Raw genomic sequence first — 57671 nt, 5'->3', positions numbered from 1 at the left:
CTAAGGAAGTTGAGCGCCTAAAAGAAGAAGGCATGGAAGGTCTTATTCTTGATTTACGTGATAATGGAGGTGGGTCTTTAAAAACGGTTGTTGAAATGGCAGGTTTGTTCATTAAGGATGGTCCTATCGTACAGGTACAATCTAAAGATAAGGGCAAGGATGTTTATGATGACAAGGATGAAAGAATTCAGTGGGATGGACCTTTGGTAATACTTGTAAACGAGTTGTCTGCTTCTGCTTCAGAAATTTTAGCGGCAGCAATGCAGGATTATAAAAGAGCTATAGTTATAGGTAGCAAGCAAACATTTGGTAAAGGAACGGTACAAAACGTTATTCCGTTGAACAATATGTTGCGTAGTAATGATCATGGAGATTTAGGAGCTATTAAGATTACTACTCAAAAGTTCTATAGAATCAATGGTGGATCAACTCAATTAGAAGGTGTAAAGAGCGATATAGTTGTGCCAGATAGATATAGCTATATTGATTTAGGAGAAAGAGACCAATCCAATCCTTTAGGTTGGGATAAGATTACTCCGGCAGATTACAAGCCTTGGGATGGTTATATCAATTATGAGAAAACTGTTGCCAATAGTAAAAAGAGAATGGCGGCCAGTCAACAAATTAAGTTGATAGAAGAAAATGCCAAATGGTTGAAGGCAGAGCAAGATGAAACTGAAATCTCTTTAAATTTTGAGACATATAAAGAAGAAAAGAATAAAGATAAAGAACAGTCTAACTACTTTAAGACTTTAACTGATTATGATTCTAAACTTACGTTTAAATCTTTAGGTTATGAAGAGCAATTGTTTACTAAAGATTCTATATTGCGAGAAAAGCGTAACAGATGGCATAAGAATTTAGCTAAAGATGTTTATGTTGAAGAAGCAGTAAATGTTTTGGAAGATTTAAAAATGAATAATATCAAACAAGCTAAATTGGCAAGTGTAAAGAATTAAAAGAAATTTGATAATGAAAAAGCCGCTACATTTTAAGATGTAGCGGCTTTTTTTTGTTCTTGTTTTAAATGAACTTGGCATGTTTCGGTTTGCCGAATTCAGCTAACTCGCTATTGGAATCGCGTATTTTTTTACTTTGAATATAAGTTACAAATAACAGTACAATGCAAACAACTGCTGATGCCCCGTTACCATCTTTAACGGCTAAATGTGCCATTGCGCCTAAAAAGTAATTCATGAAAAAACCTGCATAGACCCATTCCAAAGCCCAATGAGATTTATTGAATACGATCAAGATAAGACCAATGGATTGAAATACCCCCAGCACATGTATAAGGTAAACCGGGTAACCTAGTTTAATAAATGTTTCTACTATTAGGTCATAGTTGATAATTGAATTAACGATCGATCCAATAACTGCGGTTGCGAAAAGACCTAAAGCTATGTAATAAAATGTTTTTTGAGAATTCATAATAAGTAGGTTTTAATGTTATTATGTCCCAAAAATAAGTTCACCTATGAAAAAATATTTCATTTCATAGGTGAATAGTATATTGCTGTAGATGAACCGAATACCTCTAAAGATAAGCGGAAATTACTTTATCATGAAAGCTTTTCTGCATGTAGCTTTCTAAGTTTTGCCAACTTAGGATTTATAACTACTTGACAATATCCTTGCTCAGAATTGTTCTTATAATAATCTTGATGATACTCTTCGGCATCGTAAAAAATACCTAAAGGAGTTAATTCGGTAACAATAGGATCTTCGTAAACGGCTTTCATTTCGCTTAAGACCACCTGTGCTATCTTCTTTTGTTCATGGTTGTGGTAATAGATAACGGAACGATATTGGGTTCCGGTATCGGCACCTTGTCTATTTAAGGTAGTGGGGTCATGCGTTGTCATAAAAATAATCAAGATATCTTCATAAGAAATAATCGTTGGGTCAAAAGTTACCTGAACTACCTCTGCATGCCCTGTTAATCCGGAACAAATTTCCCTGTATGTGGGTCTGCCGGGAGCTGTCCCTCCCGTATATCCGGATACAACGCTATGTATGCCCTTTACTTCTTGAAATACCGCTTCGGTACACCAAAAACAACCGCCGCCTACAGTAGCGACTTCTAATTTGTTACTATCCATTGGCTTCCTCCTTTTCTAATTGCATTGATTCAGAATTAATGCAGTACCGCAATCCGCTGGGTTCTGGTCCGTCAGGGAAAATATGTCCCAAATGCGCATCACAGGTATTACAAAGTACTTCTACACGTACCATTCCAAAAGAAGTGTCTTTATGGTATTTAATGGCGTTCTCCTTAATAGGTTGTGTAAAACTTGGCCAGCCGGTACCGGATTCAAATTTTATGGTAGAATCGAATAATGGCGTACCACAACAAATACATTCATACTTTCCAGCATCGTGCGCAGTACATAGGGCACCGGAATGCGGCGCTTCAGTACCTTTTTTTCTAGTAACTCTAAACTGTTCTGGAGTCAAGATCTCTTTCCACTCCTGTTCTGTTTTTTCAACTCTTCTGTCAGGTTCAGGGTTACCGTTCACTGAAAAATGAATTACATCTTTCCAAGTTAGCATCATAATTTTCCTTTCGTTTAGACTTTGTTCACTAGGTTTATTGGTCGGTAATTTACCTTATATCTTACAAAATTAGGTAATTTTGGCTTATGGCATACCGCAAAAAAAATGGATCTCTTTACAGTATTTTAATTTTAATCTGTATTATTGGTTTTTGGCTGTTCGAAAATTTTTATACCCCGGCTACTTATTCTAAAAGTAACGATGGCGCTACTATTAATGACTTTCCAAAAGAATTATTGCCGTCTTCTACGACAGGTGAAATAGTAAATCATGAACATTTTTCATTGTCTTATAATGAACCATATGAGCAAGCTGAGTGGGTAGCATATATTTTGAGTAAAAATCATTTGACCTATGATGATAGAAAACGGCCGTATTTTATAGAAGATCCGTTCGTTTCTACTAAATCTGCCGATTGGCGAAATTACAAGGGATCTGGTTATGATCGAGGGCATTTGGTGCCTGCCGGTGATCGCAGATTTTCTCTACAGGCATACAACGAGACATTTTATACAAGTAACATAAGTCCGCAAGATAGGGAGTTCAATTCAGGTATCTGGAACGATTTGGAACAGCAGACAAGACGCTGGGCAAAGCAATATGGAACTTTGTATGTATTTACGGGCGGAGTGTTAGAAAGTGGCTTAGAAGAAATAGGACAGGAAGATGTTGATGTGCCAGATGCTTTTTACAAGATTATTGCACGTAAAAAGGGAGACAAGGTATATACGTTGTCTTTTTTGATACCGAATAAGCCCCAATTTACATCATTGCGCAATTTCGTAGTATCGGTCGATGAAATAGAACAAGAAACCGGAATAGACTTTTTTGCGGAACTGCCTGAAAAGCAACAAAATGGTTTTGAAAGCAGTAAAAATACGACCGGGTGGAAGTTTTAGAAACTCTCTTTCAGCCTATTGGTGTCCAGTCTCAAGAAAATAAAAAGTAGAATAGTAAAGAATAGGAGTCCGGATCCACCATAGCTAAAGAAAGGTAGTGGAATACCAATGGTAGGTAGTATTCCTATTACCATACCTATATTGATGAAGTAGTGAATAAGTAGAATAGAGATGACCCCGTAGCCATACATTCTTGCAAATGCATTCTTCTGTCGTTCGGCTAAGGATATTAGTCTTAGAAACAGAACGGTGAATAGAATAATAACGGTTGCGGTACCTATAAATCCCCATTCTTCTCCAACGGTACTAAAAATGTAGTCGGTATCTTGCTCAGGTACGAAATCTCCTTTGGTACGTGTGCCTTCAAGAAAACCTTTGCCAAAAAATCCGCCCGATTCTATCGCTTTTTCAGATTGGTAGGTATTGTAACCGATTGATTTCCTGATTTGTTCTAATTTTTTTGGATCCTTTTCCAATCGTAGCCATAAACCAAAACGATCTCTGTGGCGTTGTTCAAACACATTGTTGAAAACAAAATTTACCGAAAGTGAAAATAGAATAATTGCGGCGCTGATCAAGCTAAGGGGAATTACCGGAATTTTCAATGATTTACGTTTTAGGGTAAACAATAGTATAATCATTAGTGCTAAACCGATGATAAGCCAAACCGTACCGAACATTAGGGTGATTACAAAAATGAGAATTAGACTTAGTAAAATGACCAGGTAATATAAGGGAAGTCCTTCCCTAAAAATTACAAAGATCATGGCGAAAAATACTAGGGCGCTACCAGGGTCTGGTTGAGGTATAATTAAAATGGCCGGTACAAGTATTATTAACAGTGCATAGAATTGATCTTTTCTACGCTTAATATCTGTCTGTATATCGCTAAGGTATTTGGCGAGTGCAAGGGCAGTTGCTACTTTTGCGAGCTCAGAAGGCTGTAGGTTAAAAAATCCCAGATCGTACCATGAAGTTGCTCCGGCAATAGTTTTACCAAAAACAAATAAGCCTAACAGCGAAACCATTGAAAGTAGGTAAAAGATGCTAGAAAAACGTTCATAAAAATTGACCTCAAGAGCAAGGATGATAACAATGGAAACTAAACTTACTCCTATAAAAAACAGCTGTTTTCCATAACGTGTGCCAATATCGAAAATTGAACTTTGTTCGTCAATGAATGTGCTAGAGTAGATATTTATCCAGCCGATAAAAACAAGTGCAAAATAGATAAATACACTTAGCCAATCAATTCTTTTTAAGATGCTTCTACCAGACACGCTCGTTAATTTTAAACTCTTCCCCACTGTAGGGTTTCGCATATTCTGCTTCTAAAGTTTTTTCAAGCATTCTTTTTTCAAGAGTCTTCAAGGTAATTTCACCTTTCAGATATTTTTCGATCATAAGTGTAGCTATGTGTCCGGCGTACCTAGATCCAAAGTATCCATTTTCAATATACACCGCTATGGCAATTTTAGGGTCGTCTACTGGTGCAAATGCCACAAAAACGGAATGGTCCGTCAATTGTGTACGCACACCATCTATTTTGGTAAAATTCTCGGCCGTACCGGTTTTTCCTGCAACTTCTATTCCTGGTATTTGCAACCATCTTGCAGTACCGCTTACATAGACATCTGCCATACCTTGAACTACAGGCTCAAAATGTTTTGGGTCTATTGTGGTGTGTTTTGCTTCTGTAAATTTTGGTTCTGTAATATCCTTACCTTCAATTTTCTTTAAAATGTGCGGTGTAAAATAGTGTCCCCTGTTGGCTATGGCAGCTGTCATGTTCGCTAGCTGTACCGGAGTGGCCAATATTTCACCTTGCCCAATAGAATTTGATATGATATAAGAAGAACTCCATCTGTTGTCACCGTACCATTTGTCATAATATTCTTTGCTTGGAATACGGCCTTTTTGTCCAAAAGGTAAATCGTATCCTAAATAATCTCCAAGTCCAAAACTACGCATATGTTTTTCCCAAACATCCATACCTTCGTCAGTGGTTTCAAATTTCTCGTAAATTTTTCTGAAGGCGCCTGCAAAGTATGCGTTGCAAGATTGTGATATACCTTTGTTTAGATTTCGTAAACCGCCTCCACAGTGACAGCCTCTCTTTTTCTTGCCTACATAGAAGCCATGATAACACTGTATGGTCGTATTTTCATCAAGCACACCTTCTTGCAAAGCAATCAGGGCATTCAAGGTCTTAAACGGCGATCCAGGTGGTTGTTGCGCATGAATACTGCGATCCCAAGTTGGGTTTGCTATAGTGTCATTATAAAGTTTGGTGTAGTTTTTAGAACGTTCCCTGCCTACCAATAATGCAGGGTCATAGGTTGGTCCTGATATCATAGAAAGGATTTCTCCTGTAGCAGGCTCTATGGCTACAATACCGCCCCGCTTGCCGTTCATTAATAATTCACCATACTCTTGTAGCGTTTTGTCAATGGTGATACTAATCTGTTTTCCCTGTTCAGGTAATGTGTCTAACGCACCGTTTTTATAGGGGCCAATGTCTCTGTTGAATCTATCTTTTTGTATATACTGAACACCCTTTCTTCCTCGTAATAAATCTTCATAATATCTTTCTACGCCGGTTCTGCCTTTCAGTTCACCTTGAACGTAATACTTATTGACCGCCAAATCACCTTCGTTAACTTCACTAATGTACCCTAGAACATTTGCCGCACTAGGTGTGTCATAATAACGCAAAGATCTTTTTTGAATGTAGAAACCTTTATACTTGCGCATTTTCTCCTGTAGTTTGGCATAATCTTGTTTAGAAAGTTGGGGTACCAATACCGACGGAAGGCGAGGGGAATATACTCTAGCTTTTCTTAATTTCTCAATAAATTTTTCTTTGTCTATTCCTAGAAGTCCACAAAATTCCAAGGTATCTAGTGGTTTTACTTCCCGTGGAATTACCATGACGTCATATGCAGGATCGTTACCTACTAAAAGATGACCGTTTCTATCATAGATATAACCTCTCTCAGGATAGTCATAAATTGCTTTGATCGCTGGATCTTCTAAAACTTGCTCTGCAGAAAAACTAAAAATTTGCAAATAGGATAGCCTTCCCAAAAAGGTAATTGCGATAACGACTATAATTAATGATAAAAGAATTTTTCTCATTCTTTTTTGCTACTGAATAACGTACTGAACAACATTCCTAAAATCAAGGTGGCAATACCAACGATAATCGTTTTTTGTAAAATTAACAGGCTATTGGAAAAACTGAAAATTTCTAACGTAAAGTATACCAAATGATGTATTATAATCAATAACGCTAAAAATGTGAATTGTTGTGCCTTGGTACTGTTGTTTAACTTAAAACTTTGAAATTCATAATTGACACCAAAAACAAAGCGCATAATGGTTGGTCGTAAATAAGCTATGGTAACGGTAGCGGCCGCATTGATTGCTAAGGTATCAGAAAAAATATCTACGCAAAGACCTAAGAAAAAGCATAGAATTATAAAGGTAGTTCTATTTTGTTTGATAGGATACCAATACAGGTAAAGAATATATACAAGCGGATTTATGTAACCAAAGAAATTTAGTTTATTGAATACCAACACCTGTAGTAATACCAATAAAATAAATCTGAGCACCAGTAAAAATGAAGTATTGTTAATCATTGGCTTCTGTTTCTGCTTCTAATTCTAAAACTTCTTTTCGGTTTAAATTTTTAATAATATAAATAGTGCCAATGTTGGTCATATCGTTAAAGAGTTCTACGTCAATAAAATAGAAACTTTTAGAGTTGTCCAGATCAAACTTCTTAATGGTACCAATAGGAATATTTTCTGGAAATATACTACTCATTGCACCGGTAACAATAGTGTCACCAATAGTAAGGGGAACCAACCTTGGTATGTCAATTAATTGTACAACATTGTAATCTGTGGTATTCTCCCAAACTAAGGAACCAAAATGATTGGAGTTTTTAATTTTTGCATTGATGTTAGATTTATCGCTTAAGATACTTTGTACGGTAGAAAAGTTGTCTGAGGTATTTTCTACGATACCAAGAATACCCTTGTCGGTAATAACGCCCATGTCTTGCACAATGCTGTCACTTTCTCCTTTGTTGATAGTAATATAGTTACGTTGGTCTGCATAGCTATTGTTGATAACACGTCCCCTGATAATTTCGTAATTTACAGAGGTAGAATCTATAAGTGAAGGGGAAAGAACCAGATTGTTAAATAACTTGTCTCTAAGCCTTTTGTTTTCTTCAACAAGCTTTTCGTTTTCTTCTCTTAATCCAAAATAGGAAGTAATATTATCTGAAAAAGTGTAGATGCTCCCCGTAATATAGTTAGAGGAATTGAGGAATTTAGATTGGTGGTACGAGTGCGATTGAAACGTAAATATGCAAGAAATCAATAACAGAAAAAGGTAAAGTAAGAATATCTTATACCTAATTAGAAAATTTATGATCTGTTGCATTCACCCCTATATTTTTACTCGATAATAGAATTTTTGACTAAACGGCCTGCACGTAAATTGATTGGGACCTTGGTCTATTAATTCTACCGATAATCATTAATTAATGGCACTTGATTTTTTTTTTCAAGGTTATCAGTATTAAGTAAGAAGTTGTTTTTTTCAACAAGCTTCTTACTTAATTAAAATGCTCTTGTATCGTTCTAAATTCTTAAGTGCAATACCTGTACCACGTACTACGGCACGCAATGGATCTTCTGCTATGTAAACCGGTAAATCGGTTTTTTGAGATAACCTTCTGTCCAGGCCACGTAACATAGAACCACCACCTGCAAGGTAGATACCTGTATTGTAAATATCTGCAGCTAATTCTGGGGGAGTTTGAGATAACGTTTCCATAACCGCGTCTTCAACTCGCAGAATAGATTTATCTAAAGCCTTTGCTATTTCTCTGTAAGATATTTGAACTTGTTTTGGTTTTCCTGTTAACAGATCACGCCCTTGTACAGATTTTTCATCTGGTGGAGATTGTAAATCTTCTGTTGCGGAACCAATTTCAATTTTAATTGCCTCTGCTGTACTTTCGCCAACATATAAATTATGTTGTGTACGCATATAATAAATGATGTCATTAGTAAATACATCACCCGCAATTTTTACCGATTTATCACAAACAATACCACCCAAGGCAATAACCGCAATTTCAGTAGTACCACCTCCTATATCAACGATCATGTTTCCTTTTGGTTGCATAATATCCAAGCCAATACCAATAGCTGCGGCCATAGGCTCATGAATAAGGTATACTTCTTTACCGTTTACACGTTCTGCGGACTCTTTTACCGCACGCATTTCAACTTCCGTAATGCCAGAAGGTATACAGATGACCAAACGTAATGCAGGTGGAAACCATTTTTTCTTTAATGCAGGAATATTCTTGATGAACATCATCAACATCTTTTCAGATGCATCAAAATCTGCAATTACACCATCTTTCAATGGTCTAATCGTTTTTATGTTCTCATGGGTTTTACCTTGCATCATATTGGCTTCTTTACCAACTGCAATGATTTTTCCACTAATTCTATCTCTGGCAACGATGGAAGGGCTATCGACAACTACCTTGTCATTATGAATGATAAGAGTGTTAGCTGTACCTAAATCTATAGCTATTTCCTCGGTCAAGAAATCAAAAAATCCCATATGTGATATTTAAATTTTAGATAAAAGGGTGTATTTCATCGACAAAAGTAATGAAATTAATGCTTGAAATGACGTGTGCCCGTCATCACCATTGAAATTTTGTGTTCGTTGCAATAATCTATGCTTAATTGGTCTTTTATGGATCCGCCTGGTTGTATTACACTGGTGATTCCTGCTTTATCGGCAATTTCAACACAGTCAGGGAACGGGAAGAAAGCATCACTTGCCATAACCGCACCATTAAGGTCAAAATTAAAAGACTCTGCTTTGTGTATGGCTTGGTTCAAGGCATCCACTCTACTGGTTTGACCGGTACCACTTGCGCAAAGTTGTTTGTTTTTGGCTAAAACAATGGTATTGGATTTTGTATGCTTACAAAGTTTTGATGCAAAAATTAAATCCTCTAATTCTTGATCTGTAGGTTTAGTGGTAGTTGCATTCGTAAGGTCTGCAATAGCATCTGTTTTATGATCTTTTTCTTGAAGAAGCATGCCGTTTAAACAAGTTCTTACTTGCATTTCTGGCATGTCAACTTCATTTTGGATCAAGATGATTCTGTTTTTCTTTCCTTTTAAAATTTCCAATGCTTCGGCATTATAGCTAGGAGCTATAACTACCTCACAGAACAATTTATGAATTTCTTCTGCGGTAGCCTTGTCAATTTCTTTATTGCTAATTAGAACTCCGCCAAAAGCTGAAACAGGATCACCGGCCAAAGCGTCTACATAGGCTTGGTGTAAAGTTTCTCTTTGTGCTAGTCCGCAAGCATTATTATGTTTTAGAATAGCAAAAGTAGGAGCATCATTTTTAAATTCCAGCATCAAATTAACGGCGGCATCAACATCTAATAGATTATTGTATGATAGTTCTTTACCGTGAAGCTTAGAGAACATTGCATCAAAATCACCGAAGAAAAATCCTTTTTGGTGAGGGTTTTCTCCGTAACGTAAAACCTTACCGTTAGTTTCGCTAACTTTTAATGCAGCGATATCATGGTTTTGGTTAAAGTAGTTGAATATGGCAGTATCATAATGAGAAGAAACGTTAAAGGATTTTGCAGCAAAACGCTTTCTGTCTTCAAGGCTAATATTTCCGTTGTCAGCAGAAATCACTTCAAGAAAATCAGCATAATCTTCCATTGAGGAAACGCAAGTAACATCTTTAAAGTTCTTGGCTGCGGCACGTATAAGCGAAATACCACCTATATCTATTTTTTCAATGATATCTTGTTCAGAAGCACCGCTTGCAACGGTTTTTTCGAACGGATATAGGTCAACAATAACAATATCTATTTGTGGAATTTCAAATTCGGCCAATTGGGCAACATCGCTTTCGTTGTCCTGTCTGTTTAAAATACCGCCAAATACTTTTGGGTGTAAAGTTTTTACTCTTCCTCCTAAAATAGAAGGGTAGCTTGTTACATCTTCTACGGGAACAACCTCAATTCCTAAATCAGTTATGAATTTTTCGGTTCCTCCGGTAGAGTAAATTGTGATTCCTAATTCTTGAAATTTTCTTACTATGGGCTCTAATCCGTCTTTATGAAAAACTGAAATTAAGGCTGAAGATGCTTTTTTTACACTGCTCATTTTATGATGCTTAAATGTTTTTAATAAGCAAGCAAAAGTAATTTTTTTGCAGTTATAAAATGAGCTAGTTTATCAACAAAAAGCCTAAAGTTTTAAAGAATTTTGGCTACTTCAAAATTTACAAATTCCAAAAAGGTCTCATCTGCCTTGGTAAAAGGATCTGGAGTGTTAGAATCTATATCTATTTGACCAATATTTTCACCATTTACAAATAAGGGAATTACTATTTCTGATTTAACGGTTATACTACAAGCTATATAGTTGTCTTGTGCTTGAACGTCAGGTACCACAAAATTTTCATTGCTTTCGGCTACTTGACCGCAAATTCCTTTTCCAAAAGGAATTATGGTGTGATCTGTAGGTGTACCTGCATAAGGACCTAATTTAAGTTCTCGCTTGTCACCGTTCTTAAAATAAAATCCTACCCAGTCATAATGTGGTACGTTGGCTTTTAAAAGCTCACATATATCCTGCATTTTGGCATCCGGTGTTTTGTTAGAATCAACAATGGAACTTACTTGAGGTCTTAGCGTATCGAACATAATTTTTTTCACAAAAATACATATTGTTGCAATGTAACCGTATACGCTAAAACAAAAAAAAGAGGATGTTTTTCAACATCCTCTTTTTTATATACGAAATATGAATTTAGATTATGGTTGAATCTTAACATCGAATTCAATAAAATCGTTATTGTTGAAACCAGCTTCTATAGCGGTAATTTTAATAAGGCCTTTTTTGCCATAGTTGTCTACGAACTCTATTACGTCACCTACACTTAGGTTTGTAATTTTTTGAGCGCTAGAACTAGCTATAAAATTTAGTTCACTATTTAGGGCTATTGCATCAAATGCAGCAACGTCAATTGTTGCAGAAGTAGCAAAGAACATTTGGTTCAACGTTTCCGTAGCGGCATTTTCTTCGTCTGCACCAGGCTTAAGTCCTTCAACGTCAAAACCAAAAGAAGCGTCATATTGCTCTGTTGAGGCAAAAGAAGCATTGTCGCCGGCAGAAGGGCCAGAAGCACCATAGTAATATCCAAAATCCCAGAAAGCTCTAAATTCAGGACCTACATCAATTCTATAAACGGTTTCGTTCAATAAAGAAAAGAAAGATTCCGTTGATCCATCTTGTGCCGGGGCAAAAAGTTTAACATCTGTAAATTCCCTTACGGCAGCGGTAGGGTTGGTACCATTACCAACTGTTACCGTAATTTGACCAACACCTAAAGCCAATCTTTTTGAGCTATCTCTAAAGTCACCTTTTCCTGTAGTTGTCCAAAAAGAGTAAACAATTTCTCCATTTTCAATATCCGGAACCGGTAACGGAAAAGAAAAATCGATTTCTTTCTTTGTAGCACCATCCAAATCAATAGAGCCATCGGCCTTTAATGCTTTGTCCAAATCATCACTTACCAAATCAAAAGAACTAAAAGGCATTTCTCCTTGTCCCAAATAGTTTTGGGTAATGTACATTCTACGTTGTGTTGTAGCGTCTGATGTAAAAATAACTCTACCTGTAACGTTGGTACCTGCTTCACCACTAGCAGATGCCGTAGTTATATTTGAGGAAGGAACAGCTTCGTTGAAAACAATTGTTGCCACTTCTGGCTCATTGGTGTTATCACCGCTATCATCTCCTGTAGTGTCATCTGGTAATGGGGTATCAAAAATTGACCCGTCGTCAGAGCTACAACTGCCTATGAACAGGGCAATAGTGCATATTAGGAAAATCTGTTTAACTTGTTTTTTCATAATTTTTAATTTTGATGATTAGTGTTTATTGATTACTGTTTGTTAATGTGTTAACTCTTTTAACTTAAAATTTCTTAGAATCGTATATTTGGCACATTGTTTATTTTGTAGGATAATTCTTTAGCAAAAATTTCGTTAAAGAAATCTAGTATAACTACTTTGCTATTAATATTTTGTAATTTTGAAGTGTGAAACAATTGCTACATAAACTATTTTCCGTTTTCATGGCAGTGCTATTGTTATTGTCCACAATATCGTGGACAGTAGAAAAGCATTTGTGTATGGGGCGTGTTATGGATGTTGCACTGTTTGATCAAGCAGAAGATTGCGGAATGAAGCTGGGTATCTCTTTATTGGAAGATGTGCCATCTATTAAGAAGCATTGTTGTAATGATGAAGTCTTTACCGTGCAGGGGCAAGATGATTTCGCTCAGGATTTTTCAAAATTCGATTTTTCTCAACAAGTATTCTTAATTTCCTTCACAACTTCTTATTTAAACTTATTTCAAGAGTCTACGGATAAGGAAGTTGTTTTTGATTCTTATCCGCCGCCTATATTGGCAGAGGATTTGAACATACTGCACCAAGTTTTTTTGATTTGATTTAAACGTGTTATACGTCGCTTTTTTGCGTTCACACACTTTTTAATCAAATCTAACATTCAATGAAAAATTTTACTTGGCTTTTAGCCATTATCCTATTAGGGATACAATATTGTGAGGCACAAGGTCCTCCTATTACTGCCGATAAACCCATTATGTTGGGTGGCGGTAGCTTTACTGCAAAAACCTTAACAGAGATACGGCATACGGAAAGAGGTGATTTCACCTATGTTCCATTAATGCTACATTATTTGCCAACTTCTAATTCTTTGGTGGCAATACATTTACCTTATATAAATTATGATATCGAAAACGGACCAAGAGGTAGCAGTTTAGCGGATATTAAAATAATGGGTAAATATCAATTCTTTAGAAAAGATGGTACAGGCAAGACCTTTAGAATGGTAGCCAAAACTTTACAAACACTGCCTACTGGTAGGGAATTAGATGTGATGGATTTAAGTACTGGCAAATATGCAGGGTATTATGGCATTGTTGCGGGTTACGAATCGCTGAAATATGGTATTTCTAACGAATTGGGCTATAATTGGGTACCCGATGGTAGCTTGGATGCGTTGACCCATAAAATTGGTTTTGGTCTTCCATTGTTAAAACCACAGTATCCTAATAAACAAATCAATCTGTATTTTGAATATACCAACTCTTGGCTCGTAGAGCGTGATTGGTATCAATTGTTGTACGCACAAGGGTTACAGTATGCAAGAAAGAATGTTACGTTCGACTTGGCTGTACAGGTGCCTTTGGTAAACGATATTGAAGCAGGTCGTAAATTAAACTATAGCCTGTTTTTAGGTACTAGATATTCATTTTAATATAAATTTTTAAAACATAAAATAATGAAAAAATCAATAATTATATCGGCGTTGTTAACGCTAATGGTTGTCTTTAGTGCGGTTGCACAAGATGGTAAGGATAAGTTTATGGTGCAGGTAGATGGTCTAGGCTGTCCGTTTTGTGCATATGGACTTGAGAAGAAATTCAAAGAGTTTAAAGGTATTAAGAATGTGAAAATAGATATTGAAACAGGAGACTTTAGTTTTTCTTATCCAGCGGAAAAAGCATTAACACTAGCTGATGTAGAGAAGCAAGTTGAAAAAGCGGGTTACACACCTATTACAGCAAAAGTTGAGCGTGCAAATGGGACGATTGAAGAAACTTCAGCAGCTGAAATGACTAAGAAGTCAGAAGGATCCGTAAGCAAAAATATTATGGTAGCAGGTAATTGTGGCATGTGTGAAGCCAGAATTACTAAAGCAGCGGGATCGGTAGAGGGTGTGTCCGAAGTTTCTTGGGACAAGGATACCAAAATAATGAAAGTAACTTTTGATGCAGGAGTAACTTCTCTTGAAAAAATTGAAAAGGAAGTAGCGGTTGCAGGTCATGATACCAAAAACCATCAAGCACATACCGACGATTATGGAAATCTACCAGCATGTTGTAAGTACGAACGTTTAAGCTACAAATAATGAGAAAAAGTATATGTATACTCATCGTTTTAGTCTTCGCATCTGCTTGTAAAGAAAAAGCAACTGTTCCTAAAGAGTGGGTATTATCTAAAACTCTTCAGTTAGATGGCGTGAATCCTATTGGGTTAACTCAGGTAAATGGTGCTATTTGGCTTTCAGATGGCGACCACAACCGTTTGGTGAAAATTGATAAAGAAGGCAAAATCACGGAAACTGTAGACTCATTAGACAGACCAATGCATATTGATGCTATAAAGGAGACAATTTTTATTCCTCAGTATGGGAAAGATGTTATTGAAACGGTTGATAAAAAAGGAAGGTTTATAATGCAGGTTTCAGATTCATTGGATGCACCTGCGGGAGTTTCTGTTTATGAAAATGAACGGGCAATTGCAGATTTCTACAATAATCGAATTCTCTATTTTGATGGCAAAAGCTGGATTTCCTTTGGTAAAGAAGGAAAAGCGGAAGGGGAGTTTTATTATCCTACAGATGTACAGATTACCACGGATAAGATTTGGGTGGCAGATGCCTATAATAATCGAGTACAAGTGTTCGATAAAAAGGGCGGTTTCCTTCAAATGATGGGTCAAAATCAAAAGATGAATGCGGCAACAGGGATTTTTGTTTCGGCTGATGAAGTGTTTGTAACTGATTTTGAAAACGACCGTGTTTTGGTTTTTGATATGATGGGTGAGTTACTACAGGTGTTAAAAGACCAGATAGAAAAACCAACGGATATGATGATCAAAGACGATATGCTGTATGTAATTAATTATAGAAACAGCAAGCTTAATATTTTTGATAAACAGCCGATTGTAGCAAAGGATTAAAAGGTCAAATAGGATATCTAATTAGGTGTTCAGATTTATAAAATAATTATAATAAATCGTATGAAACATACATATACTATAGTTGGCATGACCTGTAATGGATGTAGGTCTCATGTAGAAAAGACATTGGCGAATATTGCTGGTGTAACCAGTGCTTCTGTAGATTTAGAAAAAGCTGAAGCTACTTTAGAAATGGATTCAGAATTGACTTTGGCTACTTTGCAAAATGCCATGAAAGAAGATGGCGGTCATTATTCTATACATGAATTAGGAGGGCAACATCACAAAGAAGTGAATCCTAAGAAAGTTGAAAATGGCAATGGTACTTTTTATTGCCCCATGCATTGCGAAGGAGATAAAACCTATACAGAGCCTGGCGATTGCCCGGTTTGTGGTATGGATTTGGTGGAAGAGGCGAGTGTTAGTAGTCGTAGAGGTCAGGAATATACGTGCCCAATGCACCCTGAGGTGGTCCGTGATGAACCGGGTGATTGTCCTATTTGTGGTATGGATTTAGTGCCAAAGCAAGCTGATGTTTCTGCTGAAGAGAAAAGTTATAATAAGCTTTTAAAAAAGTTTAAAGTAGCAGTAGGTTTTACATTGCCCATATTCATTATAGCAATGTCTGAGATGATTCCTAATAATCCGCTTCATAATATTTTGAGCTTAAGAAACTGGAATTGGGTGCAGTTTGCACTATCAATTCCTGTTGTGTTTTATGCAACTTGGATGTTTTTTGAGAGAGCCTATCGTTCTGTAAAAACATGGAACTTGAATATGTTTACGTTGATAGGGATTGGAGCAGGTGTGGCTTGGTTGTTTAGTGTATTTGCTATTTTGGTCCCAGATTTTTTTCCTCCACAGTTTAAGACAGACCAAGGTACGGTTCATGTGTATTTTGAGGCAGCTACGGTTATATTAACTCTAGTTTTGTTCGGACAGCTATTAGAGGCACGTGCGCATAGTAAAACTAATTCTGCGGTAAAGGAACTTCTTAAGCTAGCTCCAAATAAGGCAATTCGCATTGTTGATGGTAAAGAGGAGACAATTGCAATAGATAACATAGTAAAAGGAGATTTGCTTAGGGTAAAGCCTGGGGATAAAATACCTGTTGATGGAAGCGTGCATGAAGGCGAAAGTACGGTAGATGAATCTATGATAACGGGCGAGCCTGTTCCGGTACAGAAAGTGGAGGGTGATCATGTAAGTTCTGGGACAATTAATGGTAAGCGTTCTTTTGTGATGATAGCAGAGAAGGTTGGTTCAGATACGTTGCTATCCCAGATTATTGACATGGTGAACAAGGCAAGTCGTAGCCAGGCGCCAATTCAAAAATTAGCAGATAAAATCTCTAGTTATTTTGTGCCTGCTGTGGTGTTCATTTCTGTAATCACCTTTATTGTTTGGGTCATTTTTGGTCCAGAACCTGCTTATGTATATGCTTTGGTCAATGCTATTGCTGTATTGATAATTGCATGTCCATGTGCCCTAGGTTTGGCTACTCCAATGTCCGTAATGGTGGGTGTAGGTAAAGGAGCACAATCTGGCGTGCTGATAAAGAATGCAGAAGCTTTAGAACGAATGGATAAAATTGACACACTAATTGTAGATAAGACTGGTACCATTACGGAAGGAAAACCATCCGTAGAGAAGGTGGGTTGTATTTCTGAGATTAATCAGGAAAAGGTATTGCAATATATTGTTTCATTAAATCAGCAAAGTGAGCACCCATTGGCAGATGCAACTGTAAAGTATGGAAAGGCGAATAATGTAAATGTTTTAAAAGTTGAAGATTTTAATTCGGTTACAGGTATGGGCGTCACTGGTAAGATAAATGGTGAGTTTATAGTTTTGGGTAACGAGAAGATGATGAATGAGGCTCAAGTATCCATTTTAGATAGTTTAAAGGCAGATGTAGTTTCTCATCAAAAACTTGGAAAAACAGTTTCTTACTTGGCAATTGGTGATAAGGCGGTTGGTTTTGTTGCAATCGGAGATAAAATTAAGGAGACGAGCAAAAAAGCTATTGAAGAGTTGCAGAAAGCCGGTATTGCGGTGATAATGCTTACCGGAGATAATCATGATACGGCAAAAGCGGTAGCGGAACAATTAAGCCTGGCAGATTTTAAAGCAGGTATATTACCACAGGATAAATTGGCTGAGGTTGAGCGTTTACAATCTGAAGGAAGAAAGGTAGCTGTTGCAGGAGACGGTATTAATGATGCACCTGCTTTGGCAAAAAGCGATGTGGGTATTGCCATGGGTACGGGAACAGATGTTGCCATTGAAAGTGCTGCAATTACTTTGGTAAAAGGAGATTTACATGGAATTGTAAAGGCATATAACCTTAGTAATGCGGTTATGAAGAATATAAAACAGAATTTATTTTTCGCCTTAATTTATAATACGGTAGGTATACCAATTGCGGCGGGAGTGCTATATCCGTTTTTTGGATTATTGCTTTCTCCAATGATTGCGGCTTTAGCGATGAGTTTTAGTTCTGTTTCGGTAATTGCCAATGCATTGCGATTGCGAACGGTGAAAATTGATTAATCAAATTGAATTGAATATTAAATGAATAAATATATAGTAGTATTGCTTTTGAGCATGGTGCCTTATTTTAGTTTTTCTCAGGAAAAAGTAGAAGGTGTTGTTTTCGATTCTGACGCATCTAATGCATTGAGCCTTTCGGGAGCTAATGTCTATTGGCAAAATTCACAAACTGGGGTGGTAACAGATTTCGATGGTAAATTCTCCATTCCATATTTGAAAGAGTTCAATAAATTGATCATTAGTTACGTTGGTTTTGAATCGGATACACTGACTATAAATGCTCCAAAAACAATACGTGTTAGTCTTAAGCCATCTAATGAATTAGATGAAGTTGTTGTTCAGCAGCAAAGAGATGCTATACAGAAAACATATTTTAGTCCGCAGAACGTGATTACGGTAAACAGTGATGAGTTGTTAAAAGCCGCTTGCTGTAATCTGGCGGAAAGTTTTGAAACCAATCCGGCAATTGATGTAAATCTTTCTGATGGATTAACGGGAACCAAGCAAATTCAAATGTTAGGATTAACGAGTCCGTATTTGTTGATTACCCAAGAAAACATTCCTATGGTACGTGGGGCATCACAGGCATACGGATTAACATTTACACCTGGTACTTGGATAGAAAGTATACAGATTACCAAAGGTGCAGGTAGTGTGGTCAATGGTTACGAAAGTATTTCAGGTCAAATTAATACCGAGTTGGTAAAGCCGTTAACCGATAATGCAGTTTTTGTAAATGGTTATGCCAACCAAAACGGGCGTTATGAGTTGAATACACATTTCAATAGAAAGTTAACGGAAAAGTGGAGTACAGGTTTGTATATACATGGAAATAAGCGTACTCAAAAAGAAGATGGTAATGCTGATGGGTTTTTAGATGCACCTTTAGCAGATCAGATTAATGTTATGAACCGTTGGCAATATCAAGATGCGGAAAAAGGATTTGTCAGCTTTTTTAATGTTCGTTTTTTAAATGATGAAAAACAAGTGGGGCAAGTAGATTTTAATCCTGATACGGATAGAGTAGATGGAGGTAATAGGTCATTGAGCGGAGCCGAAGTTCCTGCACTGAGCGGAGCCGAAGTGTGGGGAAGCGAAATTAACACCCGTCGTTTTGATACTTCTTTAAAACTCGGCTATGTTTTTCCAGAATTACCCTTTCAAAGTTTAGGGTTTCAAACTTCTTATAGCTTACATAAGCAGGACTCTTATTTCGGATTTAGAACCTATGATATCAATCACGAGAGCCTTTATAGTAACTTAATATTTAATTCCATTATTGGAGATACCAGAAATAAATTTAAAACCGGAATCACCTTTGCTTATGATGGTTATGATGAAATGGTGACAACTACAGATTATTCTCGTGTAGATAATTCCGTTGGTGCTTTTTTTGAATATAGCTATGAAAATCTGGAAAAAGTGAGTCTCACCGCTGGTTTACGGGTAGATAATCATAATAGATTGGGAACTTTTGTAACACCAAGATTCCATATTAGATATACCCCTTGGGAAAAGGGAAGCTTACGAGGTTCGTTTGGTAGAGGTAAAAGAGCTGCCAATATTTTTGCCGAGAATCAGCAGTTGTTTGCATCGGCCAGAACCATCAATATCGCAGATTCGGGTGGTAGTGTTTACGGTCTAGAACCGGAGGATGCATGGAATTACGGAGTCAGTTTTTTACAAGGGTTTAATTTCTTGAATAGAAAAGGTGATATATCCTTAGATTATTACATTACTGATTTTGAAAACCAGATTGTAGTGGACTGGGAGACTCCTAAAGAAGTTTCGTTCTATAATTTAGACGGAAATAGTAGTGCCAAGAGCTTTCAGGTTGAGGTTAATTATGAGTTGCTATCGCGATTAAATTTAAGAACATCTTATAAGTTTTACGATGTTTCAACAGATTATAAAAGCGGAAATCTACAGAAACCATTACTGGCTCAACACCGATTTTTAGCTAACTTGGGGTATGAAACAGAAGCTAAGGAAAATGGTTCTCAGTGGAAGTTTGATTATACCTTACATTCTTTTGGAGATATGAGATTGCCCGATACCGGTACAAATGAACCAGAGTATCGGTTAGGGGAATATTCGTCGCCTTATAATAATATGAACGCACAGATTACAAAGGTGTTTTCTAAAACATTTGAGGTGTACATAGGTGGTGAAAATTTGTCTAACGTACAACAAGATACTCCGGTTTTAGGTGCAAATGACCCTTTTGGTCCCAATTTTGATACAACAATAGTGTATGCGCCAATAATGGGTAGAATGTTCTATGGCGGATTCCGATTTAAAATTTTCTAAATAACAAATACAATAATACCTATGAAAACAACAATTTTATCAATGGCAATGATGTTGATTGCAGTATTGACCTATGCTCAAGACAAGAACAAAAAAATGACTTTTGACGTAAATGGTAGATGTGCCATGTGTAAAGAGCGCATAGAGGAAGCTGCATTAAATGTAAAAGGCGTGAAATATGCCAATTGGAGTATACCTACACATCAGTTAGATGTAATTATGGATGAACGTAAAACCGATGCTATGAAAATAAAAACAGCAATTGTAGCCGTAGGTCATGATACCAAAGAATTAAAAGCTACAGAAGAAGCTTATAATAGTGTGCACCCTTGTTGTAGATATAGGGAAGATAATTCTGATGACGGCCAACATCATGATAATTAATTAAATGTTGGTGCAGCGCGTAATTCTAAAAAAGAAGAAGATCGTGTTTTAGTTAATCTTTTGCCAACAAAATAATCACGGTTCAAAATCTGAAATACATTAGCTATAGATTTATTTTAAAATTCTATACCAATGGCACAAGCAAAATCAGCAGGGAAACCAGCTGCAAAGCCTGCACCGGCAAAAGCTGGTAAAAAGGCCGCTCCAAAAGCTGCTCCTAGAAAGAAGTAGTCTAGTTTTTGCCTTTAGAAGGCGATACCGTTTGGACGATAAAACCACCTTCTGTAAATAAGGAAGGTGGTTTTTTTATTGATATAAGTATAAAAAAAGCTGCACTTGAAATTTTCAAGTGCAGCTTTAAATTTAATGTACGTTCGCAAACAAGCTAATAATTGCCTGTGGCGGCTCGCCACTACATCATGCCTGGCATTCCGCCACCGCCACCCATAGGAGGCATTGCGGGAGCATCTTCTTTAATATCTGTTAAAGCACATTCAGTAGTTAAGATCATTCCTGCAACAGAAGCAGCATTTTCTAATGCTACCCTAGTTACTTTCTTAGGATCTATAATACCAGCTTTCATCATTTCTACATACTTTTCAGACTTGGCATCATAACCGTAGTCGCCTTTACCTTCAAGTATTTTTGCGATAACTACAGAACCTTCTCCACCTGCGTTGGAAACTATTGTTCTTAAAGGAGCTTCAATGGCACGAGCTACAATTTGTAGACCGGTTGCCTCATCTTCATTATCAGTAGATACTTTAGAAAGAACAGATTTTGCTCTTACCAATGCAACACCACCTCCTGCAACGATTCCTTCTTCAACCGCAGCTCTTGTAGCGTGTAATGCATCGTCAACTCTATCTTTTTTCTCTTTCATTTCAACTTCAGAAGCTGCACCTACGTAAAGTACGGCAACACCACCGGCCAATTTAGCCAAACGTTCTTGAAGTTTTTCCTTATCGTAGTCAGATGTCGTAGTCTCAATTTGAGATTTAATCTGGTTAACTCTTGTTTTAATATCTTTTGCAACACCGCCACCATTAACAATAGTTGTATTGTCTTTGTCTATCTGTACTTTTTCACAAGTACCTAACATGTCTAAAGTAGTGTTATCCAAAGAGAAACCTCTTTCCTCAGAAATAACGGTACCACCAGTTAAGATTGCGATATCTTCTAACATTGCTTTTCTACGGTCACCAAAACCTGGAGCCTTAACAGCCGCAATTTTTAAAGAACCTCTTAATTTGTTTACTACCAATGTAGCCAATGCTTCACCATCAACATCTTCGGCAATAATCAATAAGGGCTTACCTGATTGCGCAACTGGCTCTAATACAGGAAGTAAATCTTTCATTGAAGAGATTTTCTTGTCAAATAACAAGATATAAGGACTTTCTAAATCAGAAACCATCTTTTCAGAATCGGTAACAAAATATGGAGAAAGGTAACCTCTGTCAAACTGCATACCTTCAACAACGTCAACGTATGTGTCTGTACCTTTAGCTTCTTCAACGGTGATGACACCTTCTTTACCGACTTTACCGAAAGCTTGAGCGATCAAGTCACCAATAGTTTCGTCGTTATTAGCTGAGATAGAAGCAACTTGCTTAATTTTCTCGGAAGAATCACCAACTTTTTTAGATTGCTTCGATAAATTTTCAACAATAGCTTCTACAGCTTTGTCAATACCTCTTTTAAGATCCATTGGGTTGGCGCCGGCAGCAACGTTCTTTAAGCCTTCTTTTACGATAGCTTGGGCAAGAACGGTAGCGGTAGTAGTACCGTCACCTGCAAGATCGTTGGTTTTAGAAGCAACTTCTTTAACCATTTGTGCACCCATGTTTTCTAACGGGTTCTCTAATTCTATTTCTTTTGCTACGGTAACACCATCTTTAGTTACTTGTGGAGCACCGAATGATTTACTGATAATAACATTTCTACCTTTTGGTCCTAATGTTACCTTTACAGCATTTGCCAATGCATCAACACCTCTTTTAAGGCCGTCTCTTGCATCTATATCAAACTTAATATCTTTTGCCATTTTAATTTTATTTTGATTAGTGACTCTTTGCACAGGGCAAAAAGTCAAGAAGATTATTATTTTTTAAATAAAAATTTAACGGCCAATAGCTTAATGCCAATAGCCGATTGCTAGTTTTAGATAATAGCAAGAATATCACTTTCTCTCATCATCAAGTAATCTGTACCTTCCAATTTCAGTTCGGTACCGGCATACTTTCCATAAAGAACCGTATCGCCAACTTTAACGGTAACACTGTCATCTTTTGTACCAGGACCCACGGCAACAACTTTACCTTTCTGTGGTTTCTCTTTTGCGGTATCAGGAATGTAAAGTCCGGATGCAGTTTTAGTTTCAGCTGCCATTGGCTCGATAAGAACTCGGTCTGCCAATGGTTTGATGTTAACTTTAGCCATAATTATTAATTTTTAAAATTGATTTTTAGTTTCGTGGATTTACTAAAGGCAGAAATTATGCCATTACCTATTTACTGACAAATTGTAAACAAAAAATGCCAGCTTATGACAAGCTGGCATTTAAAATATTTTGTGGTCGTAATGTTATAAACTATCAGACGGTGTAGTCTCATTGGTTACAGGTGGTGTAACTGTTTCTGGCAGTGCTTCTGGCACTACGGTCTCAATATCGTCCCCTTGTAATAATTTAGAATCCGTATCACCAAAGTTACCTTTAAGGGCAACGTTGGAAGCTAAGATTAAAACTATTAGCAATCCTGCCAAAGTCCATGTACTTTTATCTAAAAAGTCACCTGTTTTTTTTACTCCTCCAACAACTTGGTTGCCTCCTCCACCAAAAGAAGAAGAAAGTCCGCCACCTTTTGGGTTCTGTACCATGATCACTAATACTAACAATAAGCAAACAACAATGATAAGTATTAGGAAAATTGAAAATGTACTCATTCTAAATTATTTATTATCTTTTCGTAATTTTTCTACCGTCTTAATTCGGTCTGCAAAGAAACTACTTTTTTCTGGATATTTCAAACTTAAAATTTTGTAAGCTTGAATTGCATTTTTATACTTTTTTTGTTCTAGGTAAACCCTTGCTAAAGTCTCTGTCATAAGCTCATTATGGTCAATTTTAGAAGAGCTGGAAATATCTATGGTCGTACTCTGTTCGGTAGGGACAATTTTTGGGTTTGAAGCTATGAACTTGTCTATACGATCGTATTTCTTTTTAATGGCTTCGCTTTTGACCTTGGGTTTTCTTATAGGTTTTGGGGAAACTTTTTGTTTCTCTACCTTTTGTATAGTCTTTTCAATTTTGCTTTCTTTTACCTCTACTTGCGCTTCGGTAATTTCATCTGGGTTATTTTGGGCTACAACTTCTTCAGATTTTTCTAATGGTTTTTTTGAAGCTAGACTTAACCATTCAGAAAAAGAATATTTTTCTTTGGCATCGAAAGTTAGCGGTTTGCCTATATCCAAAGCATTTTCCTCTTCGGTATTGTCAGGATTTTTAGATTGAAAAAGTGCTGGGTCTAAAATTTTATCGGCATCTTCTTCATTTTGTGGCAATGGTTTATCTTCAGAAGAAATAATTAATGAGGCAGTGGACGCTGCGGCAATAATTTCAGGTGCATTGGTTTCTGTAGCTTCAATTTCGACTTCAACTTCTTCTGTAGCTTCGTCAGGTATATGTGACTCTTCTATTGTGTTGGGAGCATCCTCGTTTACAACAGTTTCAATTTCCTCTGTAGCAAGTGCGTTTTCAACCTCTTCTATTGGTTCTACTTTTTTATTTTCTTCTATTTCTGAAATAATAGTTTCCGAAACATTGGATTGTAGGAAGTCTTTAGAGGTAATAAATTCAAAAAGGACATCTCTATCGGTAGTATATGCCGCAGTTACCTTAAGTGCTTTGTTATACTTGTAGCTGTTTAAATTTTTTAATCCTTTTAAGTGTAGCGCTCGTGCAGCTTGAAAGTAAGGATACTCATCAATGATATCTTCTAAATGTTTGGTATGTATAGGTTCTACCACTTTGGTAGGGTGTTCTAGAAAATATGTAAAGTCCTTAACGTTCATGTTCTTACCAATCTGCTAATGAGGCGTTAAAAATATCTTGTGTCAACCGTTCAAAAATGATTTCGTGGGCTTCGCTCTTAATACTGGCTAATTGCGTGTCTGCCGGGTAATCATAAAAAAAAGAAAAACTTTGGTCAAAAGCGGCATCTTCTTTTAATTGATTGTAAAAACGTACTTTAACTCTCACAGAAAGTCTGTTTTGAGCTGCCGTTTGGGCTGCTGTTGCAGACATTGGGGAAATTTTATATTCGGTAATTTCACCTTCGTACAATAAATCTGGGTTGCCGGTACTGATCAGGTCTAAACTGGTTTGGTTTTGAATCCTATCTTGTAACGCTAACGTAAAGTCTCTATCTACACCAGGTTCAAATGTTGAGCCTGGACTTTGGGTTGCGTAATTTTGAAAATAATTTACTTTAAAAGTTTTTGCCTCACCTACATTGCCACCGGTAAAATTGTACACACCGCAACTTAATAGAAGAATTACGGGTAGTATATAAAGAATAGTTTTTTTTAGGTATTTCATGGAAATGAGATTCATTTTGTATTAAAGATCGTACTGCTTAATTTTTCGGTATAGTGTTCGTTCGGAAATGCCTAGCTCTGTTGCTGCGGCCTTTCTTTTTCCACGGTTACGTTCTAAAGATTTTTTGATCAATTCTACTTCTTTCTCTTGTAAAGATAGGGTTTCTTCCTCTTGAATTTCTTCGGCAAAATGATACTTATCTTCGTAGGATTCTTGAATTACAGAAGGTTCTTCCTGTTTTGGTTCTGGCAGGTGTAAAAGGCTAAGTGAAGATTCTTCTTGGGTATCATGTTCAATATCAACGTCTTCTTCGTCATCGTTACCGTAAATTTTACGAATCAGGTTTTCATTGTCTTTTTGAACCTTTTCAGAATCGTTGTTTTTTAAAAGCTCCATCGTCAACTTTTTAAGGTCGTTGAGGTCGCCTTTCATATCAAAAAGTACTTTGTACAGTATTTCTCTTTCGTTACTGAAATCGCTTTCAGATTTTGTGTTAGAGACTACCGCAGGTAAGTTGCTTGTAGTGTTGTGGGGCAAGTAGCCATTTAAAGTAGCAGCGTTAATTGCTCTGTTTTCTTCCAGTACGGAAACCTGTTCAGCTATATTTCTTAACTGACGTATGTTGCCAGGCCATCTGTATTTTGTCAATAAAGACACGGCATGCTCATCTAATCTTATAGTTGGCATCTTGTATTTCTGACTAAAGTCAGATGCAAATTTTCTGAACAATAAATGAATATCTCCTTGACGTTCGCGTAGTGGTGGTATGTTGATTTCAACCGTACTTAATCGATAGTACAGGTCTTCTCGAAAACGTTCTTTCTTTATCGCTTCGAACATGTTTACATTTGTTGCCGCAACAATACGTACATCTGTTTTTTGAACTTGAGAAGAGCCAACTTTTAAGAATTCACCATTCTCCAATACACGTAGTAAACGAACCTGTGTGGTTAAAGGTAGCTCCCCAACCTCATCTAAAAAAATGGTACCACCATCGGCAACTTCAAAATAACCGCTTCTGGTTTGCGTAGCACCTGTAAAAGCACCCTTTTCATGACCAAATAGTTCACTGTCAATGGTGCCTTCCGGTATGGCGCCACAGTTTACCGCAATATATTTTGCATGTTTTCTATGGGAAAGCGAATGAATAATTTTTGGGATCGATTCTTTACCTACACCGCTTTCACCGGTAACCAAAACAGAAATATCTGTTGCGGCAACTTGCATTGCTTTTTCTAGTGCACGATTCAGTTTGGGGTCTTGCCCAATAATTTCAAAACGTTGTTTTATGCTTTGTATGCTTTCCATATACAATGGCTACTAAAAGTTAATTGTTGTCAGAATACCCAACAGCAACACCTTTTAAGGTTGCTGAAGTGCAATCATTGATTTGAACATTTACAAAATCCCCAATTTTGTAGTTTTCCTTAGGGAAAACAACCACGGTGCTTTGAGAATTTCTGCCCATCCACTCGTTTTCAGATTTTTTAGAAGTTCCTTCGATCAAAACTTCTTGGATTTTGCCTACATGCTTTTCCGTTCTAAATTGACAGTGGCTTCTTTGTAGGGCTATAATTTCAGAAAGACGTCTCTTTTTTATAGGTTCAGGAACATCGTCTTCCATTTTTCTGCCGGCCAAGGTCCCTGGTCTTTCAGAGTAGGCGTACATATAACCAAAGTCATATTTTACATATTCAAGTGCTTTTAAGGTATCTGCATGGTCTTCTTCTGTTTCCGTTGGAAAACCGCTAATGATATCTTGAGAAATAGCACAATCAGGAATAATTTTTCTAATATTATCTATGAGTTCAAAATACTCTTCAATGGTGTGTAAGCGGTTCATTTCCTTTAAAATACGGTTGCTGCCGCTTTGTACAGGTAAATGAATGTGGTTGCAGATGTTTTTATGTTCTGCCATGGTCCTGATTACGTCCAGGGTCATGTCTTGAGGGTTCGAAGTAGAAAAACGAATGCGCATCTTTGGGTTTGCCAATGCCACCATGTCCAACAGTTTAGAGAAATTGGTAGCGGTAGCTTTTTGCATCTCAGATGCATTTTCAAAATTTTTCTTGAGCCCACCGCCATACCATAAATAACTATCTACATTTTGACCAAGTAATGTAATTTCTTTAAAGCCCTTTTGCGAAAGCTCTTGTATTTCGGCAAGAATGGACTGTGGGTCTCTACTTCTTTCCCTACCTCTGGTAAAAGGGACTACGCAAAAGGTGCACATATTATCGCATCCTCTGGTGATAGATACAAAAGCCGTTACACCGTTGGTGTTTAATCTAACCGGTGCAATATCACCATAAGTTTCATCTTTGGATAGAATTACGTTTACGGCATCTCTGCCAGAATCTACTTCTTTAATCAAGTTGGGTAGATCTTTGTAAGCATCTGGCCCTACGACCATGTCTACTATTTTTTCCTCATCTAAAAGTTTGTCTTTTAATCTTTCAGCCATACAGCCAAGAACACCTACTTTTAAATGCGGTCTAGATTTTTTTACCTTATTATATTCGGTCAATCTTTTGCGAATGGTCTGTTCCGCTTTATCTCTAATAGAACAGGTATTTACAAGTACTAAATCTGCATCTTCTAATGTTTGGGTGGTGTTAAAACCTTCGGTTGCCAAGATAGAGGCAACAATTTCACTATCGGCAAAATTCATTGCGCAACCATAGCTTTCTATAAAGAGGTTACGCTTGTTCGTTTCTTTTCCTTCAACTACCAAAGTTGTGCCCTGCACATTTTCGTCTATGGTTTTCTCCATTTTTGTAATACGTTGCGTATAAAATATTTTGGAAGGCAAAGATACTATTATAATCAAAAATATGACAAGATGACATGATTATTTAGGGTTTGTTTAGGCTTTGCACACGAAAATTATTTAGTTTTAGTACCAATTATAACCACCTCTATACATGAATTTAGAAAACTTGACTCAGCACATTAACACGAAACCAGATTTAGAATTCGGTACCATTTTCAGTAGGTCTATTGAACTATTTAAGAAAGTTTGGTTGCAAGGCTTTATCATTTTGCTCTTGACATTTGTTGTTATACTACCGTTTTATATTGTTTTGTATATCCCAATGTTCGCTTTGGGTATAACTGATCCAGTAGCATTGCAGCATGGTGAGTTACCGCCTATGGCAGCTATTGCATTAGCTATTCTTATGCCTGTTTTTTCAATAGGGGTGACCACATTTGCTTTAGCTTTAAATGCGTCATTTTTGAAAATTTGTAAAGAAAAAGATTTAGAGGATTTTACTAGTGATGATTACTTCTATTATTTTAAAGAAGGGCGTTTAGGCAAAGTGTTCATACTTGCATTATATACTTTTGGCCTATCGATTTTAGGGGTACTTGCCTGTGGTGTGGGCGTATTTTATGTCATGGTGCCAATTTCGTTGATACCTGCTTTTTTGGCGTTTTCAAATCATTTATCTCCTTTAGAAATGGTAAAGGCTAGTTTTACGTTGGGCAACAAAAACTGGTTGGTCATATTTGGTGTGGTGATTATTTCGGCATTTGTGGCGCAACTTGGCTTTATTTTATGTTGTGTGGGCGTGCTGTTCACTGCAATGTTAGGTAAAGTGCCGGTGTATTACATGTACAAGGATGGTGTAGGTTTTGGTGAGGTAAAGGAAATTTCAAATCATTGATAACGCAACTATTAGGTGTTTTTTCATCTAATGATTACAAACAGCTAAATTATTGTAAATGAAGAATTTTGTTTTTCTATTTTGTGCCATCGCATTATCTGTATTTGTTTCTTGTGACGATGACGGACCTTACCAAGATTACCAAGTTGCAAGACCTATTTTGCAAGATGCAATTACGTTTAAGGCAGAGGCCGTATCGGTTACTGAACCTGTGCCAGTGGTATCATCGGGCAAAATTTATGCTTATGGTAATTATATTTTTGTCAATGATGTAAATAAGGGTTTTCATGTAATCGATAATCAAAACCCTTCATCTCCGGAAAGTATCGCGTTTATAAAATTAGAAGGTAATAATGATATTTCTATAAAAGATGATAAAATATATGCCGATAGTTATGGGGATTTGGTCATTTTTGATATATCGGATATTAATAATATTTCAATAGCCGGGCGTATTGAAAATGCCATATATAATAATGGTGTTTGGGCTACGGATGTTGAATATCCGCAGGCAGATTTTTATGAATTCGGCGATATTGATTATGATAGGGATATTGTTATTGGCTGGGAAGTTGTAACGGAAAGAAGATCGGTAGAGGAGTATGAGTCTAGGTACAACTGTGATGGTTGTGAGCTAGATTCTCTTGAAAGTTTCAATGATAGTCCGCAGCCAAGTACCGGTCAAGGCGGTTCTTTGGCCCGTTTTAAGATAATTGGGAATTATTTATATGTCGTAGATTATAGTGATATAAATATTTTTGACATTACAGATGTAGAGGATGTACAGGTTTTGGATGATGTTCAGGTAGCCTGGGATATTGAGACCATATATAATCAAGGTGATATTTTATTTATAGGGGGCTCGCAGGGCATGTACATTTATGGAATTGAAAATCCGGAAAAACCAAAATTTATCTCAGAATTCAGGCATGGTACCGCTTGTGATCCTGTTGTGGTCGATGGCGGTTATGCATATGTAACCTTAAAAGGTGGTAATTTTTGCGGAAATACGGATAGTGGTCTTTATGTCATAGATATTTCTAACCTTGAAAATCCTGAACTAAAGGTTATCTACCCTATGGACGGTCCAAACGGATTGGGGATAAAAGATGATACGCTTTTTGTCTGTGATGGAGGTTCTGGTTTAAAGATTTATGATAAGACCAACGCTCCAAATCTTACGTTAATCAACACTTTTGAAAATATTGTAGCTTATGATGTCATTCCCTTGCCGTCATCTTTACTGATGATAGGTGACCGAACATTATACCAATATGAATATGTAGATAATGATATAAAATTACTCAGTACACTACAGTTGTAAAATTATTATTAGGTTAAAAAAAAGGAAGCTCAATCGGCTTCCTTTTTTTTAGTTTAAGCCACTAATTGGTTTATGCGTTGTAATATACAGGTGATAATATGCGTTAATTTCATGATTTTATTTGGTTGAACTCTGTTGAAATATGAGGAAAAATAAAATCTGGAAATTCCAAAGTTTAATTTTTAGTATACATTTGTAAGTATAAACAAGGTTGATGGCGAAAAATTTAGTAATTGTTGAGTCTCCTGCAAAGGCCAAAACTATAGAGAAGTTTTTGGGAAAAGATTATAAGGTAGAATCTAGCTTTGGTCACATAGCGGATTTACCTTCAAAGGAGCTGGGGGTAGATGTTGAAGGCGATTTTACACCTAAATATATAGTTGATAAAGACAAGCAAGCTCTAGTGAAAAAACTTAAGAGTTTGGCGGATAAGGCAGAAACTATATGGCTAGCGAGTGATGAGGATCGAGAGGGAGAGGCTATATCTTGGCACCTTGCAGAAGAACTGGGCTTGGACAAGAAGAAAACAAAGCGAATTGTTTTCAATTCGGTTACAAAAGCAGCTATTCAAAAAGCGATCGAGAACCCAAGAGAGATCAATTTTAACCTTGTAAACGCACAACAAGCTAGGCGAGTTTTGGACCGTTTGGTGGGGTACCAGTTATCTCCCGTACTATGGAAAAAAATTAAGCCAGGTCTTTCTGCCGGTCGTGTTCAATCTGTAGCCGTAAGGCTCATTGTAGAACGAGAAAGGGATATTGAAGGTTTTGAGCCACAGGCATCGTTTAAGATTGCGGCGGAATTTCAAACAGAATCAGGAAGTGTATTTTCTGCAAAACTGAACAAAACTTTTTCTACCGAGGATGAAGCGAAGGCATTTTTAGAAAAAAATAAGGCAGCTGATTTTTCTATAAGTAAATTAGATAAAAAACCGGCCAAGAAATCGCCATCTGCACCGTTTACCACATCTACATTACAACAAGAAGCATCAAGAAAATTATATTTTTCTGTAGGTAGGACCATGCAGGTAGCCCAACGTTTGTATGAAGCAGGTTTAATAACCTACATGAGAACAGATAGTGTCAACCTTTCTAATGAAGCATTGGCATCTGCCAAAGAAGCTATTGAAAAGAACTACGGTAAGGAATATAGCGAAACAAGAAATTTTAAAGGAAAGTCTAAAGGGGCCCAAGAGGCACACGAAGCCATTAGACCTACGGATATGGGAAATCAATCTCCGTCATTGGAGCGTGATCAATCTAAACTATATGATTTAATTTGGAAACGTACCGTTGCATCTCAAATGAGCGATGCTCAATTGGAACGTACCAATGTTAGGATAAAGGCAAACAAACATTCAGAAGAATTTACGGCAAACGGTGAAGTTATAAAGTTTGACGGTTTCTTGAAAGTTTACATGGAAGGTGTAGATGATGAGGACGTTGCCGAAGAGCAAGAAGGTATGTTGCCGGCAATGAAACAAGGAGAGCGTTTGTTGAACAATTTCATATCTGCCACAGAACGTTTTACAAGGGCGCCATACAGATTTACGGAAGCATCTTTAGTTAAGAAATTAGAAGAGTTGGGAATTGGTAGACCGTCTACATATGCACCCACGATATCTACCATACTTAACCGAGGTTATGTGGAGAAAGGCACTATAGAAGGTACTGAGCGTAAGTATCAGCAATTGATATTGAAGTCTGATGAAATAGAAACAAAGAATCTTACCGAAAATGTGGGTTCTGACAAAGGTAAAATGGTACCAACTGATATTGGTATGATCGTAACCGATTTCTTGGTGAGTAATTTTGCCAATATATTAGATTACAATTTTACCGCCCAGGTGGAAGAAGATTTTGATGAGATAGCTTCAGGTGATGAAGACTGGAAGAAAATGATGAAAGAGTTCTACAAAGACTTTCATCCAAATGTAGTAGATGTAGAAGAAAATGCAGACCGCGCAAGTGGAGAAAGAATATTAGGTAAAGATCCTAAATCTGGCAAACAAGTATCTGTCCGTTTAGGTAGATTTGGACCTATGGTACAAATAGGTACCGTAGATGATGAAGAGAAACCAACATTTGCAAGTCTGCTGCCAGAGCAATCTTTAAATACCATTACTTACGAAGAGGCAATGGACCTCTTTAAACTTCCTAGAAAATTAGGGGTATATGAAGGAGAGGAAGTATTGGCCAATGTAGGTAGATTTGGCCCATATGTAAAATTTGGAGATAAGTTTATTTCAATGGACAAAGGTGAAAGCGCCTTTGAAATTGAGATGGATAGGGCTATAGAGCTTATTGTAGCAAAACAGAAGGCCGATGCCCCAATTGCTATGTACGAGGATTTAGAAGTTACCAAGGGTACCGGTAGGTTTGGACCGTTCATTAAATGGAACGGCATGTTCATCAACGTAAACAAAAAGTATGATTTTGATAACCTATCAAATGATGACATAATAGAACTTATCGAAATTAAAAAGCAAAAAGAGATCGATAAGGTTATTCATAACTGGGAAGAAGAAGGTATACGTATAGAAAAAGCCAGATGGGGTCGTCATAATGTAATTAAAGGTAAGATCAAAGTAGAATTGGCTAAAACGGTAGATGTAGTAAATATGTCCTTAGAGGAAGCCCAAAAGTTGATCGAAGCGAAGACACCCAAGAAAAAAGCTCCAAAGAAAAAGGCAAAAGCTAAACCTAAAACAAAAAAGTAATTTAATTTTAGGTCAAAATATTAGTACAGTATTTTTATGATTTCTAAAAACCTTTAATAGATGGCCTTTGATTTTCTAGTTCCGGTATCGGATAAAGTTTTAGCCCATAATGAGTTGTTGCCCAGCCAGGCAATAGGTAAAAATGCCCACATACATACAGAAAAAGATGGTTTGCCAGTTTTGGCAAACGTTACAGTTGCAATTGTGGGGGTAAGAGAGTCAAGAAATGCCTATGAAAAGAAACATGAAAAATTAGATGTTTCTGCTATAAGATTACAGTTTTACAAACTTTTAATAGGTAATTGGAATGCTACTATAGTAGATTTAGGGGATATAGAGGAAGGTGCTACGGTAAATGACACTTATTTTGTAGTCAAAGAAGTAGTGGCCGGTTTACTGGAAGAAGATATTATACCAATAATTTTAGGGGCTACACAAGATATTACCTATCCTGCCTACAGGGCTTTTGATGGTATTAGGGATATGATCAACCTGGTAGCGATCGATAGTAGATTTGATTTTGGAATAGAAGATGAGCTTATATCTTCACATTCTTACATGAGTAAAATCATTACCGATAAACCGAACAACCTTTTCAATTTTTCAAACATTGGCTATCAAAGCTATTTCAACGCTCAAGAAGAAATAGATTTAATGGAGCGATTGTTTTTTGATGCCTATAGACTTGGTGAGGTCGCTAATGATATTTCTTTGGCGGAACCTGTGCTTAGAAACGCTCATATGGTAAGTCTGGATATGCGATCTGTAAAGGCTAGCGAAATTTCTTTGTCCGCTAATTTTTCTCCTAACGGGTTTAATGGTAGAGAGATCTGCGCTATTTCTAGATATGCCGGTATTAGCGATAAAGTATCTGTATTCGGCTTGTATGAAATGGAGAACACCGTACAGTCGCAACAGCTTATAGCTCAAATAATATGGTACTTTATAGAAGGTATCAATTTTAGGATCAAGGAATCTCCATATACCAAAACAGATGACTTTGTAAAGTACAATGTACCAAGCGAAGATGAAGAATTGGTTTTCTACAAAAGTTTATTGACCGAAAGATGGTGGACAGAAGTTCCATCTATTTTCTCTTCACATACTAAAGGTCATACACCTGCGTTATTACCTTGCACCGAGAAGGATTATTTAGATGCATGTAATCAACAAATTCCTGAAAGGTGGTTTAAGGCCTACAAGAAAGGCTTTAATTAACATAATTATTTTTAAAGTATAAAAAGACTTTAATACAATATTTTATATAAAACCTAGTTTTAGTTGTTAGAATAAATTATTGTATTCTGAGTTTAACCATAATCGAAATTTAACCTAAAGTATGAAGAAGCTATTGTTATCCTCTATAGCGTTTGTTTTTTTACTCACAAGTTGTGGGTCTAAACAGAAAGGTGAGCTAACTGGAGTCCAGGGAAAAAAATGGTATCCGGAAAAACCATATGGAATGGAACTTATCCCAAGGGGTTCTTTCATAATGGGTAAGAGTGAAGAAGACCAAGGAAAATTATTGAATGCGCCTACCAAGACGGTTACGGTACGTTCTTTTTACATGGATGATACTGAAATCACAAATAGTGAGTATCGTCAGTTTGTAGAATGGGTAAAGGATTCTATCGTTAGAACCAAGCTTGCCATTTTAGCTGATGAATTAGGTATTGGTCCGGAAGAAGGAGGTATTGGCGATTATGCTTTTAAAGACGCAGATACTACAAGAGCTTCTGTATATGATAAGTATATGTTGGACAATTACTCAGGTATGGGTGAAACGGGTTACGAAGGTAGGGCGTTGAGCAAAGATGAAGACCTTATATGGAACACTGCAGATTACCCGGACGAGTATTATACCGAGATTATGGATTCTATCTATTTATCTGAAGAAGAATCTTATAACGGTCAACGTACAATTGATGTAAAAACATTAAAGTATAAGTATAGCTGGATGGATATAGAGGCTGCCGCACGTGCTTCTGTTAAAGGAAACAAGAGCCGTAAAGACTTTATCCGTACAGAAGAAGTTGAGATATACCCAGATACAACGGTTTGGATCAGGGATTTTTCATACTCTTATAATGAACCAATGCACAATGATTATTTCTGGCACGATGCTTACAGTGAGTACCCTGTTGTAGGTATTAGCTGGAAACAGGCAAAAGCATTCTGTAACTGGAGAACAAAGTTTAAAAACGATGATAACAAGAGTCGTGGTAGACAGTTTGTAAATCAATTTAGATTACCTACGGAAGCTGAATGGGAATACGCTGCAAGAGGTGGTATAGAAGGTGGTACGTACCCATGGGGTGGACCATATGTAATCAGTGATACTGGTTGTTTTATGGCAAACTTTAAGCCACAACGTGGAGATTATGCTGCAGATGCTGCTTTATATACAGTAGAAGCGAAATCTTATGAGCCTAATGACTTTAATATGTACAATATGGCCGGTAACGTTTCTGAGTGGACAAATTCAAGTTACGATCCAAGTGCATATGATTATGTATCAACGATGAACCCTAACGGTGGTGATCAATCTAATACAAGAAAAGTTATTAGAGGTGGTTCCTGGAAAGATGTAGCATACTTCTTACAAGTAAGTACAAGAGATTACGAATATGCAGATTCTGCCCGTAGTTACATAGGTTTCAGAACGGTACAGGATTATATGGGTGAGGAAGATTCCACACAATAAATAATAATATTAACAGTTTTAATATAAATTCAAATTCATTTTTTAACCAAATCTTTTTTTTTAAACCTTAAATTAAATTAAACATGGCACAGTCAAAATCCACAAAAAAATTATTTAACATGGCCTACGGGCTTGGAGCATCAGTCGTTATTATTGGTGCATTATTCAAAATTCTTCACTGGGAGTTAGGACCATTAAATGGTGGTATTCTTTTAGCGATAGGTCTTATTACAGAAGCATTAATTTTTGCGATCAGTGCATTTGAACCGGTAGATGACGATTTAGATTGGTCATTGGTATATCCAGAATTAGCTGGTGGTGAAAGTAAAGCACCTAAGAAAGCTCAAGCTGCAACTGAAGTAAAAGAAGCTGAAGCATCATTATCTAAAAAATTAGATGATTTATTAAAAGAAGCTGGTGTAGATGCAAGTCTTATGGAGAGCTTGGGATCTAGCATTAAAAACTTTGAAGGTGCTGCTAAAGGTATCGCTCCAACAGTTGATGCAATGGAATCTACTAAGAAATATTCAAGTGAAATGGTTCAGGCTGCTGCTCAAATGGAGTCTTTGAACAGTCTTTATAAAGTACAATTAGAAAGTGCTAGCAAGCAAGCTTCAGTTAATGAAGAGGTTGTTCAAAATGCAAGTGCACTTAAAGATCAAATGGCATCTTTGTCTACAAACCTTTCTTCATTGAATGGTGTATATGGTGGTATGTTATCTGCAATGAGCAAAAACTAGTTTGGATTTTTACCAACCCGAATCAATTATTAATAAAAATCTAAATTAAAAATCCATGGCAGGAGGAAAACAATCACCACGTCAGAAGATGGTCAACTTAATGTATTTGATCTTCATCGCAATGTTGGCGTTAAACATGAGTAAAGAGGTGCTAGCGGCATTCGGTATAATGAATGAAAAGCTAGAGACTTCTAACGAAAAGACAACCGCAAGTAACGATGCGTTCTTGGAAAGTCTTGGAACTAAAGCATCTGAAGATGCTGCAAAGTATGATAAGTTATATAAAAATGCTCAGCAGATCAAAGCTATGTCTCAAGAGTATTATGATTACTTAGAAGGACTTAAGAAAGGTATGATGGAAGGGATCGAAGATCCTAAGGATTATGCCCGTATGGACATGTCAGATTACTTGGACCAAAAATTATTTCAAGGTGAAAATTTATCTGAAGACGGTAAAAAGTTCATGAGTAACCTTACAGGTTATAGAGATCAAGTGGCTGCAATTGTACCAGCTGCTCTAAAGCAATCTGTTATCGATCGTTTCCAAACAGGAGATGAGAACGGTAAAGTTGAAAAGAGAGACGGTACAAAGCAAGATTGGATCAACTACCACTATGAAGGGTATCCTTTGGTAGCATCTTTGGCAAAATTAACACAGTTACAGGCTGATGTTAAGATAACTGAAGAAGCAGCTTTGAAATCTATGTTGGCTGGTGAGTTAACTGAGCAAGTTTCTTTAAAGAACTTTGCAACATCTCTTTTAGCTACAAAATCTGCATACTATGCAGGTGAGAAGTATGATGGTAAGATCATTATCAGCAAAACTGATAATTCTTCTACTCCGGTAAGAGCTGAGTTGACTTTAGATGGTAGAAAATTATCTGAAGGTTCTGATTATAAATTAGAAGCTGGTGGTGTTAAAATGTTGATTGGTTCTGGTTCTGCCGGTGATCATGAAGTAAAAGGTACCATCTACTTTAAGCAAGACGGTGAAGAAATTCCTGTTGAGGTTAAAAATTCTTTCGCAACAATATCTAAGCCTAATGCTGCTTTGATCGCTGCAGATAAAATGAACGTTGTATATAGAGGTGTTGCTAACCCAATGTCTATCTCTATACCAGGTATACCTAACAATAAGGTTAGAGCATCTGCTCCAGGTCTTAAAGCGGTAAGTGGTAGTAAGTATGTAATGACACCAGGTACAGGTAGAAATGTTACTATTACTGCTTCTGGTACATTGCCAGATGGTCAGTCTGTATCTTCTAAGTCTGAATTTAGAATTAAGGATATTCCAAGACCAGAAGGTAGCATAAGCAAGCAAACAGGTAGTCTTAAACTTCCAAAGAGAAATGTTGAGATCGCTACTATAGGTGCTGGTTTAGAAGATTTCGATTTTGATTTGAACTTAGCTGTAAGCGGTTTCAAATTCAAAGTTCCAGGTCAACCAACAGTTTCTGTAAGAGGAAACAAAATGAATGCTAAGGCTAAACAAGCTTTAGGTCGTGCTAAAAGAGGAGATATTGTACAAATATTCGATATCGAAGCTTATATCACAAATAACAAAAGTTACAAGTTGAAGAAAGTATCTCCGGTAGTTGTGGAGATTACAAACTAATAAATGGAATGATACCGGGTAGGCCCTAAGGACTTGCCCGGTTAATTTTAAAGTGAAGTAAACATGAATTGGAAAAATGTTTTAGTAATGGGGGCGGTAACAATGTTACCTTTATCGATGATGGCCCAGGCAAATGTATTGAATGCAAAGAAACCAAGTGAGGTTGGTATTCGTACAGAAGCTCAAAAGGCTGTTGATAATGATGCTCCGTTAGAATATGGTTATGTAGATGATAGGGATATTCTTTGGTCTAAAACCTTATGGGAAACCATTGATTTAGATGAGAGAGTTAATTTCCCATTGTATTACCCAACAGATACTATGGATATCGGACCAGATAGAAGGTCTTTGTACCATGTATTGGTTAAAAATTTAAAAAGTGGAAAATTGGATACTTACACAGATTCTTATTTTACACAAAAAAGAACTTTTGACGATTTAAAAGATGCCTTACAAATGGTTGATACCCTAGATTACGGGTATGAGCAAATGAATGCAGGTGAAGCAGTTTCTGAGGAGTATATTACTCGAAGAACGATCTCTGCGGCAGACATTGAAGAGTACCACATTAAAGGTATCTGGTATTTTGATAAAAGGCAGGGAGAATTAAAATACCGTCTTTTAGGTATTGCTCCTGTTGCACCAGATGTAAACTTTATGGATGATGACAATCCAGATATGGTAGAGCTTTTTTGGGTATGGTACCCAGATGCACGTGAAATGTTACACGAAGCAAAAGTTTTCAACCAACAAAATTCAGCACAGCCTATCTCCTTTGACATGCTTTTAAATGCACGAAGATTCGATGCTGTTATCTATAAAGAAGATAACGTACAGGGCGACAGAAAGGTAGATGATTACATTTCTGATAATGCTTTGTTCCAATTATTGGAAGCAAAACGAATTAAAGAAACAATTAGAGATAAGGAACAAGACATGTGGGCTTACTAAGCTTACTGAAAATCCAATTCACATAAACAAAAGACCCGATCGAAAGATCGGGTCTTTTGTTTTTATATAACGTTTTATGCAATTGTCGTTACCTTTGCGCCATGGTAGATTATATAGTGGTAGGGTTAGGATTGGCGGGTACTGCATTTTGCGAAACCTTACGTAAAAACGATAAAACTTTCGTTGTTTTTAATGACCGATCGCAGACATCCTCTCGTGTTGCGGGCGGTTTGTATAATCCTGTTATTTTAAAACGCTTTACCCTTTCTTGGCGGGCAGATGAACAATTACCTGTTGCTACCGAATTTTACACGCAATTAGAACAATTTTTGAATGTAAAGTTTGATGAAAAGCTGAACGTGCTACGAAAATTTGCCTCAATTGAAGAGCAGAATCTGTGGTTTGAAGCCGCAGATAAAAATAAGCTTAAGCCATATTTAGCTACAAAGCTGGTGAATAATGAAAATGCCGGACTAAATATTCCTTTTCAATTGGGTAAAGTTTTAGAGACAGGTAGGTTAGAGACCCTAACACTTTTTAATAATTATGAGAATTGGCTAAAAGAAGAAAGTAAATTATATACTCAGACCTTTACTTATAACGACCTTCAAATAAAACAAGACTACGTAATTTACAAAGATATAAAGGCAAAGAATGTCGTATTTGCCGAAGGATACGGAATGATGCAGAATCCGTTTTTCAATTATCTGCCTATGCAAGGTTCAAAAGGGGAGTATATTGTTATAGAGTCTAAAGGTTTAAATGAATTAAATGTGATTAAATCCTCTATATTTTTAATTCCTCTTGGTAATGATCTGTATAAAGTAGGCGCCACGTACCATAGAAAACATAAAAATAATATAACTACGGAAGAAGCTAAAAGCGAGCTTTTAAATAAATTGGATACCTTACTGAATCATCCATATAAGGTAGTTGATCACGTGGCAGGAATGAGGCCTACGGTCAAAGATAGAAGACCTTTGGTAGGTCAACATCCAAAGCATATTAATTTATGGTTGTTGAACGGTTTTGGGTCTCATGGAATTACAATAGCTCCTTGGGCGGCAAAAGCGCTATATGATCGTGTAGAAAAAGAAATGCCATTGCTTGAAGAAATGGATATAGCTCGTTTTAATAGGAATTAGGACTTTTTAAAATTATTTGTTGTGTTAGGGTCATAGGTTACGAACATGTTGATCCAAATATTACGGGATAACCTCATAATTACCGGCATAAACACAACAAGTGTCGCAATAATAGCTATAAATGTTTCTATAAGACCTGCACCAAAAAACAAATATGCAATGACAAAAGCCGCAACTGCAAAAGCAATTCCTACTCCATAACTAACATACATGGCACCATAAAAGAAAGAGGGTTCTATTTTACATTTTAAATCGCAATGGCTACATCTTTCGTGCATTTTAAAGATTTTGCCCATATGGTACGGGTTTTTGTCCAAATACATACTTTCTTCATGACATCTAGGACAACTTCCTGTTAAAATGCTGTAGAGTTTGTTTCCTTTTTTTAACATTTGCAAAACTTTGCACTAAGGTACGATTTTGAGATATTTCTCATATTGCTCTACTGTAGTTATAATGATAAAATTAGCTTAAAACTCATCAAATTTTATATGGGATTTTTAAGTAACCAATAGAAGAATTAGAATTTATGTTAAACGTTCACAACCTATCAGTCTCTTTTGGAGGAGAATATTTATTTGAAGAAATTTCATTTCGTTTAAATGCCGGTAACAGAGTGGGGCTAGTAGGTAAAAATGGAGCAGGAAAATCTACTTTGCTGAAGTTGTTGAATAAAGATATGCCTTTGGATACCGGTGTAATAGCGGTAGAAAAAGATATTAAGATCGGATTTCTGCGTCAAGATATAGATTTTGTTGAAGGAAGATCAGTATTGGAAGAAGCGTATCAAGCTTTTGAAGAGATCAAGGCCTTGGAATTAAAATTGGATGAAATAAATCATCAACTTGCAGAACGAACGGATTATGAATCGGATTCCTATAGTCAGCTCATTGTAGACTTGAGTGATATAACGCATCATTATGAAATTTTAGGGGGTTATAACTATCAGGGGGAGACAGAAAAAATACTACAAGGTCTAGGTTTTAGAAGAGAGGATTTTGATAAAAAAACAGAAACATTTTCCGGGGGATGGAGAATGCGTATAGAGCTTGCCAAATTGTTATTACAAACCAACGATGTTTTGTTGCTGGATGAGCCTACCAACCATTTAGATATAGAATCTATCATTTGGTTTGAGCAGTTTTTGAACAACTATACCGGCGCCGTAGTTATTGTTTCACACGATAAAATGTTCCTGGATAATGTAACGAACAGGACTATTGAAATCTCGTTGGGGCGTATTTACGACTACAATAAACCTTACACTGAGTATTTGGTGTTAAGAAATGAAATAAAACAACAACAGGTAAATGCCCAAAAGAACCAAGAAAAAGAAATTCAACAGGCAGAACGCTTAATAGAGAAGTTTAGGGCCAAGTCTACCAAGGCCTCTATGGCGCAGTCATTGATCAAAAAGTTGGATAAGATTGAACGTATAGCAGTTGATGAGGATGATAACAGTGTTATGAGCCTTCGTTTTCCTATTTCGGTTACACCGGGCAAGGTTGTGGTAGAAATTGAGGAACTTTCAAAAGCGTATGGTAATAACTTAGTGTTAAATGACATTAACCTGTTAATTGAAAGGGATAGCAAAACTGCTTTTGTTGGTCAAAACGGACAAGGAAAATCTACTTTGGCAAAGATTATTGTTGGTGATTTGGAACATGAGGGTCACTTAAAACTGGGGCATAACGTGCAAATAGGCTATTTTGCACAGAACCAGGCGGAATATTTAGATGGTAACAAGACCATTTTAGATACCATGATAGATGCGGCCAACGAAAAAAACAGAAGTAAAGTAAGAGATATTTTAGGGTCGTTTTTATTTAGGGGAGATGAAGTGGATAAATATGTGAAAGTTCTCTCCGGTGGTGAACGTAATCGTTTGGCTTTGGCCAAAATGTTATTACAGCCTTTTAATGTTCTTGTAATGGATGAGCCCACCAACCACTTGGATATAAAATCTAAAAATGTATTGAAGCAGGCCTGTTTAAATTTTGAGGGAACTTTGATTTTGGTATCACATGATAGGGATTTTCTTCAAGGACTTACTAATAAAGTTTATGAATTTAAAGATCAAAAGATAAGAGAGTATTTAGGCGATGTGGACTACTACTTGGAACAACGTAAAGTAGAAGATTTTAGGGCTATTGAAAAAAAGCAGGCAGTAGCTACGTCAAAAGAAAAACCTAAAGCATCCAATTCTTTTCAAGACCAAAAGAGACTAAAGAGTTTAAAGAACCAATTGAGCTCGGTTGAAAGTAAGATCGGAACACTTGAGAATGAGATTAAGAATATAGATCATGAGTTGTTGGTAGATTATGACGCCACCATAGCAAAGCCTAATTTCTTTGATGGTTACCAAGCTAAAAAGAAGGAATTAGAAACATTAATGCAGAAATGGGAAACACTTACAATGGAAATTGAGGAGTTAGGTTAAACAAATAATACCAAACCTACAGTTTTGCTACTTTCACAACATATTTTGCTACTTTCACAACAAACAGAGGTCACTCAACGATAAAATTTCAGTTTTCAGCGTTATTAGTTCAAATTTGTAGGAGAATTCTTAGTGTAAGAATTTTCCAAACCACCATCTTATGAAAAAATTATATTATTTAAGTTTCAGCCTATTTTTTCTGACAACGATTTGTTTTGCAGAAGTTTCCAAAAAGGAGAAGAAAGCGTTAATTGATTTATATGAAACCACAAATGGTAATCACTGGGTAAAAAAATGGGATTTAAAGACTCCTGTTTCCCAATGGCATGGTATTACGGTAGAAAATGATCAAGTAGTAGAGATTAATTTATTCCATAATAATCTTATGGGTGCAATTTCTTCTGAAATAGGTAATTTACAGAATCTTAGAGTGTTGAATTTAGCATTCAATTCTTTAACCGGTGCTTTGCCTTCAGAAATAGCGAATCTTGCCAACTTAAAAGTGTTGAAATTAGAAATGAACAGGCTTAATGGTAAGTTGCCAGAAGGTATTGGTAGTTTGGTTCAATTAGAAGAGCTTTCTGCGTTCAACAATTTTTTTACAGGAGAAATTCCGGCTACGTTGGGTAATCTAACCAGTTTAAAAGTATTGAATCTTTCTAGTAATGAGTTTTATGGCGATATGCCAAGTTCATTGGGCGCACTATCGCAATTAGAAACTTTAGGTCTTTTTGAAAATAGATTGGAAGGCGCAATACCAAGAGATATGGGCAAACTTAGTAAGTTAAAGGAACTGGTCTTGGCCAATAATAGATTTATAGGAGATATACCAAATGAGTTTGCGGAATTGGCAAGTTTAGAAGTATTTCAAATTCAGAATAATAATTTCAGTTCTTTTAAGGCTTTAGAGTTGTTGGAAACAAAAGAATACTTGGTTTTTGATTATGATAAAGAAGATAAAAAGTTAGAATTTAAAGATATTAACTTCAGTAAGACCAGAATGGCGGATACGAAGTTTGAGGATATAGAAGAGTAAGAGTAGTTTACACTTTTAGTTAGTTTGGTGAAAAAAAGAGATGTTGAACAGCATCTCTTTTTTGTTATAAGTATATTAATATCAATGGCGTATCATAAATGTATTTTTTGCACGTTATAATAAAAGTACTTTTTACACTAGTACCGTTTTTATATGGTATAACTAATTAAATGGTATGCGTAAAGTCCCCCAAACAATTAATTTTTTCAATATGAAAAATTTTATAACCTATGCCTGCTTAATTTTTATTTTGTCTTGTAGTTTCACTATTCATGCTCAAATACCTTCAAGCGAAAAACAATATTTATTAGATTTTAACAAGAGAACCATTGGCGAACAATGGCAAAACAAATGGGATCTACAGGATGATCCTTCTACATGGTATGGTGTAGAAATTACGGATGGCCATGTAACGGCATTAAAACTTTATCGCAATAATCTTAAGGGTGCTATTCCAGAGGGAATATCAAAATTATCGCATTTAAAAACCTTGAATCTAGCTTTTAATATCATAGAAGGCAAATTAACTAATGATATATTCCAGTTAGAAGAGTTGAAGGAGATACGTTTAGAAATGAATAAACTATCAGGTAATCTACCTCAAGATTATTCAAAAATGAAACAGTTGGAAGAACTGTCCGTTTTCAATAATTTATTGCAAGGAACAATTCCAGAAGGAATAGGGGAGATGTCAAATTTAAAGTCGCTGAACCTATCAAGTAATTATTTGGAAGGTAGTTTGCCAAAATCAATTGAAAAATTGGCTAAACTGGAAAGGCTGGAACTTTTTGGTAACAAACTGGCAGGCGCCATAGAAGTAGATCTAGGACGTTTGGTGAACTTAAAGGAACTAATACTTTCATATAATAAGTTTGAAGGTGATCTGCCAAGTGGTATGGCAACTTTGAGTAATTTGGAATTTGTACAATTACAGGGCAATGATTTTAGATCGCTGAATTCACTGTTAAGGATGCAAAGTTCTAAATTGGCCGTTTTTGATAGCGATGACGAATTTTTAAACATGAAGTTTGGTTCAACAGATGCGGACAGAACAAGAATTGTTGATACTAAGTATGAAGATGCAAAAAGAAACTAGACGAGTATAATATTGATAAAAAAAGGGATGCTTTGGCATCCCTTTTTTTGTTTTTAATCTTCACGCCCAACGCCTATTTTATGATTACTTTAACCATAAAGGCACTCCATGCCAGATAGGTTTTTTTGTAGTTTCGCCAATGATTCTTTGATATCCAAAAGTTTTACGTTAAAATCTCATTAAAACAAGTGCCACATTTTAACAATAAATTTATTGTTTCTTCAAATGGTTTTAGGGTTTGGGACGAATACACAAAACTTTTGAACAATGGTGAATAAAGCTGAAATAGGATCAAAGTCGGTTCACTACCAAATTTGGTCGTTTCATTTAATTGCCATAATGCTAAGGGATATTAAAAAGTATTTTTGATACCAAGTTTTTTGAAATACGCTTATAAATTAAAATAAAATGCGAAAAATTATTTTTACCGTTCTAGGTTTGTTACTAATTGTAGTATCCTTTTTTTTAGCAGGGATTATTATAGATAGTAAGAAAACATTTAAACCGAAATCTGAAAAAGTAGTAAAAACTGTTTTTACGGAGGTTGTTAAGAATGGTACGGTACCTATCGTAGTATCTGCCAATGGTAATTTAACGGCCAAGCAGCGTGTAGAGCTATATGCTGAGGTTCAGGGGGTATTCAAAAAAGGTAGTAAGTTGTTTAAGGAAGGTCAGGCTTTTCGTCAAGGTGAAACCATTATCAGTATAGATGCCAATGAATATGCCGCAAGTGTACAATCTGCAAAAAGTAATCTTTTCAATCAACTAACGGCGGTAATGCCAGATTTAAGATTGGACTACCCTGACATTTATTCTAAGTGGCAAGAGTATCTTTCTAATTTTGATATGTCTAAAAGTACCCCGGCACTTCCGGAGTTGGCAACGGAAAAAGAAAAGTTTTTTATATCCGGTAGAGGAATTTTAACCAGTTACTACAATGTTAAAAATTTGGAGCAAAGATTGTCCAAGTATCGTATAACCGCGCCATTTTCGGGCGTTCTAACAGAGGCTTTGGTTACTGAGGGTACTTTGGTAAGATCAGGTCAGAAATTAGGTGAATTCATCAATACCGAAGTATATGAACTTGAAGTGGCCATTAGCAAAAGATACACGGATCTTTTAAAGGTAGGGGAATCTGTAGAATTGACCAATTTAGATGATAACACTACCTATAAAGGAAAGGTTACCAGAATCAATGGTAGTATAGATCAATTAACACAATCGGTAAATGCATATATAGAGGTTGCGGATAAAAACCTTAGGGAGGGTATGTACCTAGAGGCAGACCTAGATGCCAAAAAGGAAGAAAATGCCATTGAAGTTGACAGAGGGTTGTTGTTAGATGGCAATCAAATATTTGTAGTAAAAGACTCTGTACTTGACAAGATAGATGTAGAACCCGTTTATTTTTCCGATAAGCGCGTAGTGTTAAAAAATGTACCGGATGGTGTTACTATAGTTTCTAAACCAATTAGTGGTGCATTTACAGGGATGTCCGTGAAAATTTACTCTGAACAACCAGAAAAAACAAAAGAATAATGCGTAAACTGATAGAGTATTTTATTCGGTACCATGTTGCGGTCAATGTGGTCGTAATTTCTTTTGCCTTATTTGGTATCGTTGGTGCCAAGGCGCTGAAGTCTTCTTTCTTTCCGCTGACAGATTCAAAGAATATTGCCATAACCATTACATACCCGGGGGCATCTCCACAAGAGGTTGAGGAAGGTATTGTTCTTAAAATTGAAGATAACCTAAAAGGGCTAGAAGGTGTTGATCGTGTTACCTCTACGTCTAGGGAGAATAGTGGTACTATAAATGTTGAGATCGAAAAAGGCGAGAATATAGATTTCATGCTTTTAGAAGTCAAGAATGCCGTAGATAGGGTACCTACGTTTCCTACAGGTATGGAGCCATTGATTGTTTCTAAACTAGAGACCGTACGCCAAACAATATCATTTGCTATTAGCGGGGAGGATATTCCGTTAGCGACTTTAAAAAGTGTAGGCAGGGATATTGAAAATGACTTAAGGGCAATGGACGGTATTTCTCAAATAGAAATTTCGGGCTTTCCAGATGAGGAGATTGAAATAGCCGTTAATGAAAATGACCTTTTGGCCTATGGTTTATCTTTTGCGGAAGTAGCTAGCTCGGTTTCAAGTGCCAATATTTTAGTTACGGGCGGTAATATTAAGACCGATGCGGAAGAATATTTAATACGTGCCAATAACCGTTCATATTATGGTAGTGAATTGGGTAACCTAGTTGTGCGCGCAGATCAATCCGGTAATGTAATTCGTTTAAAGGATGTAGCTGTAGTTAGGGATAGATTTGCGGAGAGTCCTAATGCAACGTTCTTCAATGGTAATCTATCGGTTAGCACAACGATAACGAGTACCAATAATGAAGATTTAATTGCTGCAGCGGACCAGGTCAATGCCTATGTAGACGAGTTTAACGAAAAGTATAACAATATTAAATTGGACGTTGTTTCCGATCAGTCCACTACGCTTAACCAAAGAACCCAATTACTTACGGAAAATGCCATTATGGGTATGGTTTTGGTACTCATATTTTTATCCCTGTTCCTGAATACCAGATTGGCGTTCTGGGTTGCCTTTGGTCTACCTGTTGCATTCTTAGGTATGTTTGTTTTTGCAGGTTTCTTTGATGTGACCATTAATGTACTTTCACTTTTCGGTATGATCATCGTTATCGGTATTTTAGTAGATGATGGTATCGTAATTGCCGAGAATATCTATCAGCATTATGAAAAAGGAAAGTCTCCTGTTCAAGCGGCGGTAGATGGTACTATGGAGGTTTTACCACCAATCATATCTGCAATTATTACCACAATATTGGCCTTTTCTATCTTTTTGTTCTTAGATAGTAGAATAGGGGAGTTTTTTGGTGAGGTTTCGGTTATCGTAATTTTAACTTTGGTAGTGTCATTGGTAGAGGCTTTGGTAATTTTACCCGCTCACTTGGCACATTCAAAAGCATTACAGCCTATAGATGATAAGCCAAAAAGCGGATTTGCAAATGCCTTTGCAAAGCTTAGGGTAATCAATGAGTTTGGCGACAGGCTAATGGTATGGATGCGCGATAAATTGTATACGCCGGTATTGAGCTTTTCAATGAACCATAAAATATTCATGTTTGCGGTATTTGCATCTGCATTCATTCTAACATTAGGTTCTGTAGGTGGTGGTATTATTAGAACGGCATTCTTCCCTAGAATAGCCAGTGACCGGGTTGGTATAGAATTAGAGATGCCAAACGGTACCAATGAAAAAATTACAGACTCTATTATATCATTGATCGAAGAGAAAGCTGTGATCGTCAATAAAGAATTGACTGAGGAATACCTTGCTGGATCGGATAAACAAGTTTTTGAAAACGTGATCAAAAGATTAGGTCCTGGGTCATCTTCTGCGGTATTGACAATTAACCTGCTGCCAGGAGAGGAAAGACCAAATGAAATTTCAGCAGATTTGGTTACTAGAAGGTTAGAAGAGCTTGTGGGGCCTGTTGTGGGTGTAGAAAGCCTAATTTATGGGTCTGGTGGTAACTTTGGTGGGTCTCCGGTCTCGGTTTCCTTGTTAGGGAATAATATTGAGCAACTGAAAGCTGCAAAGGCAGAGTTAAAAAGCATATTGACCAAAAACCCAAGGTTAAAGGATATTTCGGATAATGACCCGGCAGGTATCAAGGAAATTAGGTTGACATTAAAGGAGAATGCCTATTTATTAGGATTAGATCTTCAAACATTGATGACGCAGGTTCGTGCAGGTTTCTTTGGGGTACAGGCACAACGTTTTCAAAGATCGCAAGATGAGATTAGGGTATGGGTCCGTTATGATAGAAATGAGCGTTCGTCGATTTCCAATTTAGATGATATGCGTATCGTAACTCCGTCAGGTGATCGCGTTCCATTGAGTGAAATTGCCGATTATACCATTGAACGTGGTGATGTTGCCATCAATCGTTTGGAAGGTAGAAGGGAAATTCAAGTGTCTGCCGATATGAAAGACGTAAAGGATAGCCCTACGGAGATTATGACAGAAATCCAAAATGTACATATGCCGGAGATACAATCTAAGTATCCTACGGTAAGTGCATCTTATGAAGGTCAGAACAGGGAGTTAGAGAAATTAACAGGCTCGCTAAAGTTAGTGGGTTTCACGGTAATTCTTTTAATCTATATTACAATTGCATTTACGTTTAGGAGTTTCAGTCAGCCACTAATGCTACTATTATTGGTGCCGTTTAGCTTTACGGCTGTAGCATGGGGACATTGGATTCATGATTTCCCAATTAACGTACTTTCTATTTTAGGTATCATTGCCTTGATCGGTATTATGGTAAACGATGGTCTGGTGCTTATTGGTAAGTTCAATTCAAATTTACGAGAAGGTATGACCTTTGATAATGCCATATTTGAAGCAGGTAAATCTAGATTTAGAGCAATTTTCTTAACATCGATAACGACTATTGCAGGTTTAGCTCCTTTAATGCTTGAGACGAGTAGACAAGCACAGTTCTTAAAACCAATGGCCATATCTATTGCCTATGGTATTGGTATTGCTACGGTACTGACATTATTGATGTTGCCATTGTTCCTATCATTCAGTAATAATCTAAAAGCTCAGAACTTATCTTTTGCTTCTGGCCATAAGATTACGAAAGAAGAGGTGGAAAGAGCTATAAAGGAAAGAAAAGAAGCCAATCATTTAGAAGGCCATTCACAAGAAGGTATAGAAGGTGGCAAGCATCAAGAACAAATTGAAGCAGGTTCAGATCCATATAAGAATATAGATAAGTTATAATGAGTAAAGTAAAATTCATCATATTATTGGTATTTCTGCCCATGTGCACAGTTTTCGCGCAAGAGAAAACACTCTCTAAAGAAGAAGCTGTAATCAAGGCGTTAGAGAGCAATTACGGTATAGAGATTGCCAGAGGACAAGTTGATATTGCAGAGAATAATGCCAGTATTCTTAATTCAGGATATTTGCCAACGTTGACCGGAACGGCAGCTGCTACATATAACAACAATAATACGACTACTGAGTTTCCTGGTCAGTTTAACGAGGATGGTAGCCAAAGAGACGATATCTCTATAGACGGTGCAGAAAGTCAACGGTATAGTACGGCATTGAACCTAAATTATACCTTGTTTGATGGTTTGGGCAGGTTTTATAATTATAAAAGATTAAAAGAGCAATATCAGTTGAGCACGTTACAGGCTCGGGAAACTATAGAAAATACCATGATCCAAATGTTCACGGTCTATTTTGAAATTGCAAGACTTACGGAAAATAAGAATGTACAAAAGCAGGCATTGGAAATCTCTAGGGATAGAATAACGAGATCAGAATACTCTTTTGAATATGGTCAAAATACTAGATTGGATATATTGAACGCCCAAGTAGATATGACCAATGATAGCATTAATCTATTGAATACGGAACAGCAATTGGCCAATGCGAAGCGTGATTTGAATGTAGTGCTTAATCAAGATTTAAATACCCAATATGAGGTAGATACCACCATTGTTTTTATACCGAAGTTTCAAATAATGGAATTTATGGATAAGGCAATTGCCAATAACGTAGCAGTGTTACAGACCGAAACTAACTTAAATATCAATGCATATGATATTAAAGTAAGCAAGTCCGGCTATTTACCAACAATCGGTCTGTCAGGTTCTTATGGTTGGAACCGAAACCAGAACGCACCATCGGCATTTTTAACGGGTGCTGTTTTTCCGGGTACCAATTCTAATGTTGGCAATTATTCATTAGGTGCAAGCCTTACGTGGAACTTATTTGATGGTGGTAGCACTACTGTAAGTGTTAAGAATGCGAAAATTACATATGCCAATCAAGAATTATTGAGAAAGCAGGTAGAGCTAGAGGTAAATCGTGATATGCAAAATGCTATGGCCTTGTATGAGAATCTATTGAAAATATATCAAATTCAAGAACAGAATGTATTTACCAACCAGAATAACTTTGAGCGTTCTAAAGAGCAATTTCAATTGGGGAGTATTACATCAATCGAGTTTAGACAGGCACAGATCAATTTGTTGAATGCACAGACCAATAAGAATTTGGCGAAGTATGATGCAAAGTTGGCAGAGCTTCAATTACTGCAACTTACAGGACAATTACTAAATATAGAACTATAAGTAAACCTTAAAGTTTTAACCTAGAATAACGAGCAAATAAATTAGGGAAAAAATGTATAACGATAGAACAAATAGCGAGCTCATAGAGATAATGAACCAACATTCATTGCTCACTTTTGAAGCACAGTTAAGTTTACATGAAGAGCTGGAGAAACGCGCTGTTGTTGTAGATTTAAGTGATTTGGAAAATACCATTGCCCATAAGCGTGCTGAAATAAATAACTTGGATTACTTAAAAGATTTTGGCTTTAGGGCAGATAAAACTGCAGAAGGTTTGGTAGTGACCAGAACCACAAAAGCATTGCTTACAGATGTATTGGCCGTTGTAGTTGGCCTGTTGGTTTTTATGTTAGGTATTTACGGTTGTATAAACTTAGTGTATACTTTTATTAACGGTGATGAGTTAGATGTATTTACATTGGCATATAAGTTTGCCATGGCTGCTTTGATTTATATAGGATTTAGCTTTTTCAGCGGCTTACAACGTTTGTTCGATTTTTACGGGTTTGAATTAAGTAAGATCAATGGTTCCATTACCCTAAAAAAGCGTTTTGATGTTAAGCTGGAGGAGATTAAGGTAAATCCGTCAGACATTCATTTAGATGTAGATGAAAATGTGCTTTCTTTGAAATTGGGGCATGATACCATTTTCACATCCAACGGCGGCAATTTAATTCAGTCCCTGACTTTAAAGGAACTTGCCAAAGAGTTAAAAGCATAAAAGATTATTATGTTCGAGCATTATTTTCAATGTCCGTATTGCTGGGAAGAAGTTTCTATGTTATTAGACCCATCGGTGTCATTGCAAACTTATGTAGAAGATTGCGAAGTGTGTTGTAACCCAATTGAAGTTACGCCGCAATTTCAAGAAAATGAGTTGATCGGTTTTGATGTTCAAAGTATAGAGCAATAATTATTCTACTATTGCAATTTTACCGCCAAAGGTATCATCCTTGTCCACGGTTTTTGGGTTGCCGTAAACGGTAATGGCCCCACCGGCCTTTACTTTTGCAATGACCGACTCACTGGCGTATACTTCCGCACTACCGCCAGATAGAACTATTACGGTACTGTTTTTAGTCTTTAAGCCCTTGTTCAAGAGTTTACCACCGGTATTGATCATTATTTCTTGGTCATTACTTGTTCCAGATAGTTTTATTTCGCTACCGCTAGTACTTTTTGCGGACACATTGTTGTAGGCAATATTCAAAGTTATGGTACTGGCATCTTGTGCCTCAATTTTTAGGTCGGTGCCAATAACCAGTCCCGTTGAAATAATTCTAGAATTTTTGTTCGCATCTAAAACAGATAGTGCATCGGTATAGAAAAGAGTAAGGCTTAAAATGGTACTTAAATTAGATTCGCCAGAGCACATTTTTAGCCTTAAACGCCCATCGTTTTCGGTAATGCTTAGTTCTTTTTTGTCGGCAGCGCTTATTTCAATTTTATTTTCCTCACCTTTTACCAGGGTAACACTTATTCTGTCATATACGCTTAGCTCGGTATATTTTTCTAGAGGTATCGTGGCTCGGTGTTGTGCAAGAGTGTTTAAGGTAGAAAACAGGATAAACGTTAAGAACAAAAATGGCTTCATATAAATTTGGTTGTTGTGTAATACAAAGTTAAGGTACAAATGGGCTCTTATCACAACGGCTATTGTTTCAAAACCTTTTTTGCTTAAAATGTCAGTTCCAGTGTTTTTAAAAGAAGCGTAGTGAATTTTAAAAATGTATCGAGAACAAGTTTTGGAACACGTGAGCTTCTCGATACTAATTTCTTCGTGCCTCAAGAATTTACTCGAAGTGACATTTGGGATGGAAAAGAATCAATAGGTGAATCGGAAATGCATTGTCAGTTCGAGTGTTTTTGAAAGAAGCATAGCGAATTTTAAAAATGTATGGAGAACAGTTTTGGAACACGTGAGCTTCTCGATACAAATTTCTTTGTGCCTCAAAAATTCACTCGAAGTGACATTTGAGATAAACAAGAATCAATAGGTGAATTGGAAACGCATTGTCAGTTCCAGTGTTTTTGAAAGAAGCATAGTGAATTTTAAAAATATAATAGAAACATATTATTGGCAAATCACCACACAAACTCCTTTTTAAAAGTTAAATAATGGTGCAAACAGACATAGGTTTTGCAGTTTTGCTATCTTAAACAAGCGTTTGCTGTTAACTGGTCTATGAAGAAGAAATATCTTTTTATTGTTTTGATTGTTATTGGTGGTATTGTAGGTTTTGCCGGTGTACAATACTTGCCAACGGCAGAACAAGAGATAATGTCCAAAGAATTGGATTCTATAGCTTCGCGAAGAGATCTGCGTAGAAGTTTTTTTGATAAACGGGAGATTTTGGTCGTATACGGGGCAAAAGATACCGCTTTGCAAAAGCAATATAAAAATATACTTCATGAGCTTTCATTAGTAGAAGTATCTCGATCATGGCGCAGTGTCAAAGTCAACTTCAAAAATGTTGATGAGGTAACCCATGAAGCGTTGAACAATAGCATTGTGTATTTAGTGGGGACCATAGCTGATAATCCACTCATTAAGGAATACATAGGTAATACCCCATTTAAAATATCCCAGTCAAAAATAAAATTGGGAGCTAAGGTAGTACCCAATAATAATTCGGTTTTAGGAGTATGCTTTTATCCCAGTCCCAAAAATCCAAAAATTCCTTTTGCCATCTTAACAGGTACAGATGCTCAAGAAGTGTTTGCCTTATTTTCGAAGAAAATAGAAGATTGGGGACAATCGTTTTACCGCCAGAATTTAGAATATGAGGTGTATGAGAGCAAAGAGCGATTGGTCATGGGCGATTTTAATGCAAACTGGGGAATAGATAAATCTACCTTTTTTAATTTTGCCCAAGGTTCTAGGGTATTGTTAGATACTGATGATGTTAAGTTTGTAGACCACCAGAAAGCCGTTCAACAAGCAGATGTAGCCAAGTGGCAAGCATTGATTTCCACATCAAAAGCAGAGATCATAAATTTTGTAGGAGGCAAGAACGTACCAAAGATCACGTATAATTTCTATACCTGTACAGAAGAAAAAGGTTTAATGACGGGCAATACGGACCACGCAACGTTTGATACCGTTACAAATTCCGTACACACCATAGTCAATAATATTTATGCAGATAATAACATTGGCAGGGACAATGCGCTGTTATTGCACCACCTGATCGGTAAGAGCAATAAAAATATCATGACCTTGGGCTTGCCAATTTATTTTACCAAAACTTGGCAAATGAAGGGATACAAGTATTGGGCCGCAAGATTGGTAGAATCTGAAAATACGTTTACGGTAGCAGAGCTTTTGAACAACTCATTCTTGGAGATGGAATCTTCGTTGATCAGAGATTGTATGGCAGGTGCGTTCACTGATTTTTTGATTGATACCTGGGGCAAAGAGACATATCTAAACCGTTATCATAAGCTGTCGCTTACCCAACAAGAGGTAAGGACACTTGAAGCGAAATGGCAGGGCTATTTGGCGGAATTACCAAAAACATACCCCAAGAAAGAAACGGTAAAGAAAAAAATACCCTATTTAAAAGGCTTTAATTTTGCACATGAAGGCTATAGTATTTACAATGGTTACGGTTCAAAAAAAGCAACGGAATCTTTGTTGAAGCAAAGAAATATGGGCAGTAATGCCATGGCAATTGTACCGTATACGGGTATTAATGATATCAATACACCTACACCATTGCATTTTAGTGATAATGCCGGAAGCGAGAATGATGATGCCGTGGTACATGCCGTTTCTATGGCAAGTGATATGGGCATGTATACCTTATTGAAACCCCAAATTTATGTGGGCGGTAGTTGGCCTGGTGGTATAGACATGCCTACAGATGCCCAATGGGACAAATTTCATGACTATTATTATCGGTGGATTCGCCATTACGCTTTTTTGGCGGAGATTCATGAGATGGATGCGTTGTGTATTGGTGTAGAATTTACCAAAGCAACATTGTCCCAGCCCCATGCATGGCGCCAGATGATCAAAAAGACACGCGCATTATATTCCGGTCAACTGACCTATGCCGCTAATTGGGGCGATGAGTTCGAGAAAATCGAGTTTTGGGACGATCTGGATTTCATTGGGTTAAACTCCTACTATCCGTTGAGTAAAAAAGACAACCCTACAGATGAGGAAATGAGCTTAAGGTTCGATACCGTGAAGACCAAAATTAAAAAAGTATATGACCGTTTTAAAAAGCCCATCGTATTTACGGAAATAGGTTTTAGGAGTGTAGCTACTCCGTGGAAGAATCCGCATGCAGAGGCAGACGATACTATAAATGAAGAAGCACAGCGCAGATCTTACGAAATTATTTTTAAGGGTATTGAGAATGAACCCTGGTGCCAAGGTATCTTGTGGTGGAAATTCCCAAGTTATTTAGAATACCGTGGAGAACATAACAATGCCTTTACGCCAAACAATAAATTGGCAGAAGAAACGGTACGTCATTGGTTCGGTCAACACTAAGAATAAAGTGCTCTAGTACGTAGTTATTCTGCTTACATCTCATAGTATTCAATTTTTCATTAGGTACTGTTTGTTTTTATTTTTTCCATGTTTTTTTGCCCTTTCCTAAAATTTCATAATTGGCTAAGGTTGTTTTAGATGTAATTATAGACGTTTGGGTCATAAATACCATCGGTTAGCCATATTCCACGTTATTTTTGTGCATAAACTACATAGGTTTATTACGGTATATTTGAGAAATACCAATAGAGATAAATTAAATGGCAATAACAAAAGTTAAGCAGGGCGAAGTAATTAAGACAGCTCTTCTCTTAGGAATATTGGTGTCGTTACCAAAAACCATCTACTTATACAATGGTATAATGGAGGGTAATTTAAATTTTTCCATGTCATGGGTGGTCGATTTTATGTATCGTTACCTGTTTTTCTTTTGCTATTCATGGTCTGTAATTCAGCTTAACGCGAATATTGATTACGATGAATTTAAGTGGCCGTCATTTTTTAGATGGATCGTTATTCTATTGGTCAATATTGTGTTGGCAATTACGGTGGTTAAAATTTTTAAGATCTGTTATCCTTTGGTCAATGGTAGGTCGTTGAGATCCAATGAAATGGGTTGGGTCAATTTCACCTTCATCAATCTATCTATTGTTTTGTTTTTTATAGCACGTTTGTTACGGGTAAGTACGGATAAACAAGAAAGTAGAATAGAGAACGAACAATTAAAACAGCAAAACCTGGAGAATGAGCTAGCGGCATTAAAGAACCAGATAGATCCTCATTTCCTGTTCAATTCATTAAATTCTTTATCATCGTTAATTCGTGAAAATGAGAATGCCACCAAGTTCGTAAACAAGCTTTCTTATATGTATCGCTATATTTTACAGAGCGGTGAAACCAATTTGGTACCGGTAAAAGATGAGCTAAAGTTTTTGGACAGTTATATTTTTTTAATGAAGACCCGGTATCGTGATCGTATAGAAATTCAGGTCAATATAGATGAGCGTTTTTTTGATCGTGAGATACCGCCTTTGGCTTTGCAATCCTTGGTAGAGAACTCTGTAAAGCATAATGAAATATCATCTACCAATCCTTTAATCGTAAAGGTTTATGCAGGTAAGGATTCATTAATTGTAGAAAACCCTATTCGCTCAAGAAGTACATTGGCAGAAGGCATGGGCACAGGATTGTACAATCTTAAAAAACGATATTTACTTTTATTAAAAAAAGAAGTTCTGGTAAGTACCGATAATGATATATTTAAAGTAGAATTACCTTTAAAGGAAGTGGCATGAAAGTAATATTGGTTGAAGACGAACTTGCTGCAAGTGATAACCTAACCTATTTGTTGACGAAGATCAATCCCGGTATTGAGGTCATTGCGGTATTGGACACCGTAAAGAGCGCCGTTGATTATTTTTCAAATCCGCATGAAGGTGTGCTGGTTTTTATGGATATTCATTTGGCGGACGGTATTTCTTTTGAGATTTTTGACCAGGTTACCATCAATATTCCCATCATATTTACAACCGCATATGACCAATATGCGTTAAAAGCTTTTAAGGTCAACAGTATAGATTATTTATTGAAACCAATAGACCAAGAAGAGCTGTCAGATGCTTTAGGTCGTTTTGAAGTTCAAAACCAACAAAAGGGTATCAATGAGCGGCAAATGCAAAGTTTATTGCATTTAATACAGAACAAACCCTCTAATTATAAACAAACATTTTTAGTAGTTGTCGGCGATCAGTTGTTGCCTATAAAAACTGCGGACATTGCCTATTTTTATATAGATACGGGGCTCGTTAAAGCAGTAACGCTACAGGAACGATCCTATGTACTGGATATTAAACTGGAAGATGTTGAAGATGCACTTGACCCTCAGCTGTTCTATAGGGCAAACAGACAGTTTATAGTACGTAGAGAAGCCATTACCGCCATTAAATTTCATTTCAACAGCAAGTTGTTGGTAGATGTTCATCCACCGTGTAGCGAGCGTATTGTAGTGAGTAAGGCAAAAGCGTCGGACTTCAAAAATTGGATGGGCGCCTAACTTATATGTTTATGGTACGGTACTAATCTCATTCAGTTTCCATACGCCCTCTTCATGTTTTCTAAAAGAAAAGATATGTTGCCTGCCTTCAAAAAATGCAGTGGGTAGGGTAGTGGTCACTAATATATGGGCAAAATCCACCCCATTCTTATCTTCGTTTGAAATAACCGTTTCATTTTCCCTGAGAATGTGTATGAATTTTTGATTGAACAGGATGTCATAGTCATTGGCGATAAAACTATCTATGGGAATATAAATGAA

Annotated in this window: 50 protein-coding genes (1 of these 50 running past the window's edge); 29 read left to right on the top strand and 21 right to left on the bottom strand. The window is 36.7% G+C overall.

The window, feature by feature from the left end:
- Positions 1-959: the 3' end of a carboxy terminal-processing peptidase gene (locus tag QZ657_RS06575; protein ID WP_291961237.1), read on the top strand. The gene continues 1171 nt to the left of window position 1, outside the view; only the last 959 of its 2130 coding nucleotides appear in the window; its start codon lies off the left edge, out of view; its stop codon occupies positions 957-959.
- 64 nt (positions 960-1023) lie between these two features.
- On the opposite strand, the gene QZ657_RS06570 is transcribed toward QZ657_RS06575, so the two are convergent.
- From QZ657_RS06570 to msrB, 3 genes are all read right to left on the bottom strand, one after another.
- Positions 1024-1431, bottom strand: coding sequence for a DoxX family protein (locus QZ657_RS06570; protein WP_276471053.1), 408 nt, complete (start codon positions 1429-1431; stop codon positions 1024-1026).
- Between the two features lie 131 nt (positions 1432-1562).
- Entirely contained in the window at positions 1563-2102 is a 540-nt protein-coding gene (gene msrA / locus QZ657_RS06565; protein WP_291965745.1) for a peptide-methionine (S)-S-oxide reductase MsrA, read from the bottom strand.
- Complete coding sequence (msrB, locus tag QZ657_RS06560; RefSeq protein ID WP_291961258.1) at positions 2095-2553, bottom strand: peptide-methionine (R)-S-oxide reductase MsrB; 459 nt, start codon at positions 2551-2553, stop codon at positions 2095-2097. Before msrB ends, msrA begins: the two co-directional genes overlap by 8 nt.
- 89 nt (positions 2554-2642) lie before the next feature.
- Between msrB and QZ657_RS06555 the strand changes: the two genes are divergently transcribed.
- Positions 2643-3455, top strand: a complete 813-nt coding sequence (locus QZ657_RS06555; protein ID WP_291965743.1) for a DNA/RNA non-specific endonuclease — start codon at positions 2643-2645, stop codon at positions 3453-3455.
- Here QZ657_RS06555 and rodA read toward each other — a convergent pair.
- From rodA to QZ657_RS06515, 8 genes are all read right to left on the bottom strand, one after another.
- Complete coding sequence (gene rodA, locus QZ657_RS06550) at positions 3452-4777, bottom strand: rod shape-determining protein RodA (protein WP_412759678.1); 1326 nt, start codon at positions 4775-4777, stop codon at positions 3452-3454. The genes QZ657_RS06555 and rodA overlap by 4 nt on opposite strands.
- Positions 4725-6593, bottom strand: a complete 1869-nt coding sequence (mrdA, locus tag QZ657_RS06545) for a penicillin-binding protein 2 (protein WP_291961244.1) — start codon at positions 6591-6593, stop codon at positions 4725-4727. The genes rodA and mrdA overlap by 53 nt, the downstream gene beginning before the upstream one ends.
- Entirely contained in the window at positions 6590-7099 is a 510-nt protein-coding gene (gene mreD / locus QZ657_RS06540; RefSeq protein ID WP_291961246.1) for a rod shape-determining protein MreD, read from the bottom strand. The genes mrdA and mreD overlap by 4 nt, the downstream gene beginning before the upstream one ends.
- Complete coding sequence (gene mreC / locus QZ657_RS06535) at positions 7092-7913, bottom strand: rod shape-determining protein MreC (protein WP_291965741.1); 822 nt, start codon at positions 7911-7913, stop codon at positions 7092-7094. Before mreC ends, mreD begins: the two co-directional genes overlap by 8 nt.
- Positions 7914-8084: 171 nt before the next feature.
- Positions 8085-9113 carry a rod shape-determining protein gene (locus tag QZ657_RS06530; RefSeq protein ID WP_027066022.1) on the bottom strand — a complete coding sequence of 343 codons (1029 nt, stop codon included), beginning with the start codon at positions 9111-9113 and terminating at the stop codon, positions 8085-8087.
- A gap of 56 nt (positions 9114-9169) precedes the next feature.
- Complete coding sequence (gene purH, locus QZ657_RS06525; protein ID WP_291965739.1) at positions 9170-10702, bottom strand: bifunctional phosphoribosylaminoimidazolecarboxamide formyltransferase/IMP cyclohydrolase; 1533 nt, start codon at positions 10700-10702, stop codon at positions 9170-9172.
- Positions 10703-10794: 92 nt separating this feature from the next.
- Positions 10795-11244, bottom strand: coding sequence for a GAF domain-containing protein (locus tag QZ657_RS06520; RefSeq protein ID WP_291965738.1), 450 nt, complete (start codon positions 11242-11244; stop codon positions 10795-10797).
- Between the two features lie 111 nt (positions 11245-11355).
- Positions 11356-12456 carry a hypothetical protein gene (locus QZ657_RS06515; RefSeq protein WP_291965736.1) on the bottom strand — a complete coding sequence of 367 codons (1101 nt, stop codon included), beginning with the start codon at positions 12454-12456 and terminating at the stop codon, positions 11356-11358.
- A 188-nt stretch (positions 12457-12644) separates the two neighbouring features.
- On the opposite strand from QZ657_RS06515, the gene QZ657_RS06510 reads away from it, so the two are divergent.
- The 7 genes from QZ657_RS06510 to QZ657_RS06480 all read left to right on the top strand — a co-directional run bounded on the left by QZ657_RS06510 (position 12645) and on the right by QZ657_RS06480 (position 20625).
- Entirely contained in the window at positions 12645-13058 is a 414-nt protein-coding gene (locus QZ657_RS06510; protein ID WP_412759677.1) for an HYC_CC_PP family protein, read from the top strand.
- 62 nt (positions 13059-13120) lie between these two features.
- Positions 13121-13891 carry a hypothetical protein gene (locus QZ657_RS06505; protein WP_291965733.1) on the top strand — a complete coding sequence of 257 codons (771 nt, stop codon included), beginning with the start codon at positions 13121-13123 and terminating at the stop codon, positions 13889-13891.
- A gap of 24 nt (positions 13892-13915) precedes the next feature.
- Complete coding sequence (locus QZ657_RS06500; RefSeq protein WP_291965731.1) at positions 13916-14545, top strand: heavy-metal-associated domain-containing protein; 630 nt, start codon at positions 13916-13918, stop codon at positions 14543-14545.
- Entirely contained in the window at positions 14545-15378 is an 834-nt protein-coding gene (locus QZ657_RS06495; protein ID WP_291965729.1) for an NHL repeat-containing protein, read from the top strand. The genes QZ657_RS06500 and QZ657_RS06495 overlap by 1 nt, the downstream gene beginning before the upstream one ends.
- A 60-nt stretch (positions 15379-15438) precedes the next feature.
- A complete protein-coding gene (locus tag QZ657_RS06490) occupies positions 15439-17931 on the top strand; it encodes a heavy metal translocating P-type ATPase (RefSeq protein ID WP_291965727.1) in 2493 nt (830 codons plus the stop codon).
- 21 nt (positions 17932-17952) lie between these two features.
- A complete protein-coding gene (locus QZ657_RS06485) occupies positions 17953-20241 on the top strand; it encodes a TonB-dependent receptor (protein WP_291965725.1) in 2289 nt (762 codons plus the stop codon).
- Between the two features lie 21 nt (positions 20242-20262).
- The gene (locus QZ657_RS06480) at positions 20263-20625 is read left to right on the top strand and encodes a heavy-metal-associated domain-containing protein (RefSeq protein WP_291965723.1); all 363 of its coding nucleotides are present in this window, start codon (positions 20263-20265) and stop codon (positions 20623-20625) included.
- 412 nt (positions 20626-21037) lie between these two features.
- On the opposite strand, the gene groL is transcribed toward QZ657_RS06480, so the two are convergent.
- The 7 genes from groL to miaB all read right to left on the bottom strand — a co-directional run bounded on the left by groL (position 21038) and on the right by miaB (position 27998).
- On the bottom strand, positions 21038-22672 hold the full coding sequence (gene groL, locus QZ657_RS06475; protein WP_276471066.1) for a chaperonin GroEL: 1635 nt from the start codon (positions 22670-22672) through the stop codon (positions 21038-21040).
- Between the two features lie 116 nt (positions 22673-22788).
- Positions 22789-23067: a co-chaperone GroES gene (groES, locus tag QZ657_RS06470; protein ID WP_036156781.1), complete on the bottom strand. Its 279-nt coding sequence runs from the start codon at positions 23065-23067 to the stop codon at positions 22789-22791.
- 144 nt (positions 23068-23211) lie between these two features.
- Positions 23212-23571, bottom strand: coding sequence for a preprotein translocase subunit SecG (gene secG / locus QZ657_RS06465; protein WP_276471067.1), 360 nt, complete (start codon positions 23569-23571; stop codon positions 23212-23214).
- A 6-nt stretch (positions 23572-23577) separates the two neighbouring features.
- Positions 23578-24699: a hypothetical protein gene (locus QZ657_RS06460; RefSeq protein WP_291965720.1), complete on the bottom strand. Its 1122-nt coding sequence runs from the start codon at positions 24697-24699 to the stop codon at positions 23578-23580.
- Positions 24700-24703: 4 nt separating this feature from the next.
- On the bottom strand, positions 24704-25225 hold the full coding sequence (locus QZ657_RS06455) for an LptE family protein (RefSeq protein ID WP_291965718.1): 522 nt from the start codon (positions 25223-25225) through the stop codon (positions 24704-24706).
- 21 nt (positions 25226-25246) lie between these two features.
- Positions 25247-26533, bottom strand: coding sequence for a sigma-54 interaction domain-containing protein (locus QZ657_RS06450; protein WP_276471070.1), 1287 nt, complete (start codon positions 26531-26533; stop codon positions 25247-25249).
- A gap of 19 nt (positions 26534-26552) precedes the next feature.
- Complete coding sequence (miaB, locus tag QZ657_RS06445) at positions 26553-27998, bottom strand: tRNA (N6-isopentenyl adenosine(37)-C2)-methylthiotransferase MiaB (RefSeq protein WP_291963157.1); 1446 nt, start codon at positions 27996-27998, stop codon at positions 26553-26555.
- Positions 27999-28149: 151 nt separating this feature from the next.
- Between miaB and QZ657_RS06440 the strand changes: the two genes are divergently transcribed.
- The 9 genes from QZ657_RS06440 to QZ657_RS06400 all read left to right on the top strand — a co-directional run bounded on the left by QZ657_RS06440 (position 28150) and on the right by QZ657_RS06400 (position 40091).
- On the top strand, positions 28150-28893 hold the full coding sequence (locus QZ657_RS06440) for a hypothetical protein (RefSeq protein WP_291965717.1): 744 nt from the start codon (positions 28150-28152) through the stop codon (positions 28891-28893).
- 58 nt (positions 28894-28951) lie between these two features.
- The gene (locus QZ657_RS06435; protein WP_291965716.1) at positions 28952-30217 is read left to right on the top strand and encodes an LVIVD repeat-containing protein; all 1266 of its coding nucleotides are present in this window, start codon (positions 28952-28954) and stop codon (positions 30215-30217) included.
- A gap of 214 nt (positions 30218-30431) precedes the next feature.
- Complete coding sequence (gene topA, locus QZ657_RS06430) at positions 30432-32936, top strand: type I DNA topoisomerase (RefSeq protein WP_291965714.1); 2505 nt, start codon at positions 30432-30434, stop codon at positions 32934-32936.
- A 60-nt stretch (positions 32937-32996) separates the two neighbouring features.
- Positions 32997-34154 (top strand): formimidoylglutamase, encoded by a 1158-nt coding sequence (locus QZ657_RS06425; RefSeq protein WP_276471075.1) that lies wholly within the window; start codon positions 32997-32999, stop codon positions 34152-34154.
- Positions 34155-34275: 121 nt separating this feature from the next.
- Positions 34276-35640, top strand: a complete 1365-nt coding sequence (gene gldK / locus QZ657_RS06420; RefSeq protein WP_276471076.1) for a gliding motility lipoprotein GldK — start codon at positions 34276-34278, stop codon at positions 35638-35640.
- Positions 35641-35723: 83 nt separating this feature from the next.
- Positions 35724-36380: a gliding motility protein GldL gene (gene gldL / locus QZ657_RS06415; RefSeq protein ID WP_276471077.1), complete on the top strand. Its 657-nt coding sequence runs from the start codon at positions 35724-35726 to the stop codon at positions 36378-36380.
- Positions 36381-36435: 55 nt separating this feature from the next.
- Positions 36436-37995: a gliding motility protein GldM gene (gldM, locus tag QZ657_RS06410; protein ID WP_276471078.1), complete on the top strand. Its 1560-nt coding sequence runs from the start codon at positions 36436-36438 to the stop codon at positions 37993-37995.
- A gap of 63 nt (positions 37996-38058) precedes the next feature.
- The gene (gene gldN, locus QZ657_RS06405; RefSeq protein ID WP_276471079.1) at positions 38059-38946 is read left to right on the top strand and encodes a gliding motility protein GldN; all 888 of its coding nucleotides are present in this window, start codon (positions 38059-38061) and stop codon (positions 38944-38946) included.
- 101 nt (positions 38947-39047) lie between these two features.
- The gene (locus tag QZ657_RS06400; RefSeq protein WP_291965713.1) at positions 39048-40091 is read left to right on the top strand and encodes an NAD(P)/FAD-dependent oxidoreductase; all 1044 of its coding nucleotides are present in this window, start codon (positions 39048-39050) and stop codon (positions 40089-40091) included.
- Here the strand turns inward: QZ657_RS06400 and QZ657_RS06395 are convergent.
- Positions 40088-40483: a DUF983 domain-containing protein gene (locus tag QZ657_RS06395; RefSeq protein ID WP_291965711.1), complete on the bottom strand. Its 396-nt coding sequence runs from the start codon at positions 40481-40483 to the stop codon at positions 40088-40090. The two genes, QZ657_RS06400 and QZ657_RS06395, sit on opposite strands and share 4 nt — an antisense overlap.
- 137 nt (positions 40484-40620) lie before the next feature.
- Here QZ657_RS06395 and QZ657_RS06390 point away from each other — a divergent pair, with 137 nt between their 5' ends.
- The 8 genes from QZ657_RS06390 (at position 40621) to QZ657_RS06355 (ending at position 51766) form a co-directional block, all read left to right on the top strand.
- A complete protein-coding gene (locus tag QZ657_RS06390) occupies positions 40621-42531 on the top strand; it encodes an ABC-F family ATP-binding cassette domain-containing protein (RefSeq protein WP_291965709.1) in 1911 nt (636 codons plus the stop codon).
- Positions 42532-42691: 160 nt separating this feature from the next.
- Positions 42692-43567, top strand: coding sequence for a hypothetical protein (locus QZ657_RS06385; protein ID WP_291962195.1), 876 nt, complete (start codon positions 42692-42694; stop codon positions 43565-43567).
- A gap of 211 nt (positions 43568-43778) precedes the next feature.
- Positions 43779-44663: a hypothetical protein gene (locus QZ657_RS06380; RefSeq protein ID WP_291965707.1), complete on the top strand. Its 885-nt coding sequence runs from the start codon at positions 43779-43781 to the stop codon at positions 44661-44663.
- A gap of 408 nt (positions 44664-45071) precedes the next feature.
- Positions 45072-46202, top strand: a complete 1131-nt coding sequence (locus QZ657_RS06375; protein ID WP_276471085.1) for an efflux RND transporter periplasmic adaptor subunit — start codon at positions 45072-45074, stop codon at positions 46200-46202.
- The gene (locus tag QZ657_RS06370; RefSeq protein WP_291965705.1) at positions 46202-49489 is read left to right on the top strand and encodes an efflux RND transporter permease subunit; all 3288 of its coding nucleotides are present in this window, start codon (positions 46202-46204) and stop codon (positions 49487-49489) included. The genes QZ657_RS06375 and QZ657_RS06370 overlap by 1 nt, the downstream gene beginning before the upstream one ends.
- Positions 49489-50853 (top strand): TolC family protein, encoded by a 1365-nt coding sequence (locus QZ657_RS06365; RefSeq protein WP_291965703.1) that lies wholly within the window; start codon positions 49489-49491, stop codon positions 50851-50853. The genes QZ657_RS06370 and QZ657_RS06365 overlap by 1 nt, the downstream gene beginning before the upstream one ends.
- Positions 50854-50905: 52 nt before the next feature.
- Positions 50906-51574, top strand: coding sequence for a hypothetical protein (locus QZ657_RS06360; protein ID WP_291965701.1), 669 nt, complete (start codon positions 50906-50908; stop codon positions 51572-51574).
- 9 nt (positions 51575-51583) lie between these two features.
- Positions 51584-51766, top strand: coding sequence for a CPXCG motif-containing cysteine-rich protein (locus tag QZ657_RS06355; RefSeq protein WP_276471089.1), 183 nt, complete (start codon positions 51584-51586; stop codon positions 51764-51766).
- Here the strand turns inward: QZ657_RS06355 and QZ657_RS06350 are convergent, their stop codons facing one another.
- Positions 51767-52447, bottom strand: coding sequence for a head GIN domain-containing protein (locus tag QZ657_RS06350; RefSeq protein WP_291965699.1), 681 nt, complete (start codon positions 52445-52447; stop codon positions 51767-51769).
- Between the two features lie 591 nt (positions 52448-53038).
- On the opposite strand from QZ657_RS06350, the gene QZ657_RS06345 reads away from it, so the two are divergent.
- The 3 genes from QZ657_RS06345 (at position 53039) to QZ657_RS06335 (ending at position 57410) form a co-directional block, all read left to right on the top strand.
- Positions 53039-55357 carry a glycoside hydrolase family 113 gene (locus QZ657_RS06345; RefSeq protein ID WP_291965697.1) on the top strand — a complete coding sequence of 773 codons (2319 nt, stop codon included), beginning with the start codon at positions 53039-53041 and terminating at the stop codon, positions 55355-55357.
- Positions 55358-55617: 260 nt separating this feature from the next.
- Entirely contained in the window at positions 55618-56652 is a 1035-nt protein-coding gene (locus QZ657_RS06340; RefSeq protein ID WP_291963622.1) for a sensor histidine kinase, read from the top strand.
- Positions 56649-57410, top strand: coding sequence for a LytR/AlgR family response regulator transcription factor (locus tag QZ657_RS06335; RefSeq protein WP_291965695.1), 762 nt, complete (start codon positions 56649-56651; stop codon positions 57408-57410). Before QZ657_RS06340 ends, QZ657_RS06335 begins: the two co-directional genes overlap by 4 nt.
- Positions 57411-57419: 9 nt before the next feature.
- On the opposite strand, the gene QZ657_RS06330 is transcribed toward QZ657_RS06335, so the two are convergent.
- The coding region (locus tag QZ657_RS06330; protein WP_291965693.1) for a hypothetical protein at positions 57420-57671 on the bottom strand (252 nt) is incomplete at its 5' end.

The sequence above is a fragment of the Maribacter sp. genome, from assembly GCA_020629415.1.
Classification (GTDB): Bacteria; Bacteroidota; Bacteroidia; order Flavobacteriales; family Flavobacteriaceae; genus Maribacter; species Maribacter huludaoensis.
This window is presented reverse-complemented; position numbering and strand designations above follow the sequence as displayed.

Bases quoted from the DNA above. Each gene is read 5' to 3' on its own strand.
- QZ657_RS06570 (WP_276471053.1), bottom strand. From the start codon at position 1,431: ATGAATTCTCAAAAAACATTTTATTACATAGCTTTAGGTCTTTTCGCA.
- msrA (WP_291965745.1), bottom strand. From the start codon at position 2,102: ATGGATAGTAACAAATTAGAAGTCGCTACTGTAGGCGGCGGTTGTTTT.
- msrB (WP_291961258.1), bottom strand. From the start codon at position 2,553: ATGCTAACTTGGAAAGATGTAATTCATTTTTCAGTGAACGGTAACCCT.
- QZ657_RS06555 (WP_291965743.1), top strand. From the start codon at position 2,643: ATGGCATACCGCAAAAAAAATGGATCTCTTTACAGTATTTTAATTTTA.
- rodA (WP_412759678.1), bottom strand. From the start codon at position 4,777: ATGCGAAACCCTACAGTGGGGAAGAGTTTAAAATTAACGAGCGTGTCT.
- mrdA (WP_291961244.1), bottom strand. From the start codon at position 6,593: ATGAGAAAAATTCTTTTATCATTAATTATAGTCGTTATCGCAATTACC.
- mreD (WP_291961246.1), bottom strand. From the start codon at position 7,099: ATGATTAACAATACTTCATTTTTACTGGTGCTCAGATTTATTTTATTG.
- mreC (WP_291965741.1), bottom strand. From the start codon at position 7,913: ATGCAACAGATCATAAATTTTCTAATTAGGTATAAGATATTCTTACTT.
- QZ657_RS06530 (WP_027066022.1), bottom strand. From the start codon at position 9,113: ATGGGATTTTTTGATTTCTTGACCGAGGAAATAGCTATAGATTTAGGT.
- purH (WP_291965739.1), bottom strand. From the start codon at position 10,702: ATGAGCAGTGTAAAAAAAGCATCTTCAGCCTTAATTTCAGTTTTTCAT.
- QZ657_RS06520 (WP_291965738.1), bottom strand. From the start codon at position 11,244: ATGTTCGATACGCTAAGACCTCAAGTAAGTTCCATTGTTGATTCTAAC.
- QZ657_RS06515 (WP_291965736.1), bottom strand. From the start codon at position 12,456: ATGAAAAAACAAGTTAAACAGATTTTCCTAATATGCACTATTGCCCTG.
- QZ657_RS06505 (WP_291965733.1), top strand. From the start codon at position 13,121: ATGAAAAATTTTACTTGGCTTTTAGCCATTATCCTATTAGGGATACAA.
- QZ657_RS06500 (WP_291965731.1), top strand. From the start codon at position 13,916: ATGAAAAAATCAATAATTATATCGGCGTTGTTAACGCTAATGGTTGTC.
- QZ657_RS06495 (WP_291965729.1), top strand. From the start codon at position 14,545: ATGAGAAAAAGTATATGTATACTCATCGTTTTAGTCTTCGCATCTGCT.
- QZ657_RS06490 (WP_291965727.1), top strand. From the start codon at position 15,439: ATGAAACATACATATACTATAGTTGGCATGACCTGTAATGGATGTAGG.
- QZ657_RS06485 (WP_291965725.1), top strand. From the start codon at position 17,953: ATGAATAAATATATAGTAGTATTGCTTTTGAGCATGGTGCCTTATTTT.
- QZ657_RS06480 (WP_291965723.1), top strand. From the start codon at position 20,263: ATGAAAACAACAATTTTATCAATGGCAATGATGTTGATTGCAGTATTG.
- groL (WP_276471066.1), bottom strand. From the start codon at position 22,672: ATGGCAAAAGATATTAAGTTTGATATAGATGCAAGAGACGGCCTTAAA.
- groES (WP_036156781.1), bottom strand. From the start codon at position 23,067: ATGGCTAAAGTTAACATCAAACCATTGGCAGACCGAGTTCTTATCGAG.
- secG (WP_276471067.1), bottom strand. From the start codon at position 23,571: ATGAGTACATTTTCAATTTTCCTAATACTTATCATTGTTGTTTGCTTA.
- QZ657_RS06460 (WP_291965720.1), bottom strand. From the start codon at position 24,699: ATGAACGTTAAGGACTTTACATATTTTCTAGAACACCCTACCAAAGTG.
- QZ657_RS06455 (WP_291965718.1), bottom strand. From the start codon at position 25,225: ATGAAATACCTAAAAAAAACTATTCTTTATATACTACCCGTAATTCTT.
- QZ657_RS06450 (WP_276471070.1), bottom strand. From the start codon at position 26,533: ATGGAAAGCATACAAAGCATAAAACAACGTTTTGAAATTATTGGGCAA.
- miaB (WP_291963157.1), bottom strand. From the start codon at position 27,998: ATGGAGAAAACCATAGACGAAAATGTGCAGGGCACAACTTTGGTAGTT.
- QZ657_RS06440 (WP_291965717.1), top strand. From the start codon at position 28,150: ATGAATTTAGAAAACTTGACTCAGCACATTAACACGAAACCAGATTTA.
- QZ657_RS06435 (WP_291965716.1), top strand. From the start codon at position 28,952: ATGAAGAATTTTGTTTTTCTATTTTGTGCCATCGCATTATCTGTATTT.
- topA (WP_291965714.1), top strand. From the start codon at position 30,432: ATGGCGAAAAATTTAGTAATTGTTGAGTCTCCTGCAAAGGCCAAAACT.
- QZ657_RS06425 (WP_276471075.1), top strand. From the start codon at position 32,997: ATGGCCTTTGATTTTCTAGTTCCGGTATCGGATAAAGTTTTAGCCCAT.
- gldK (WP_276471076.1), top strand. From the start codon at position 34,276: ATGAAGAAGCTATTGTTATCCTCTATAGCGTTTGTTTTTTTACTCACA.
- gldL (WP_276471077.1), top strand. From the start codon at position 35,724: ATGGCACAGTCAAAATCCACAAAAAAATTATTTAACATGGCCTACGGG.
- gldM (WP_276471078.1), top strand. From the start codon at position 36,436: ATGGCAGGAGGAAAACAATCACCACGTCAGAAGATGGTCAACTTAATG.
- gldN (WP_276471079.1), top strand. From the start codon at position 38,059: ATGAATTGGAAAAATGTTTTAGTAATGGGGGCGGTAACAATGTTACCT.
- QZ657_RS06400 (WP_291965713.1), top strand. From the start codon at position 39,048: ATGGTAGATTATATAGTGGTAGGGTTAGGATTGGCGGGTACTGCATTT.
- QZ657_RS06395 (WP_291965711.1), bottom strand. From the start codon at position 40,483: ATGTTAAAAAAAGGAAACAAACTCTACAGCATTTTAACAGGAAGTTGT.
- QZ657_RS06390 (WP_291965709.1), top strand. From the start codon at position 40,621: ATGTTAAACGTTCACAACCTATCAGTCTCTTTTGGAGGAGAATATTTA.
- QZ657_RS06385 (WP_291962195.1), top strand. From the start codon at position 42,692: ATGAAAAAATTATATTATTTAAGTTTCAGCCTATTTTTTCTGACAACG.
- QZ657_RS06380 (WP_291965707.1), top strand. From the start codon at position 43,779: ATGAAAAATTTTATAACCTATGCCTGCTTAATTTTTATTTTGTCTTGT.
- QZ657_RS06375 (WP_276471085.1), top strand. From the start codon at position 45,072: ATGCGAAAAATTATTTTTACCGTTCTAGGTTTGTTACTAATTGTAGTA.
- QZ657_RS06370 (WP_291965705.1), top strand. From the start codon at position 46,202: ATGCGTAAACTGATAGAGTATTTTATTCGGTACCATGTTGCGGTCAAT.
- QZ657_RS06365 (WP_291965703.1), top strand. From the start codon at position 49,489: ATGAGTAAAGTAAAATTCATCATATTATTGGTATTTCTGCCCATGTGC.
- QZ657_RS06360 (WP_291965701.1), top strand. From the start codon at position 50,906: ATGTATAACGATAGAACAAATAGCGAGCTCATAGAGATAATGAACCAA.
- QZ657_RS06355 (WP_276471089.1), top strand. From the start codon at position 51,584: ATGTTCGAGCATTATTTTCAATGTCCGTATTGCTGGGAAGAAGTTTCT.
- QZ657_RS06350 (WP_291965699.1), bottom strand. From the start codon at position 52,447: ATGAAGCCATTTTTGTTCTTAACGTTTATCCTGTTTTCTACCTTAAAC.
- QZ657_RS06345 (WP_291965697.1), top strand. From the start codon at position 53,039: ATGAAGAAGAAATATCTTTTTATTGTTTTGATTGTTATTGGTGGTATT.
- QZ657_RS06340 (WP_291963622.1), top strand. From the start codon at position 55,618: ATGGCAATAACAAAAGTTAAGCAGGGCGAAGTAATTAAGACAGCTCTT.
- QZ657_RS06335 (WP_291965695.1), top strand. From the start codon at position 56,649: ATGAAAGTAATATTGGTTGAAGACGAACTTGCTGCAAGTGATAACCTA.